At 63.6% G+C, this 55,622-nt stretch carries 55 protein-coding genes and 4 tRNA genes (1 of these 59 running past the window's edge); 26 read left to right on the top strand and 33 right to left on the bottom strand.

Going from position 1 to position 55,622, the window contains the following annotated elements:
- From acnD to F3J45_RS25475, 4 genes are all read right to left on the bottom strand, one after another.
- Positions 1-577, bottom strand: the beginning of a protein-coding gene (gene acnD / locus F3J45_RS25490; RefSeq protein WP_167069682.1) for a Fe/S-dependent 2-methylisocitrate dehydratase AcnD. Its footprint begins 2,012 nt before the window's first position; the window shows 577 of its 2,589 coding nt (coding positions 1-577); the start codon lies at positions 575-577; the stop codon falls past the left edge of the window.
- Positions 578-704: 127 nt separating this feature from the next.
- Positions 705-1,832 carry a 2-methylcitrate synthase gene (gene prpC / locus F3J45_RS25485; RefSeq protein ID WP_167069680.1) on the bottom strand — a complete coding sequence of 376 codons (1,128 nt, stop codon included), beginning with the start codon at positions 1,830-1,832 and terminating at the stop codon, positions 705-707.
- A gap of 154 nt (positions 1,833-1,986) precedes the next feature.
- Positions 1,987-2,877 (bottom strand): methylisocitrate lyase, encoded by an 891-nt coding sequence (prpB, locus tag F3J45_RS25480; RefSeq protein ID WP_167069678.1) that lies wholly within the window; start codon positions 2,875-2,877, stop codon positions 1,987-1,989.
- Complete coding sequence (locus F3J45_RS25475; protein WP_167069676.1) at positions 2,874-3,590, bottom strand: GntR family transcriptional regulator; 717 nt, start codon at positions 3,588-3,590, stop codon at positions 2,874-2,876. The genes prpB and F3J45_RS25475 overlap by 4 nt, the downstream gene beginning before the upstream one ends.
- 368 nt (positions 3,591-3,958) lie before the next feature.
- Between F3J45_RS25475 and F3J45_RS25470 the strand changes: the two genes are divergently transcribed.
- The 5 genes from F3J45_RS25470 to F3J45_RS25450 all read left to right on the top strand — a co-directional run bounded on the left by F3J45_RS25470 (position 3,959) and on the right by F3J45_RS25450 (position 9,244).
- Positions 3,959-4,420 (top strand): ATP-dependent zinc protease, encoded by a 462-nt coding sequence (locus tag F3J45_RS25470; protein WP_205300674.1) that lies wholly within the window; start codon positions 3,959-3,961, stop codon positions 4,418-4,420.
- A 5-nt stretch (positions 4,421-4,425) separates the two neighbouring features.
- A complete protein-coding gene (locus F3J45_RS25465) occupies positions 4,426-5,961 on the top strand; it encodes an inactive transglutaminase family protein (RefSeq protein WP_167069672.1) in 1,536 nt (511 codons plus the stop codon).
- Positions 5,961-6,941 (top strand): alpha-L-glutamate ligase-like protein, encoded by a 981-nt coding sequence (locus tag F3J45_RS25460; RefSeq protein ID WP_167069670.1) that lies wholly within the window; start codon positions 5,961-5,963, stop codon positions 6,939-6,941. The genes F3J45_RS25465 and F3J45_RS25460 overlap by 1 nt, the downstream gene beginning before the upstream one ends.
- A 142-nt stretch (positions 6,942-7,083) precedes the next feature.
- Entirely contained in the window at positions 7,084-8,427 is a 1,344-nt protein-coding gene (gene pabB, locus F3J45_RS25455; RefSeq protein WP_167069668.1) for an aminodeoxychorismate synthase component I, read from the top strand.
- Positions 8,428-8,509: 82 nt separating this feature from the next.
- Entirely contained in the window at positions 8,510-9,244 is a 735-nt protein-coding gene (locus F3J45_RS25450; RefSeq protein WP_167069666.1) for a phosphoadenylyl-sulfate reductase, read from the top strand.
- Positions 9,245-9,420: 176 nt separating this feature from the next.
- On the opposite strand, the gene cysB is transcribed toward F3J45_RS25450, so the two are convergent.
- From cysB to F3J45_RS25435, 3 genes are all read right to left on the bottom strand, one after another.
- On the bottom strand, positions 9,421-10,395 hold the full coding sequence (cysB, locus tag F3J45_RS25445) for an HTH-type transcriptional regulator CysB (RefSeq protein ID WP_167069664.1): 975 nt from the start codon (positions 10,393-10,395) through the stop codon (positions 9,421-9,423).
- A gap of 129 nt (positions 10,396-10,524) precedes the next feature.
- Positions 10,525-11,022, bottom strand: a complete 498-nt coding sequence (locus F3J45_RS25440) for a universal stress protein (protein WP_167069654.1) — start codon at positions 11,020-11,022, stop codon at positions 10,525-10,527.
- Between the two features lie 104 nt (positions 11,023-11,126).
- Complete coding sequence (locus tag F3J45_RS25435; RefSeq protein WP_167069652.1) at positions 11,127-12,074, bottom strand: putative 2-dehydropantoate 2-reductase; 948 nt, start codon at positions 12,072-12,074, stop codon at positions 11,127-11,129.
- Positions 12,075-12,277: 203 nt separating this feature from the next.
- Here F3J45_RS25435 and F3J45_RS25430 point away from each other — a divergent pair, with 203 nt between their 5' ends.
- Positions 12,278-13,354 carry a 3-deoxy-7-phosphoheptulonate synthase gene (locus F3J45_RS25430; RefSeq protein ID WP_167069650.1) on the top strand — a complete coding sequence of 359 codons (1,077 nt, stop codon included), beginning with the start codon at positions 12,278-12,280 and terminating at the stop codon, positions 13,352-13,354.
- A gap of 67 nt (positions 13,355-13,421) precedes the next feature.
- Here the strand turns inward: F3J45_RS25430 and F3J45_RS25425 are convergent, their stop codons facing one another.
- Positions 13,422-13,703: a GNAT family N-acetyltransferase gene (locus F3J45_RS25425; RefSeq protein WP_084854752.1), complete on the bottom strand. Its 282-nt coding sequence runs from the start codon at positions 13,701-13,703 to the stop codon at positions 13,422-13,424.
- 510 nt (positions 13,704-14,213) lie between these two features.
- Between F3J45_RS25425 and oprI the strand changes: the two genes are divergently transcribed.
- Entirely contained in the window at positions 14,214-14,465 is a 252-nt protein-coding gene (gene oprI, locus F3J45_RS25420; RefSeq protein WP_003259780.1) for an outer membrane lipoprotei OprI, read from the top strand.
- Between the two features lie 139 nt (positions 14,466-14,604).
- Here oprI and F3J45_RS25415 read toward each other — a convergent pair whose 3' ends face one another.
- The 3 genes from F3J45_RS25415 to F3J45_RS25405 all read right to left on the bottom strand — a co-directional run bounded on the left by F3J45_RS25415 (position 14,605) and on the right by F3J45_RS25405 (position 16,656).
- Complete coding sequence (locus tag F3J45_RS25415; RefSeq protein WP_167069632.1) at positions 14,605-15,582, bottom strand: L,D-transpeptidase family protein; 978 nt, start codon at positions 15,580-15,582, stop codon at positions 14,605-14,607.
- 128 nt (positions 15,583-15,710) lie between these two features.
- Entirely contained in the window at positions 15,711-15,992 is a 282-nt protein-coding gene (locus F3J45_RS25410) for a hypothetical protein (RefSeq protein ID WP_167069630.1), read from the bottom strand.
- Between the two features lie 58 nt (positions 15,993-16,050).
- Positions 16,051-16,656 carry an arylesterase gene (locus F3J45_RS25405; protein WP_167069628.1) on the bottom strand — a complete coding sequence of 202 codons (606 nt, stop codon included), beginning with the start codon at positions 16,654-16,656 and terminating at the stop codon, positions 16,051-16,053.
- A gap of 10 nt (positions 16,657-16,666) precedes the next feature.
- Here F3J45_RS25405 and F3J45_RS25400 point away from each other — a divergent pair, with 10 nt between their 5' ends.
- Positions 16,667-17,350, top strand: coding sequence for an ABC transporter ATP-binding protein (locus F3J45_RS25400; RefSeq protein ID WP_167069626.1), 684 nt, complete (start codon positions 16,667-16,669; stop codon positions 17,348-17,350).
- Positions 17,350-19,857 (top strand): ABC transporter permease, encoded by a 2,508-nt coding sequence (locus F3J45_RS25395; protein ID WP_167069624.1) that lies wholly within the window; start codon positions 17,350-17,352, stop codon positions 19,855-19,857. The genes F3J45_RS25400 and F3J45_RS25395 overlap by 1 nt, the downstream gene beginning before the upstream one ends.
- 352 nt (positions 19,858-20,209) lie before the next feature.
- Here the strand turns inward: F3J45_RS25395 and greB are convergent, their stop codons facing one another.
- From greB to F3J45_RS25375, 4 genes are all read right to left on the bottom strand, one after another.
- On the bottom strand, positions 20,210-20,683 hold the full coding sequence (greB, locus tag F3J45_RS25390) for a transcription elongation factor GreB (protein WP_167069622.1): 474 nt from the start codon (positions 20,681-20,683) through the stop codon (positions 20,210-20,212).
- 11 nt (positions 20,684-20,694) lie between these two features.
- Positions 20,695-21,003, bottom strand: coding sequence for a hypothetical protein (locus F3J45_RS25385; protein WP_167069620.1), 309 nt, complete (start codon positions 21,001-21,003; stop codon positions 20,695-20,697).
- A gap of 231 nt (positions 21,004-21,234) precedes the next feature.
- Positions 21,235-21,669 (bottom strand): DoxX family protein, encoded by a 435-nt coding sequence (locus F3J45_RS25380; RefSeq protein ID WP_167069618.1) that lies wholly within the window; start codon positions 21,667-21,669, stop codon positions 21,235-21,237.
- A gap of 113 nt (positions 21,670-21,782) precedes the next feature.
- Complete coding sequence (locus F3J45_RS25375; RefSeq protein WP_167069616.1) at positions 21,783-23,189, bottom strand: transglycosylase SLT domain-containing protein; 1,407 nt, start codon at positions 23,187-23,189, stop codon at positions 21,783-21,785.
- A 164-nt stretch (positions 23,190-23,353) separates the two neighbouring features.
- On the opposite strand from F3J45_RS25375, the gene F3J45_RS25370 reads away from it, so the two are divergent.
- The 3 genes from F3J45_RS25370 to F3J45_RS25360 all read left to right on the top strand — a co-directional run bounded on the left by F3J45_RS25370 (position 23,354) and on the right by F3J45_RS25360 (position 26,156).
- Positions 23,354-24,145 (top strand): TatD family hydrolase, encoded by a 792-nt coding sequence (locus F3J45_RS25370; RefSeq protein ID WP_205300677.1) that lies wholly within the window; start codon positions 23,354-23,356, stop codon positions 24,143-24,145.
- A gap of 88 nt (positions 24,146-24,233) precedes the next feature.
- On the top strand, positions 24,234-25,712 hold the full coding sequence (locus F3J45_RS25365) for a methyl-accepting chemotaxis protein (RefSeq protein ID WP_167069612.1): 1,479 nt from the start codon (positions 24,234-24,236) through the stop codon (positions 25,710-25,712).
- A 75-nt stretch (positions 25,713-25,787) separates the two neighbouring features.
- Positions 25,788-26,156 (top strand): Mpo1-like protein, encoded by a 369-nt coding sequence (locus tag F3J45_RS25360; protein ID WP_167069610.1) that lies wholly within the window; start codon positions 25,788-25,790, stop codon positions 26,154-26,156.
- A 142-nt stretch (positions 26,157-26,298) separates the two neighbouring features.
- Here F3J45_RS25360 and F3J45_RS25355 read toward each other — a convergent pair whose 3' ends face one another.
- The 3 genes from F3J45_RS25355 to F3J45_RS25345 form a co-directional block, all read right to left on the bottom strand.
- Positions 26,299-27,096: an acyl-CoA thioesterase II gene (locus tag F3J45_RS25355; protein WP_167069608.1), complete on the bottom strand. Its 798-nt coding sequence runs from the start codon at positions 27,094-27,096 to the stop codon at positions 26,299-26,301.
- Between the two features lie 77 nt (positions 27,097-27,173).
- Complete coding sequence (locus tag F3J45_RS25350; protein WP_167069606.1) at positions 27,174-27,953, bottom strand: CHAD domain-containing protein; 780 nt, start codon at positions 27,951-27,953, stop codon at positions 27,174-27,176.
- Positions 27,954-27,967: 14 nt separating this feature from the next.
- Positions 27,968-28,246 (bottom strand): hypothetical protein, encoded by a 279-nt coding sequence (locus tag F3J45_RS25345; RefSeq protein ID WP_167069604.1) that lies wholly within the window; start codon positions 28,244-28,246, stop codon positions 27,968-27,970.
- Positions 28,247-28,422: 176 nt separating this feature from the next.
- On the opposite strand from F3J45_RS25345, the gene F3J45_RS25340 reads away from it, so the two are divergent.
- On the top strand, positions 28,423-29,463 hold the full coding sequence (locus tag F3J45_RS25340; RefSeq protein ID WP_167069602.1) for a patatin-like phospholipase family protein: 1,041 nt from the start codon (positions 28,423-28,425) through the stop codon (positions 29,461-29,463).
- Between the two features lie 382 nt (positions 29,464-29,845).
- On the opposite strand, the gene F3J45_RS25335 is transcribed toward F3J45_RS25340, so the two are convergent.
- The 12 genes from F3J45_RS25335 to F3J45_RS25280 form a co-directional block, all read right to left on the bottom strand.
- Positions 29,846-31,717: a SurA N-terminal domain-containing protein gene (locus tag F3J45_RS25335; protein ID WP_167069600.1), complete on the bottom strand. Its 1,872-nt coding sequence runs from the start codon at positions 31,715-31,717 to the stop codon at positions 29,846-29,848.
- Positions 31,718-31,898: 181 nt separating this feature from the next.
- The gene (locus F3J45_RS25330; protein ID WP_167069598.1) at positions 31,899-32,171 is read right to left on the bottom strand and encodes an HU family DNA-binding protein; all 273 of its coding nucleotides are present in this window, start codon (positions 32,169-32,171) and stop codon (positions 31,899-31,901) included.
- Between the two features lie 152 nt (positions 32,172-32,323).
- Positions 32,324-34,720, bottom strand: a complete 2,397-nt coding sequence (lon, locus tag F3J45_RS25325; protein WP_167069596.1) for an endopeptidase La — start codon at positions 34,718-34,720, stop codon at positions 32,324-32,326.
- Between the two features lie 164 nt (positions 34,721-34,884).
- Complete coding sequence (gene clpX / locus F3J45_RS25320) at positions 34,885-36,168, bottom strand: ATP-dependent Clp protease ATP-binding subunit ClpX (RefSeq protein ID WP_167069594.1); 1,284 nt, start codon at positions 36,166-36,168, stop codon at positions 34,885-34,887.
- Between the two features lie 108 nt (positions 36,169-36,276).
- Entirely contained in the window at positions 36,277-36,918 is a 642-nt protein-coding gene (gene clpP / locus F3J45_RS25315) for an ATP-dependent Clp endopeptidase proteolytic subunit ClpP (RefSeq protein ID WP_003259400.1), read from the bottom strand.
- Positions 36,919-37,009: 91 nt separating this feature from the next.
- A complete protein-coding gene (tig, locus tag F3J45_RS25310; RefSeq protein ID WP_167069592.1) occupies positions 37,010-38,323 on the bottom strand; it encodes a trigger factor in 1,314 nt (437 codons plus the stop codon).
- A 237-nt stretch (positions 38,324-38,560) separates the two neighbouring features.
- Positions 38,561-38,860, bottom strand: a complete 300-nt coding sequence (locus tag F3J45_RS25305) for a DUF6388 family protein (protein ID WP_167069590.1) — start codon at positions 38,858-38,860, stop codon at positions 38,561-38,563.
- Between the two features lie 226 nt (positions 38,861-39,086).
- Complete coding sequence (locus F3J45_RS25300) at positions 39,087-39,866, bottom strand: class I SAM-dependent methyltransferase (protein ID WP_167069588.1); 780 nt, start codon at positions 39,864-39,866, stop codon at positions 39,087-39,089.
- Positions 39,867-40,150: 284 nt separating this feature from the next.
- A tRNA-His gene (locus F3J45_RS25295) sits at positions 40,151-40,226 on the bottom strand.
- Positions 40,227-40,262: 36 nt separating this feature from the next.
- Positions 40,263-40,347: transfer RNA gene (locus F3J45_RS25290), tRNA-Leu, on the bottom strand.
- Between the two features lie 53 nt (positions 40,348-40,400).
- A tRNA-His gene (locus F3J45_RS25285) sits at positions 40,401-40,476 on the bottom strand.
- Positions 40,477-40,519: 43 nt separating this feature from the next.
- Positions 40,520-40,596 (bottom strand) — tRNA-Arg (locus F3J45_RS25280).
- A 271-nt stretch (positions 40,597-40,867) separates the two neighbouring features.
- Between F3J45_RS25280 and folD the strand changes: the two genes are divergently transcribed.
- From folD to F3J45_RS25255, 5 genes are all read left to right on the top strand, one after another.
- The gene (gene folD / locus F3J45_RS25275; RefSeq protein ID WP_167069586.1) at positions 40,868-41,722 is read left to right on the top strand and encodes a bifunctional methylenetetrahydrofolate dehydrogenase/methenyltetrahydrofolate cyclohydrolase FolD; all 855 of its coding nucleotides are present in this window, start codon (positions 40,868-40,870) and stop codon (positions 41,720-41,722) included.
- Positions 41,723-42,014: 292 nt separating this feature from the next.
- Positions 42,015-43,325 (top strand): C4-dicarboxylate transporter DctA, encoded by a 1,311-nt coding sequence (locus F3J45_RS25270; RefSeq protein ID WP_167069584.1) that lies wholly within the window; start codon positions 42,015-42,017, stop codon positions 43,323-43,325.
- A 45-nt stretch (positions 43,326-43,370) separates the two neighbouring features.
- Entirely contained in the window at positions 43,371-44,075 is a 705-nt protein-coding gene (locus F3J45_RS25265; protein WP_167069582.1) for a FadR/GntR family transcriptional regulator, read from the top strand.
- A gap of 16 nt (positions 44,076-44,091) precedes the next feature.
- Positions 44,092-44,757, top strand: coding sequence for a GntR family transcriptional regulator (locus tag F3J45_RS25260; RefSeq protein ID WP_167069580.1), 666 nt, complete (start codon positions 44,092-44,094; stop codon positions 44,755-44,757).
- A gap of 71 nt (positions 44,758-44,828) precedes the next feature.
- On the top strand, positions 44,829-45,908 hold the full coding sequence (locus F3J45_RS25255) for a hypothetical protein (RefSeq protein WP_167069578.1): 1,080 nt from the start codon (positions 44,829-44,831) through the stop codon (positions 45,906-45,908).
- Between the two features lie 116 nt (positions 45,909-46,024).
- Here the strand turns inward: F3J45_RS25255 and F3J45_RS25250 are convergent, their stop codons facing one another.
- The gene (locus F3J45_RS25250) at positions 46,025-46,453 is read right to left on the bottom strand and encodes a PACE efflux transporter (protein WP_167069576.1); all 429 of its coding nucleotides are present in this window, start codon (positions 46,451-46,453) and stop codon (positions 46,025-46,027) included.
- Between the two features lie 101 nt (positions 46,454-46,554).
- On the opposite strand from F3J45_RS25250, the gene F3J45_RS25245 reads away from it, so the two are divergent.
- The 3 genes from F3J45_RS25245 (at position 46,555) to F3J45_RS25235 (ending at position 50,587) form a co-directional block, all read left to right on the top strand.
- The gene (locus tag F3J45_RS25245) at positions 46,555-47,457 is read left to right on the top strand and encodes a LysR family transcriptional regulator (protein ID WP_167069574.1); all 903 of its coding nucleotides are present in this window, start codon (positions 46,555-46,557) and stop codon (positions 47,455-47,457) included.
- Between the two features lie 108 nt (positions 47,458-47,565).
- On the top strand, positions 47,566-49,452 hold the full coding sequence (gene mcpA, locus F3J45_RS25240; protein WP_167069572.1) for a methyl-accepting chemotaxis protein McpA: 1,887 nt from the start codon (positions 47,566-47,568) through the stop codon (positions 49,450-49,452).
- Positions 49,453-49,801: 349 nt separating this feature from the next.
- Positions 49,802-50,587: a sulfite exporter TauE/SafE family protein gene (locus tag F3J45_RS25235; RefSeq protein ID WP_167069570.1), complete on the top strand. Its 786-nt coding sequence runs from the start codon at positions 49,802-49,804 to the stop codon at positions 50,585-50,587.
- An 18-nt stretch (positions 50,588-50,605) separates the two neighbouring features.
- Here the strand turns inward: F3J45_RS25235 and F3J45_RS25230 are convergent, their stop codons facing one another.
- Positions 50,606-51,145, bottom strand: coding sequence for a histidine phosphatase family protein (locus F3J45_RS25230; RefSeq protein ID WP_167069568.1), 540 nt, complete (start codon positions 51,143-51,145; stop codon positions 50,606-50,608).
- Between the two features lie 141 nt (positions 51,146-51,286).
- Here F3J45_RS25230 and F3J45_RS25225 point away from each other — a divergent pair, with 141 nt between their 5' ends.
- The 5 genes from F3J45_RS25225 to F3J45_RS25205 all read left to right on the top strand — a co-directional run bounded on the left by F3J45_RS25225 (position 51,287) and on the right by F3J45_RS25205 (position 55,429).
- Complete coding sequence (locus tag F3J45_RS25225) at positions 51,287-51,874, top strand: biliverdin-producing heme oxygenase (RefSeq protein WP_167069566.1); 588 nt, start codon at positions 51,287-51,289, stop codon at positions 51,872-51,874.
- A 96-nt stretch (positions 51,875-51,970) separates the two neighbouring features.
- Positions 51,971-53,062, top strand: coding sequence for a pyridoxal phosphate-dependent aminotransferase (locus F3J45_RS25220; RefSeq protein ID WP_167069564.1), 1,092 nt, complete (start codon positions 51,971-51,973; stop codon positions 53,060-53,062).
- Between the two features lie 118 nt (positions 53,063-53,180).
- Positions 53,181-53,645 carry an antitoxin Xre/MbcA/ParS toxin-binding domain-containing protein gene (locus tag F3J45_RS25215; RefSeq protein ID WP_167069562.1) on the top strand — a complete coding sequence of 155 codons (465 nt, stop codon included), beginning with the start codon at positions 53,181-53,183 and terminating at the stop codon, positions 53,643-53,645.
- The gene (locus F3J45_RS25210; RefSeq protein ID WP_167069560.1) at positions 53,645-54,121 is read left to right on the top strand and encodes an RES family NAD+ phosphorylase; all 477 of its coding nucleotides are present in this window, start codon (positions 53,645-53,647) and stop codon (positions 54,119-54,121) included. Before F3J45_RS25215 ends, F3J45_RS25210 begins: the two co-directional genes overlap by 1 nt.
- Positions 54,122-54,145: 24 nt before the next feature.
- The gene (locus F3J45_RS25205; RefSeq protein ID WP_167069558.1) at positions 54,146-55,429 is read left to right on the top strand and encodes an arsenic transporter; all 1,284 of its coding nucleotides are present in this window, start codon (positions 54,146-54,148) and stop codon (positions 55,427-55,429) included.
- 99 nt (positions 55,430-55,528) lie between these two features.
- Here the strand turns inward: F3J45_RS25205 and F3J45_RS25200 are convergent.
- On the bottom strand, positions 55,529-55,622 hold a 94-nt coding region (locus F3J45_RS25200; protein ID WP_167061942.1), incomplete at its 5' end, for an IS3 family transposase.

Here is a 55,622-nt window from a genome sequence, read left to right as displayed (position 1 = left end):
GGTAGGCCACGCCGCGCTCGGCGTGAATCACCGGCGACATCTTCTCCAGGTTGATCTGGTGCATGATGCCGTTGCCAGGCTGGATCACATCGACGTTCTTGAAGGCCTTCTTGGTCCAGTTGATGAAGTGGAAACGGTCCTCGTTACGCCGGTCTTCGATGGCGCGGTTCTTGTCGAATGCCTGGGGATCGAAGCCGCCGCACTCCACGGCCAGGGAATGGTCGACAATCAACTGCACCGGCACTACCGGGTTCACCTGCGCCGGGTCGCCGCCCTTGTCGGCGATGGCATCGCGCAGGCCGGCAAGGTCCACCAGCGCGGTTTGGCCGAGGATGTCGTGGCACACCACCCGGGCCGGGAACCACGGGAAGTCGAGGTCGCGCTTGCGCTCGATCAGCTGGCCCAGGGAGGCATCGAGGGTCGCCGGGTCGCAGCGGCGCACCAGGTTTTCGGCGAGCACGCGGGAGGTGTACGGCAGGCCATCGTAGGCGCCGGGCTTGATCGCCTCGACGGCGGCGCGGGCGTCGAAATAGTCCAGGGCGGTGCCTGGCAGGGGTTTGCGGTATGCGCTGTTCATATCGTTATCAGGCTCGGTCACGGTTAGGTTGCCACGTTGTAGGAGCAGGCTTGCCTGCGATGGCGCCATATCTGGCATCCGTGCAGGTGCTGCGAACGCAATCGCAGGCAAGCCTGCTCCTACACTGTCAGCGCTGCTCGATCGGCACGAACTGGCGCTGCTCTACGCCAACGTACTCGGCGCTGGGGCGGATGATGCGGTTATTGGCGCGCTGCTCGAACACGTGCGCAGCCCAGCCGGTCAAGCGCGAGCAAACGAAGATCGGGGTGAACAGCTTGGTCGGGATGCCCATGAAGTGGTACGCCGAGGCATGGTAGAAATCGGCGTTGGGGAACAGGCGCTTCTGCTCCCACATGGTTTTGTCGATGGCCTCGGAAACCGGGTACAGCACAGTGTCCCCCACCTCGTCGGCCAGCTGTTTCGACCAGCCCTTGATCACCTCATTGCGCGGGTCGGACTCTTTGTAGATGGCATGGCCAAAGCCCATGATCTTGTCCTTGCGCTCCAGCATGCGCAGCAGCTCGGCAGTGGCTTCCTGTGGGCTCTGGAAGCGCTCGATCAGTTCCATCGCCGCCTCGTTGGCGCCGCCGTGCAGCGGGCCACGCAGCGAGCCGATGGCGGCGGTGACGCAGGAGTAAAGGTCGGACAGGGTCGAGGCGCACACCCGCGCGGTGAAGGTCGAGGCGTTGAATTCGTGCTCGGCGTACAGGATCAGCGACACGTTCATCACCTTGACGTGCAGCGCGCTCGGCGGTTTGCCATGCAGCAGGTGCAGGAAGTGGCCTCCGAGGGTGTCTTCGTCGCTGGTGCAATCGATGCGCACGCCATGGTGGGTGAAGCGGTACCAGTAGCACATCACCGCCGGGAACAGCGCCAGCAGGCGGTCGGTCTTGTCGCGCTGCTGCTCGAAGGTGAGCTCTGGCTCCAGGGTGCCGAGTACCGAACAGCCGGTGCGCATCACGTCCATTGGGTGGGCATCGCGGGGAATGCGCTCAAGCACTTCCTTCAATGCCTGGGGCAGGTCGCGCAGGCCCTTGAGCTTGCGCTTGTAGTCGGCCAGTTCCGCCTTGCCCGGCAGTTCGCCGTAGAGCAGCAGGTAGGCGACTTCCTCGAATTCGGCGCCGGCGGCCAGGTCACGCACGTCGTAGCCGCGGTAGGTCAGGCCGGCACCGGCCTGGCCGACGGTGGACAGCGCGGTCTGGCCGGCCACCTGGCCGCGCAGGCCTGCGCCACTGAGTACTTTTGCTTCGGCCATGGTGTTTCTCCTTTCTTGAATTTGTTATGGAAAACGGGCTAATCGGGGTTGCCTGGGCCGGCCTCTTCGCGGGCAAGCCCGCTCCTACAGGGAATGCGACGCGGTCACGCTCAGTGTAGGAGCGGGCTTGCCCCGCGCAGGGGCCGGCACTGGTTCAAGCCTTTTTCTGGGCAAACAACGCATCGAGGCTCTGCTCGAAGGCGTGGTAGCCGATGGCATCGTAGAGCTCCATACGGGTTTGCATGGTGTCGATCACGTTCTTTTGCGTACCGTCACGGCGCAGCGCGGTGTAGACATTCTCGGCCGCCTTGTTCATCGCGCGGAACGCCGACAGCGGGTACAGCACCAGCGACACGTCGACCGACGCCAACTCTTCGGTGGTGTACAACGGCGTGGCGCCAAACTCGGTGATGTTGGCCAGAATCGGCGCCTTCACCCGGTCGGCGAAGGTCTTGTACATCGAAAGCTCGGTAATGGCTTCCGGGAAGATCATGTCGGCACCGGCCTCGATGCACGCCGCCGCACGGTCCAGGGCAGCGTTCAGGCCTTCCACCGCCAGCGCATCGGTACGCGCCATGATCACGAAGCTGTCGTCGCTGCGGGCATCCACCGCCGCCTTGATACGGTCGACCATCTCCTGCTGCGAGACGATTTCCTTGTTCGGCCGGTGGCCACAGCGCTTGGCCCCCACCTGGTCCTCGATATGGATGGCGGCCGCGCCGAACTTGCTCATCGAGCGCACCGTGCGGGCAACGTTGAACGCCGAGGCGCCAAAGCCTGTGTCGACATCCACCAGCAACGGCAGGTCGCAAACGTCGGTGATGCGGCGCACGTCGGTCAGCACGTCATCCAGGTTGCTGATGCCCAGGTCAGGCAGGCCCAGCGACCCCGCCGCCACCCCGCCACCAGACAGGTAGATGGCCTTGAAACCAGCGCGCTTGGCCAGCAGGGCGTGGTTGGCATTGATCGCGCCAACCACCTGCAGCGGGTGCTCGGCGGCAACGGCATCGCGAAAACGCTGGCCGGGTGTGCTCTTCACAGTCATTTCTCACCTCGTGGGCTGTTGTTGTTGGCGTCCAGGTAGTGACGCTCGATATTGCGCTTTGAGGCGCCGATGTGGCGGCGCATCAGGAGTTCGGCCAGCTCGCCGTCACGGGCGTCGATGGCATCGAGAATGCGGTGGTGCTCGGCAAATGCCTGGCGTGGGCGGTTGGGCGTGGCGGAGAACTGAATGCGGTACATGCGCACCAGCTGGTACAGCTCGCCGCAGAGCATCTTGACCAGGGTCTGGTTGCAGCTGCCCTGGATGATCCGGTAATGGAAGTCGTAATCGCCTTCCTGCTGGTAGTACCCCAACCCGGCCTGGAACGCGGCATCGCGCTCATGGGTATCGAGCACCCGGCGCAGCTCGTCGATGTCGGCCTGGCTCATGCGCTCGGCGGCCAGGCGGCAGGCCATGCCTTCCAGGGATTCGCGAATTTCATACAGCTCGATCAGCTCGGCATGGTTGAGCGACACCACCCGCGCGCCCACATGCGGCACCCGCACCAGCAGGCGCTGGCCTTCCAGGCGGTGGATGGCCTCGCGCAGCGGGCCACGGCTGATGCCGTAGGTGCGCGCCAGCTCAGGCTCGGAGATCTTGCTGCCGGGGGCGATGTCGCCCCTGACGATGGCGGCCTGGATGGAACGGAAAACATGCTCGGACAAGGTTTCCGTTTCGTCTGATGCTGCCGGGCTGGGGGTGGAAAGGTCCAGCATATTGTCGACACCTTAACGATCGCTTAAGCCAAAACTAGCGAATCAAAGGGTTTCAGTCAAAGACAAAATGAACATTGTCGACAATCGTCTAAGAACGAACTTACCCAACGCTGGCGTTGTCAGATCGCGACGCGCTGGCGTCAAGGCACCGCCGTGATAGAATGCCGCGCCTCCTACGGAGTATGGATAGTGTATTTGTCATCAATTCATGTTGTTGACAGATGAACGAGGAAGCTTGCGCAGCAGTTGCCAGTCGCCTTGCCCCGAACCTTGCACAGCACCGCGCCAGGACTATGAGACTTACACCCGTTTTATTGCTGTTATGCCTAACGCTGCTGCCGGCCCTTGGCCAGGCGGCGAGCAAGACCGTGTACGGTCTGAATGAATACGCCCGGCTTGGCGACCTGGACCTCGAGGTCGCCGCCAAGCTCGACACCGGCGCCAAGACTGCATCGCTCAGCGCCCGCGATATCAAGCGTTTCAAGCGCAACGGCGAAAGCTGGGTGCGCTTCTACCTGGCCATCGACGCCGCCCATTCACACCCCATCGAACGGCCCCTGGCGCGAGTGAGCAAGATCAAGCGCCGCGCCGGCGACTACGATGTGGACTCGGGCAAGGCCTACACCGCACGCCCGGTCATCGAACTTGAAATCTGCATGGGCCAGGCCCTGCGCACCATCGAAGTCAACCTCACCGACCGCAGCGCATTCCAGTTCCCGCTGCTGATCGGCTCCGAGGCGCTCAAGCACTTCGACGCGCTGGTCGACCCAAGCCTTAAATACGCGGCCGGCAAACCTGCCTGTGCCACCGACGCTCCCAAAGCAGAGTAATCCCGATGCGCTCTCTTACCCTCCATCTGAAAGTTCTGATCACCGTGCTGGTGTTGCTCGGCGTGGCGGTCACGGCTTATCAGATCTTCGTTCTCGGCATTCCGGTGACCGAAGACGAAACCGACGATCTGTGGAACATCGACGCCAAGGTCGAGTTCGTCGCCAGCAGCAAGGACCCGGTCAAGATCCAGATGTTCGTGCCGCCGCTGAACCGTGACTACGTCAGCCTCAACGAGAGCTTCATCTCCAACAACTACGGGGTCAGCGTCAACCGCGTGGATGGCAACCGCAAGGTCACCTGGTCGGCGCGCCGGGTCAGTGGCAACCAGACCCTGTACTACCGCCTGGTGCTGACCAAGCGCTACAGCAACGAAAAATCCACCGTCAAGGGCCCAACCTTCCGTGACAGCCTGGCCATCGACGGCCCCGAGAAGATCGCCGCCGAAGCCCTGATGGCGCCGATCCGCCAGCATTCGGCCGACGTCGAAACCTTTGTCAGCGAGACGATCAAGCGGGTCAACAACCTCAACGACGACAACGCCAAGCTGCTGCTGGCCGGCGACACGTCGCCGATGAAGAAAGCCCAGGTCATCGACCTGCTGTTGTCGATTGCCCATGTGCCGATGGAAAAGGTCCACACCATTCGCCTGGTGGCCGACACCCCGCAAACCCCCGAACTGTGGCTGCGCAGCTTCAATGGCAGCGACTGGCTGTACTTCAACCCCGACACCGGCGAGCAGGGCCTGCCAGCTGACCGCCTGCTGTGGTGGACCGGTGACGACAACCTGATCACCGTCGATGGCGGCAAGAAAGCCAACGTCACCTTCAGCATGAACAACAGCGAGATGAACGCCATCCGCCTGGCCAAGCTGACCGACGAGAACACCGACGCCGACTTCCTCGAATACTCGCTGTACGGCCTGCCGCTGCAAACCCAGCAAACCTTCATGATCATGGTGATGATCCCGATCGGCGTGCTGGTGATCCTGATTCTGCGCAACCTCATCGGTATCCAGACCCTCGGCACCTTCACCCCGGTGCTGATCGCCCTGGCCTTCCGCGAAACCCAGTTGGGCTTCGGCATCGTGCTGTTCACGGTGATCACCGCGCTGGGCCTGTCGCTACGCTCGTACCTGGAACACCTGAAGCTGCAGATGCTGCCGCGCCTGTCGGTGGTGCTGACCTTCGTCGTGGTACTGATTGCCGCCATCAGCCTGTTCAGCCACAAGCTGGGCCTGGAGCGCGGCCTGTCGGTGGCGTTGTTCCCGATGGTGATTCTGACCATGACCATCGAACGCCTGTCGATCACCTGGGAAGAGCGCGGCGGCGGCCATGCCATGAAAGTGGCAATCGGCACCCTGTTCGCCGCCTCCCTGGCGCACCTGCTGATGATGGTGCCGGAGCTGGTGTACTTCGTATTCACCTTCCCGGCGGTGTTGCTGGTGCTGGTGGGCTTCATGCTGGCGATGGGCCGCTACCGCGGCTACCGCCTGACCGAGCTCGTGCGCTTCAAGGCATTCCTGAAGAAGGCTGACGCCTGATGTTTGGCCTGATCAAGACGTGGAAAGCCCTGGAGGCCCGGGGCATCATGGGGATCAACCGGCGTAACGCGGACTATGTGCTCAAGTACAACAAGCGCAGCCTGTACCCGATCGTCGACGACAAGATCATCACCAAGGAACGCGCACTGGCAGCCGGCATCCATGTGCCGGAAATGTACGGCATCATCGAAACCGAGAAGCAGATCGAAAAGCTCGACGAGATCATCGGCGGGCGCAACGACTTCGTCATCAAGCCGGCCCAGGGCGCCGGCGGTGACGGCATCCTGGTGATCGCCGACCGCTTCGAGGACCGCTACCGCACGGTGTCGGGCAAGATCATCAGCCACGAGGAAATCGAACACCAGGTGTCGAGCATCCTCACCGGCCTGTACTCCCTTGGCGGGCACCGCGACCGCGCGCTGATCGAGTACCGGGTAACGCCAGACCAGATTTTCAAGAGCATCAGCTACGAAGGCGTACCCGACATCCGCATCATCGTGCTGATGGGCTACCCGGTGATGGCCATGCTGCGCCTGCCCACCCGCCAGTCCGGCGGCAAGGCCAACTTGCACCAGGGCGCCATCGGCGTGGGCGTGGACCTGGCCACCGGCGTGACCCTGCGCGGCACCTGGCTGAACAACATCATCAGCAAGCACCCGGACACCACCAACGCGGTGGACGGTGTGCAACTGCCGAACTGGGACGGCTTCATGAAGCTGGCCGCCGGCTGCTATGAGCTGTGCGGGTTGGGCTACATCGGTGTCGACATGGTGCTGGACCAGGACAAGGGGCCGTTGATTCTGGAACTCAACGCCCGTCCAGGCCTGAACATCCAGATTGCCAACGACACCGGGCTGACCCAGCGCACCCACGCCATCGAGGCGCACATCGAGGCGCTGGCCAAGGATGGTATTACCGAAGATGCCGAGCAGCGGGTGCGGGTTACCCAGAACCTGTTCGGGCACGTGCATCCGCGCTAGACCTGCCCCGCGAAGCAGGCGACGCGGTGGATGGCACCGGCTTCGCCGGTGTTCGCGGGTGAACCCGTTCCCACAGGGCTAGGCGCATTTCCTTCGCAGGTCTACAATCGCCCTCCTCGCTTTTACATCGCCGTCCACACTGATGCCGACCTGCACGCTTCACCCCCTGCCCTACCAGCCCGACCCCGCCGCCTATTTCGCCCGCCTGCGCCAGGCCCCCGGCGCGATCCTGCTCGACAGCGCCCGCCCCGGCGCAGTGCGCGGGCGCTTCGACCTGCTCAGCGCCTGGCCCGTGCAGCAGCTGCAAGCCGGCCCAGACGAGCAAGGCCGTGCCTTCCTCCAGCGCCTGCGCGAAGGGTTGCAGCAACTGGGTGAGGCGCAACTGCCCGCCGGCACCGAACTGCCGTTCGCCGGCGGCCTGATCGGCTACCTCAGTTACGACTTCGGCCGCCGCCTGGAACAGCTGCCAAGCCTGGCCGTCGATGACCTCGGCCTGCCCGATGCACAGCTGGGCCTGTATGCCTGGGCACTGGCCACCGACCACCTGCTTGGCACCAGCCAACTGGTGTTCCACCCAAGCCTCGGCCATGACGAACAGGCTCGCCTGATTGCCCTGTTCGAGGCTGCCGACACCGCGCCATGCGGCCCGTTCCAGTTGCTTGCGCCCATGCGCGGCGACCTGCAACCTGCGCAGTACCAGGCCGCCTTCGACCAGGTGCAGCGCTACATCCAGGCCGGCGACTGCTACCAGATCAACCTCACCCAGCGCTTTCGTGCGCCTTGCCAGGGCGACCCGTGGCACGCCTACCAGGCTCTGCGCCTGGCGTGCCCAACGCCATTCTCGGGCTTCCAGCAACTGGCCGACGGCAGCACGCTGCTGAGTTTTTCCCCCGAGCGCTTCATTCGCGTCAGCCAGGGCCAGGTGGAAACCCGCCCGATCAAGGGCACCCGCCCACGCTCGGCAGACCCTGCCGAGGACGCGCGTAATGCCCAGGAGCTGCGCCACAGCGCCAAGGACCGCTCGGAAAACCTGATGATCGTCGACCTGCTGCGCAACGACCTGGGCCGCACCTGCGAAATCGGCTCGGTGAGGGTGCCAGAGCTGTTCAGCCTGGAAAGCTACCCCAACGTCCACCACCTGGTGAGCAGCATCACCGGCCAACTGGCCGCCGACAAAGACGCCCTGGACCTGATCGGCGACAGCTTCCCCGGCGGCTCGATCACTGGCGCGCCGAAAATTCGCGCCATGCAGATCATCGACGAGCTGGAACCCACCCGCCGCGCGTTGTACTGCGGCTCGCTGCTGTACGTGGACGTGCGTGGCGAGATGGACAGCTCCATCGCCATCCGCAGCTTGCTGGTGAAGGATGGCCAAGTCAGTTGCTGGGGCGGCGGCGCAGTGGTGGCCGACTCGAACTGGCAGGCCGAATACGAGGAATCGATTGCCAAGGTGCGGGTGCTGATGGAGACCTTGCAGAGCTTGTGATCAGCCCGTCTACCCCGCCGTTTTTTGTTACCATCACCCCATTACGAGCGCACAGCGCCACAGCCAAGATGGAAACCGCCTGATGAGCCAACCCTTCGACGTCGCCGCCCTGGCCGCGACCTACGCCAACAAGTCCCCACAGGACATCCTCAAGCTCGCCTTCGAACACTTCGGCGATGACCTGTGGATCTCCTTCAGCGGCGCCGAGGATGTGGTGCTGGTGGACATGGCCTGGAAGCTGAACAAGCAGGTCAAGGTGTTCAGCCTCGACACCGGCCGCCTGCACCCGGAAACCTACCGCTTCATCGACCAGGTGCGCGAGCAGTACAACCTGCCGATCGAGATTCTCAGCCCGGACCGGGCCAAGCTCGACCCGTTCGTCAAGGACAAGGGCCTGTTCAGCTTCTACAAGGACGGCCACGGCGAGTGCTGCGGCATTCGCAAGATCGAGCCACTGCGCCGCAAGCTGGCCACCGTCAGCGCCTGGGCCACCGGCCAGCGCCGCGACCAGAGTCCAGGCACCCGCAGCCAGGTAGCCGCACTGGAGATCGACAGCGCGTTTTCCACCCCTGAACGCACCCTGTACAAATTCAACCCGCTGGCGCAGATGAGCAGCGAGGAAGTGTGGGGTTACATCCGCATGCTGGAGCTGCCGTACAACAGCCTGCACGAACGTGGCTTCATCAGCATTGGCTGCGAGCCGTGCACCCGGCCAGTACTGCCGAACCAGCACGAGCGCGAAGGGCGTTGGTGGTGGGAAGAGTCGACCCAGAAGGAATGCGGGTTGCACGCTGGCAACCTGATCAGCAAGGCCTGATTAGGCCGCTGCCGCCATTTCCAGGCCGCCGCCGCCCCGGTAGGAGCGCGCGTAGCTCGCGATGGGGCGCGCAGCGGCCCCAGGGTTTCAGCTTCGCAAGTGATTATGCCGGGCTGCCTTGCAGCCATCGCGAGCTGCGCTCGCTCCTACAGGAGGCCGCGCAGCTCGCGGTGCTTTTAATGCACCGGCAGCTCGACGCCTTCGAACAGTTCTTCGAGCTCTTGCTTGTTATGGCACTGAATGGCCTTGGCCATCACTTCGCGGGTCAGGTGCGGGGCGAATTTCTCGATGAAATCGCACATGAAGCCGCGCAGGAACGTGCCACGGCGGAAGCCGATCTTGGTGATGCTGGCTTCGAACAGCTCGCTGGCATCCAGGGCCACCAAGTCGCTGTCGAGCTTACTGTCGACCGCCATCTTGGCCACGATGCCCACGCCCAGGCCCAGGCGCACATAGGTTTTGATCACGTCGGCGTCGGCCGCGGTGAACACCACTTTCGGCGTAAGGCCGCGGTGGTTGAACGCTTCGTCGAGTTTCGAACGGCCGGTGAAACCGAACACGTAGGTCACGATCGGGTACTCGGCCACTGCTTCCAGGGTGAGCTTCGGCAGCTTGGCCAACGGGTGCCCCTGGGGCACCACCACGCAGCGGTTCCACTTGTAGCACGGCATCATGATCAAGTCGCCGAACAGCTCCAGCGCTTCGGTGGCGATGGCGAAATCGACGGTGCCGTCAGCCGCCATCTCGGCGATCTGCATGGGCGAACCCTGGTGCATGTGCAGGGCCACTTCCGGGTACTGCTTGATGAAGTTGCTGATCACCGGCGGCAGGGCATAACGCGCCTGGGTGTGGGTGGTGGCGATGGACAGCGTACCCTTCTTCTCGTTGGAGAACTCCTGGGCGATCTGCTTGATGCTTTCGACCTTGCGCAGGATCTCGCCAGCGGTAGTGATGATGCGCTCACCGGCTGGGGTTACGCGGGTCAGGTGCTTGCCACTGCGAGCAAAGACCTCAACACCCAGTTCATCCTCAAGCAAGCGGATCTGCTTGCTGATCCCCGGCTGCGAGGTGTACAGGCTCTGCGCCGTCGCGGAGACGTTGAGGTCATGGTGCGCTACTTCCCAGATGTAGCGCAGTTGTTGAAGCTTCATAGGTTTCCCTCGAATCGGCGGTAGGTCAGCGGCAGCAGGCAGCGACGAGATATAACTATATTAGTGGTTCTCGAAATAAAACTAGAACTATTTTGTTACACGCGCTTCCGACATTTCCTACAAACAGCCTTACGATTTCCTACGCCCGAGGTGCTGGGAGAGCGGCACCATGTACACCGGCACGGGCGCCAGCTGCAGCAGGCGCACCGCCGTGCGCCCCAGCGGCACATCCACCCCAGCCCCGGCACTGTGGCTGCCGAAGATCAACAGGTCGACGCACAGCCGCTGCGCCTGTTCGAGAATCACCTGCGCCGGGTCGCCCTGGCGCACCCGCACTGCCTTTATCAGGGCCAGGTCGGCATCCTCCCCCAGCTCATCGCGAAAGTTCTCCAGTACCCGCTGCTCGATGTTGGCCATCACCGTGTTGACACCCTCGCTGTGCAGCGCGTCCAGGGTCTGCTCGTCGAGGTAACTCTGCAAAAGGGATTCGGCGAATTGCCCCATGGGCTCCACCGCGTGGATCACGTACAGCTCGGCATTGAACGTGCGAGCCAGGGTCAGGGCATGCTGCATGACGAAGGGCGCGTACACACCGAGGTCGGTGGCGTACAGCATGGAGCGGATCATTCGACCTCCTCGACTGCCGCTGCGGCAGAGCAAGCTTGAGCTTAGCAGCGCGCCGGATACACGCTTTGCCGTCCGGCGCACTGCTGCCGCGGGCTGCAGCGGTTTCAGCCAGGCCGGTTGGCGCGGTCGATAAAGGCCAGTGCCTGGTGCAGCATGGCCATGCGCGGCAGGCTGCAACCGGCCGCCTGGGCCTGGGCCAGCGGCTCGGCATAGATCGCCTGAAGCTCCAGCGGGCGCTGCTGGGCGTGGTCGTGGTACATGCTCGGCCAGTAATCGGGCATCTGCTCGGTAACCCGGAACAGGTGCTCGGCATAGCCATCGGGCAGCAGGTTGCCACAGGCGGCGGCGCCCTGCACCACTTCTGCCATCAGCGCCTGGATCAGCGCGCGGCTATCGGCATCGGCCATCAGTGGCGTGGTACTGGCATTGAGCAACACCGACAAGCCGTTGTAGGGCACATTCCACACCAGCTTCTGCCAGCGCGCCTGGCCCAGGTTGGCCATGGCCTGGGAGTCGATGCCCGCAGCACGGAAAAGCCCTGCCCCCTGCTCGACGATGGCCGCCCCGCCATCACCCGCCGGGCCACTGTGGTAACCGAGGTTGACCGCACCCAGTGCCTGGTGACGGATGACCCCAGGAGCCTGGCGGTTGACGCAGATGAAGCACAGGCCGCCGAGCAGGTGCAGGTCGCTGCGCAATCGTGGGCGCAGCTGCTGCTCGACACCCAGGCCATTTTGCAGCAGCACCACCTTGGCATCGGCCGCCGCAGCCTGGTTGATAAGCGGTGCCAGCTCGGCATTGCTGGTGGCCTTGGCGCCCACCAGCAGCCAGTCGCAGGGCGGCATGTCGGCCGCGCCGGCGTAGGCCTGAACCGGCATCTGCAGTTGCCCGTGCACGGCGCTGTCCAGCGTCAAGCCCTGCTGGCGCACCACGTCGTATTCACTGCGCAACAGAAAGTGCACATCGAACCCTGCACGCGCCAGCATCAGCCCGTAAAAGCCGCCGATGGCGCCGCTGCCAATAATGCCGATACGAGGTTTGCCACGGGTCATGCGAATCTCCTTGGAATGTCGACAGGCCTTTTTACACCCTTCCACGCCCCGGGATGAACCGGCAAGTGTATCTGCGCATGCCCAAGCCCATTGTCGCGCCCCCTGTAACGCGCTAAGGTTCCGCTCCCCGCTGCGAACATTCTTGCTGCTGGGCCGCACGGGGATTGCTGGCGGCCGGCACCCGTGACCTGACGAGTAACACGATGGCTGATTTACCGATCGACGACCTAAACGTTGCCTCCAACGAGACTTTGATCACCCCCGATCAGCTCAAGAAGGAAATCCCCCTCAGCGCCAAGGCCCTGCAGACCGTAACTGCCGGCCGTGAAGTGGTGCGCAATATTCTCGATGGCAAGGACCATCGCCTGTTCGTGGTGGTCGGCCCCTGCTCCATCCACGACATCAAGGCCGCCCACGAATACGCCGAGCGCCTGAAGGTGCTGGCCGAGGAAGTGTCCGACACGCTGTACCTGGTGATGCGCGTGTACTTCGAGAAGCCACGTACCACCGTGGGTTGGAAGGGCCTGATCAACGACCCGTACCTGGATGACTCGTTCAAGATCCAGGACGGCCTGCACATCGGCCGCCAGCTGTTGCTGGACCTGGCGGAAATGGGCCTGCCGACCGCAACCGAAGCACTCGACCCGATCTCCCCGCAGTACCTGCAGGACCTGATCAGCTGGTCGGCCATCGGCGCCCGTACCACCGAATCGCAAACCCACCGCGAGATGGCCTCGGGCCTGTCCTCGGCCGTTGGCTTCAAGAACGGCACCGACGGCGGCCTGACCGTGGCCATCAACGCCCTGCAGTCGGTGTCCAAGCCGCACCGCTTCCTCGGCATCAACCAGGAAGGCGGCGTGTCGATCGTCACCACCAAGGGCAACCCTTACGGCCACGTGGTACTGCGCGGTGGCAACGGCAAGCCTAACTATGATTCGGTCAGCGTCGCCCTGTGCGAGCAAGACCTGGCCAAGGCCAAGATCAAGGCCAACATCATGGTCGACTGCAGCCACGCCAACTCCAACAAGGACCCGGCCCTGCAGCCGCTGGTGATGGAGAACGTCGCCAACCAGATCCTCGAAGGCAACCAGTCGATCATCGGCCTGATGGTGGAAAGCCACCTGAACTGGGGCTGCCAGTCGATTCCGAAGAACCTCGACGAACTGCAGTACGGCGTGTCGGTGACCGACGCCTGCATCGACTGGTCGGCGACCGAGAACACCCTGCGCAGCATGCATGCCAAGCTCAAGGATGTGCTGCCACAGCGCAAGCGCAGCTAAGGATGCAGCCAAAGAAAACGCCGGGCATTGCCCGGCGTTTTTGTGTCTGGTGTGAGCGGGCGCCCGTTCAGGCTTTGCTTGAATGGCGCTGCTGGCGCTCCATGTAGCGCTCCACGTACGAGCAGGAAGGGATCACCGTGTAACCCATCTGTTCAGCGTACTCCAGGGCCTTTTCAGTCAACGCTGCAGCGATCCCCCGGCCACGCAGGGCGTTGGGCACGAAGGTGCGATAGATATCCAGCGTCTGCTTGCCCAGGTCCATGTACGTCAGGTAGGCACGATGACCGTCCACGTTGGTCTCGAACTGATGACCGGCCTGGTCATGGTGGATGGTCAGCGCTTCACTCATCACTACTCCTCGCAGGTCTTCTTGGCAGACCCTTACCTTAACCGATGGTGGTTGATCCGGCGGAGGAACCTCAACGCCACCTCTTGCCCCTTGGACCCCGGGCCGACGGCAAACGTTCGACCGGGCCGGGCACTCCCAAATAGTAGGCACCGCAAGCGGGATTACTCAAGCAGTCAACGCTTAAAAAGTAGCGCCAACCCGCGCCCGGCGTGATGCTGGGCAACCTGGCAAGAGCAGGCGGATGTTCTGCACCTTAAGACGCCGAAGGACAGTTAAAGTCACCGTTAGTTCAACAAAAAGTTCCCGCACTACAACCGCTTGCGAGCGTCGCACGCTTTTTTCACATTTGCCCTACAATTTCTGTCGACCACCGCTCCTTGCAACATATTTTTTTGCAGTTCTTGCGCTCGGTCAGTTTACTTACTACAAGTAATGGGTACTATGTACGCCGGCCAGTTTCTCTTTTCCGAGAGATGGCTATTTAATAGAAAGTCCTTGAAGGGGAACACGATGAACAACGTTCTGAAATTCTCTGCTCTGGCTCTGGCCGCAGTTCTGGCTACCGGTTGCAGCAGCGTATCCAAAGAAACCGAAGCTCGTCTGACTGCGACTGAAGACGCAGCAGCTCGCGCTCAAGCCCGTGCTGACGAAGCCTACCGTAAGGCTGACGACGCTCTGGCCGCTGCTCAGAAGGCTCAGCAAACTGCTGACGAAGCCAACGAGCGCGCTCTGCGTATGCTGGACAAAGCCAGCCGCAAGTAATAATCCTCCCGGATTGTTATGGAGCCGACCCACTTGTGGGTCGGCTTTTTTATTGCCTGCCGAAAAGCCTTGGTCCACACACGACGAAGCCCGCCCAGGCGGTTCGCCTGAGCGGGCTCCAGGTGTGTCGCAGAACGCCTTACTGCAGTTCGGCAGGAATGCTCGACACGGTAGTTTCGGCACCCGGATTATTGACCGGTACGGCAATTTCCACAGGCATGCCGTCTTCGGCGGCCACCACGTCACGCACCATGTCCCAGTTCATGCGCAGGTTGTTGGCGAGGTCTTCACGCTTGAGCAAGGCATTGATAACGGCAGTGTGCTTATCGACTACCGACGGGTTGCCTTGGTCGTCCAGCGGCGTATGCGCCTCCAGGTAAACCTTGCCGCCACTGATACCGAACTTGTACGGCTCGTTCATGATGCGTACCGGGGTACCGACCGGCACCAGTTTCGACAACTCCAGCACGTTGTTGTTAAGCATGCGGAAGCAACCATGGCTGGTGCGCATGCCAATGCCGAACTTCTTGTTCGACCCGTGGATGAGGTAGCCCGGCACGCCCAGGGTGAACTTGAACGGGCCCAGCGGGTTGTCGGGACCCGCGGGCACCACGGCCGGGAGGATGTCGCCATCGGCGGCGTGCTCGGCGCGAATGGAAGCCGGCGGCGTCCAGGTGGGGTTCGGCGTCTTGGCGGTGATCTTGGTGTTGGCGATGGGCGAACCCCAACCTTCACGGCCAATGCCCAGCGGGAAGGTGTACACCACGTTCTGCCCTTTCGGGTAGTAGTACAGGCGGTACTCGGCCAGGTTGATCACCACGCCTTCACGCGGCCCCGGTGGCAGGATGTAGCGGGTGGGCAGGATGATCTCGGTGCCCGCGCCCGGCAACCAGGGGTCGACGCCGGGGTTGGCGGCGATCATTTCCAGGTAGCCCAGGTCGTTGGCAGTGCCGATGTCGGCGAAGGTGTCTTCGTACTTGGCCTTGATCGTGTGAACCTGGCCGACGACGTCTTCACCAGGAGGGGGCAGCGGCAGCTCCAGCGCAACGGCGGGGCCTGCTGCCAGCATGGCGGCCAGGGTCAGGCAACGGGTGACGGCGGGAAAGCGCGGCAACATCCGGTAAATCCTTCGAAAGGTGGGACAAGAGGCACGATTGTACACCCGCCTCGCTGCCAGCGGGAGGCATTGGCGGTTTCCATGCGTTTCAGATGATGAAAGGTGAGCGTAGTTCCGCGCCAGGCGCGTTACAGCTCCGGCCAGACCGGCCGCATGCCGCGGCGCTGGGCATCGAGGATCGCCCGGCACAGGTCGCACAGGCGCTCGTCGCGGTAGATGGCACGCGCAACCCCCGACCAGCGCGGCTGCGCCGGCAACAAGCCGCCACACAGGGTACGGTCGACCGGCACGCCCAATTCGAGCTGACGGGCGACCAGGTGAACGCGAATTTCCTGGCAGGCGAACAGGTCGAGCTGTTCATCGGGCTCGATCAATTGGTAGGCATGCAAGGACCAGGCAGGGCGCGGCATCGGGGGCACTCGAAACGGGGGGCGCAACCTTAGCCGAAAGCTGCCCCCGTTTAAAGCGTCACAGCAAGGGTTTTATCGCCGGCCAGGCATTTTCCAACAAGCGCTGCTGGGCACCTTGGGCCGGGTGGATGCCATCGGCCTGCATCAGCGCTGGCACACCACCTACCCCCTCAAGGAAAAACGGCACCAACGGCACCTGTTTTTCCGCTGCCAGCTGTTCATACACCTGGGCAAAGGCAGTGGTGTAGCGCACCCCATAGTTGGGCGGCAGGTGCATGCCCAGCAGCAGCACCTTGGCACCGGCGCCGCGCGCACTCTCGATCATCGACGCAAGATTTTGTTGCAATTGCGCGGGGGGCTGGCCGCGCAGCCCATCGTTGCCGCCCAGCTCCAACACCACCAGGCTCGGCTTGTGCGCTGCAAGCAGCGCCGGCAGCCGGGCCTGGCCACCTGCACTGGTGTCACCACTGATCGAGGCATTGACGACCTGATCGTCGAAACCTTCGTCCTTGAGCCGGGTCTGCAACAGTGACACCCAGCCCTGACGGCTATCCAGGCCAAAACCGGCGCTGATACTATCGCCAACAACCAGCAACGTTCCCGCCGCCGCGCTCTGGGCCAGGCAATACAGGGCCAGGCCGGCACTCAACCACCACACTCGCATCGGATTCTCCATGGGCCCCAGCATTCTCGTTGCGCAGAACCTTAGCAAAGTGGTCCCCAGCGCGGAAGGTGACCTGACCATCCTGCACGCCCTTTCCCTCGACCTGGCCCAGGGCGACAGCCTGGCCATCGTCGGCGCCTCGGGCTCGGGCAAGTCGACCCTGCTCGGCCTGCTTGCCGGCCTCGACCGGCCCAGCGCCGGCCAGGTGATCCTGGCCGGGCACGACCTCGGCCCGCTGGACGAGGACCAACGGGCGCGGGTGCGCGCCGAGCATGTGGGTTTCGTATTCCAGTCATTTCAGTTGCTCGACAGCCTCAATGCCCTGGAAAACGTGATGCTGCCGCTGGAGCTCGATGGCCGCCGCGACGCCCGTGAGCAGGCCCGCACCCTGCTGGAGCGCGTGGGCCTCGGCAAGCGCCTGGCCCACACGCCGCGCCAGTTGTCCGGCGGCGAGCAGCAGCGGGTGGCCATTGCCCGCGCCTTTGCCGCACAACCGGCGGTGCTGTTCGCCGACGAACCCACCGGCAACCTCGACAGCCACACCGGCGAACGCATCAGCGACCTGTTGTTCGAGCTGAACAAGGAGCGCGGCACCACCCTGGTGCTGGTCACCCACGACGAACGCCTGGCCCGGCGCTGCCGCCGGCACATCCGCCTGGACGCAGGGCGCCTGGTGGCGCCGGTGGAGGCCTGATGACCCACATGCCGCTGTCCCGCCTGTGCGGCCTGGCGCTGCGCCAGCTGCTGCGCGACATCCGCGCCAGCGAAGTGCGCGTGCTGTTCTTCGCGCTGCTGGTGGCGGTTGCCGCCAGCACCGCCATCGGCTACTTCGGCGCCCGCCTCAATGGCGCCATGCAGCTGCGCGCCAGCGAGTTCCTGGGGGCCGACCTGGTACTGCAAGGTAGCGCGCCCGCCCGCGACGAGCAGGTCAGTGCAGGCCTGGCCCTGGGCCTGCGCCATGCCCAGGTGGTGGAATTCACCAGCGTGGTAGGCGGTGACAGCGGCATCCAGCTGTCGAGCATCAAGGCCGCCGACAGCGCCTACCCGTTGCGCGGCCAGGTGCGCAGCGCCCCTGCCCCGTATGGGCAGGAAACGCCCGGCGGTGGCCCGGCGCCGGGGGAAGCCTGGGTCGAGCCCCGCCTGCTGGCCGCCCTTGGCCTGAAGGTTGGCGACAACATCGACGTCGGCATGAAAACCCTGCGCATGAGCCGCGTACTGACCTACGAGCCCGACCGCGCCAACAACTTCTACAGCCTGACCCCCCGGGTGATGATGAACCTGGCCGACCTGCCCGCCACCGGTGTCATCCAGCCCGGCAGCCGGGTCAGCTACCGCGACCTGTGGCGTGGCGATGCCCAGCCGCTTACCCGCTACCGCCAGGGCCTGGAGGGCAAGCTTGCGGCCAACCAGCGCCTGCTCGACACCCGCGACGGCAACCGGCAGATCGGCGGTGCCCTGGGCAAGGCCGAGCGTTACCTGAACATGGCAAGCCTGGTGGCCGTACTGCTGGCCGGGGTGGCGGTGGCCCTGTCGGCCAGCCGTTACGCCGCGCGCCGCCTGGATGCCAGTGCCCTGCTGCGCTGCCTGGGCCTGTCACGGCACCAGGCACTGGGCCTGTACTGCCTGCAGCTGGCCATGCTCGGCGTGGTCGCCGCCGTGGCGGGCGCCCTGCTTGGCTGGTTGGCGCAACTGGGCCTGTTCCGCCTGCTGCAAGGGTTACTGCCCAGCGAAGTACCCGCCGGCGGCCTGCTCCCTGCGCTGGCCGGAATGGCCACCGGGCTGGTCGCCCTGGCCGGTTTCGCCTTGCCGCCGCTGGCCGCCTTGGGCCAAGTGCCGCCGCTGCGGGTACTGCGCCGCGACCTGCTGCCGGTGCCACCGAGCAGTTGGCTGGTGTATGGCGCCGCCCTGTTTGCCCTGGGCCTGATCATGTGGCGCCTGAGCCTGGACCTGCTGCTGACGTTCGCCCTGCTCGGCGGCGGCCTGGTGGCTGCGCTGGTGCTCGGTGGCCTGCTGCTGCTTGGCCTGCAGAGCCTGCGCAAGGCGCTGGCCGGCGCGCCGCTCACCTGGCGCCTGGGCCTCGGCCAACTGCTGCGCCATCCCACCGCCGCCGCCGGGCAAGCCCTGGCGTTCGGCCTGATCCTGCTGGCCATGGCCCTGGTCGCCTTGCTGCGCGCAGAACTGCTCGACACCTGGCAGGCACAGTTGCCCAAGGACGCGCCCAACCACTTCGCCCTGAACATCCTGCCCGATGACCGCGAACCCTTCGCCCAGCACCTGCGCGAGGTGAATGCCAGTTCGGCGCCGCTGTATCCCGTTACACCCGGCCGGCTGACGCAGATCAACGGCGAACCCGTGCAGCAGTTGGTGAGCAAGGATTCGGCAGGCGAACGTGCGGTGCAGCGCGACCTGAGCCTGACCTGGGCCGCCGACCTGCCCGAGGGCAACAGCATCACTGCCGGCAGCTGGTGGCAGGCACTGCCGGGGGCCGAGGACATTCCCGGCGTTTCGGTGGAGGCGCAACTGGCCGACAGCCTTAAGCTGCAACTGGGCGACCTGCTGACCTTCGACATCGGTGGCGAGCAGCGCCAGGCCAAGGTCAGCAGCCTGCGCAGCGTGCACTGGGACAGCTTCCAGCCGAATTTCTACATGATCTTCCAACCCGGCACCCTGCAGGGGTTGCCGACCACCTACCTGACCAGCTTCTACCTGGCGCCGGGCCATGACCTTGATGTGGTGGCGCTGTCCAGGGCGTTCCCGGCCGTGACCATCCTGCAGGTGGATGCCCTGCTCGACCAGTTGCGCAGCATCCTCGCCCAGGTCACCCTGGCGGTGGAGTACGTGCTGCTGTTCGTGTTGGCAGCGGGGCTTGCGGTGTTGTTTGCCGGCTTGCAGGCAACGCTGGATGAGCGCATTCGCCAAGGCGCCCTGTTGCGCGCCTTGGGCGCGGCGCGGCCCTTGCTGGTGCGGGCGCGGCGGATCGAGTTCGGCTTGCTGGGAGCTGCCAGTGGCGCGTTGGCGGCATTGGGCTGCGAGCTGATTACCCTGGTGTTGTACCGCTATGGCTTCGACCTGCAGTGGAGCCCGCACCCGTGGTTGCTGGTATTGCCGCTGGTGGGTGCGCTGCTGGTGGGCGGGGCTGGGGTGCTGGGCACCCGGCGGGCGTTGAATGCCAGCCCGTTGGCGGTGTTGCGCGAAAGTTGAGGGTTTGCGCCGACCTGGTAGGCGCGAGCGTAGCTCGCGATGGGGCGCGCAGCGGCCCAGGCTTTCAGCTTCGCGGCTCATCACGCCGGGGCTGCTTTACAGCCCATCGCGAGCTGCGCTCGCTCCTACCGGGCTCACCGTCAACGGTGGGAACGCGATTTCCTGTGGGCATAGTGTCGCCAAGAGGCCCGGAGTTGAGGTTACCGACATAGGCCGCGCCGACCTGGTAGGAGCGAGCGTAGCTCGCGATGGGGCGCGCAGCGGCCCCAGGTATTCAGCTCACCGTCAACGGCGGGAACGCAATTTCCTGTAGGCCTAGTATCGCGAAGAGGCCGGCACTGGCAACACACACTCACTGGCCATAATGAATGCTGTTCACGTACCAGGTCGCTTCCCCGGTCGGTGTGCGCACCAGCACCTCGTCGCCCTCTTCTTTCTTGAGCAAGGCCCGCGCCATGGGCGAGTCGATCGAGATGTAGTCGTTACGCCCATAGATCTCGTCATACCCGACGATGCGAAACTTCAACGTCTCGCCCTCGTCATTCTCGATCTCGACCCAGGCCCCGAAAAACACCTTGCCTTCCTGTTGCGGCAAATAGGCCACCACCTTCACGTCCTCAAGGCGCTTGCGCAGGTAGCGGACCCGGCGGTCGATCTCGCGCAGCAACTTCTTGTTGTACTGGTAGTCGGCGTTCTCACTGCGGTCGCCCAGCGACGCGGCCCAGGTGACCTTCTGGGTAATTTCCGGGCGGTACACCCGCCACAGGTGGTCCAGCTCCTTCTTCAGGGCTTCGTGGCCTTCCTGGGTGATGATGTTGGTGCTCAACGGCGCGCTCCTCAGCGTCGGGTAATCAGGCCCTGGCGTGCGATGCGGGTCAGCTGGCCAATCACCCGCGCCGCATCTTCCCGCGCGGGCGCCTGGATGACGGCCAGGTCGAAACGGTCATTGGCGTAGGGTTCAAGGTGGCAGCCGGCTTCGGCGAACTGGATCAGAAAGGCGCGGGCCTGGCCTTTGCGGCGCGACAAGCCTTCAAGATGGCGCAGGAGCGTGGGCTGATGCTGGCCACCGAGCAGGATGCGCGGTGTGCGGGAGGCCTGGCTGGCAGGCAATGGGCTCAAGCAGACACTGGTACGTGGGCAACTCATGGAGGTTTTCTCCGCCTCGCGAATCCCGCTGGGCAGCGGTGGGAGGCGTCACCGAACCAGCGCTTTAGCGGTATTTCGGAGGGCACACGATCGGAGCCGTCCCGCGCCCCGCAAGTAGCTGTTTAAATCGGCGCAGGCGGTATGCTAGAGCGACACGCCGCAAGCTGCAAGCCCCAAGCTGAAAGTGATCGGCTTGAGGCTTGCAGCTTGCGACGTGCAGCTTGTTGCTGCTCAGCGAGCGATCAAGCGGTCGAGGGAGAAGCGCCCGGCGCCTTCGATCATCACCGCGACGGTGCCCGCCAGCAGGGCCAGGGCGAACTCATAGCCATTGTTGGACATGAACAGGCCGTTATGGATGTGCACCGAGAAGATCGCAACCACCAGCGTCACGCTCAATGCCAGGGCCGCCGGGCGGGCCAGCAGGCCGATCACCAGGGCCAGGCCGCCGAAGAACTCGGCGCTGCCGGACAACAGCGCCATCAGGTAGCCCGGTGCCAGGCCGATGCTTTCCATCCACTGGCCGGTGCCTTCCAGGCCGTAGCCGCCGAATAGGCCAAAGAGCTTCTGGGCACCGTGGGCCATGAAGATCACGCCCACCAGGATACGTATCACGCTGAGGCCGCTGCCGGCGCGGGTGGAAAGGATGTTGGAGATTGCGTTGTTCATGGGGAAGCGTCCTTGAAACTGAGAAGTTGTGTTGGGATGGGCGCCATCATAATCAATCTGATAGATATGAAAATCGCAAAAAACCCAACATAACAATCGACAAAATCGATTTGTCAGCGTTTGGCCACACGCTCCAGTGCCGTGCGTTCACGGTTGAACGCCAAAAAGTACTTGTTGACGCTGTTGACGAAATTGACCGGCCCCATGCCGACCTGCTCCATGGCCACCCGCTCGGTCTGGAAGAACCACTGGTTGCCGTTGAGGCCGCGCTTGCGAGCCTCGGCGCGGATGGCCTGCACCCGCTCCGGGCCAAGGTTGTAGGCGGCCAGCACGAACGCCATGCGCTCACGCTCGTTGATCTGCGGGCTGGAGAAGAACTTGCGGCGAATCAGCGCCAGATAACGTGCGCTGGCCTGGACATTGCCCTCGACCGTGGCGGTGTTGCTCACCCCAACCCGCTGCGCCGCCGACGGGGTGATCTGCATCAGGCCGTGGGCGCCGCCACTGCCGCGCGCTGCAGGGTCCAGGGTGGACTCCTTGAACGCCAGCGCCGCCAGGTTGAGCCAGTCGATCTGCTGCGCCGCGCCATGCTTTTGCAGCACCGGGCGCAGCAAACTCAGGCGCTGGCGGTCCTTGTGCGCCAACGGGTTGTGCACGCGGTACTGGCGCCGGTAGATACGCTCGAAGGCGGCATCCTGGTTCTCCGGGGGCCGGTAGCCCTGCAGGAAACGGTCGACCGTGGCCAGCAGCATCGTCGCATCACGCCGCACATACCAGCGCATGGCCTGCGGCTGGCCCAGTTGCAGGCGGGTGTCCAGGCGCAGCTTGGGCATCACCCGGGCCCAGCGCTGGGCAATCGGCCGCTCCACCACGGTCAGTGGGTAGATGCCGGCCTGCACCATCTCCAGCACATCCTCCACCGCCAGGGTGGCATCGACCCACTCGATCTTGATGGGCGGGCGCTTGCGCAACGCCAGTTGCTGGTTGATCTGCTGGATCACCGCGCCCGCAGCACTGGCGCTGGTCAAGGCGATGGTGCGCCCAGACAGCTGCTCGACCCGGGTATAGCTGCGCCCGCCCTTTTGCCCCACCAGCAGCAACGGCACCCGGTCCAGCACCGGCGCGCTGCTGCTGACCGCACCCACCACGGCCGGGTCGAGCAATTCGCCGGGCGCGGCCAGGTCGCCCTCCCCACGCTGCAGGGCACCAAGCAACTGTTCCTTGGCCCGTGGAATGATCTTCAGGCGGATCTGCTGGCCGTCACCGGCGCGGGCGTTGAGGTAGTGTTCGAGGCCACGCAGGCGGTAGTACTCGATGCCCACCGGCTCCCCCTTGATCTCCCCGGAGCTGTTGCGGCTCTGGTTGACCAGCACCCGCAGCACCTTGCTGCTGCGGATCTGCTCCAGGTCACGGGCCTTGCTCGCCGGCATGGCCTGTTGCGGCCCTGGCAGGCGTGCAAAGGCCGGACCGACGGTCATCAGCCCAAGCATCAGCAGCAGGGTCGCCAGGTATCGCAGCATGCGGATTCGTGTCCGTGGTCGGTGGGCGGCAGCCATGGTGGGACGTGCATTTTCTCGAAAAGACCGTAAATGACCTCGGCAACCGGCTGAAGTTCTTGGTTTTTTCCGATTATCACGCTTTTTGCTATGCTGGCCGCCCCGCGGCACGAGGTAGCACCATGCAACTGATCGATATCGGCGTCAACCTGACCAACAGCAGTTTTCACGACCAACAGGCGGCCATCGTCGAGCGCGCCATCGAGGCTGGCGTGACGCAGATGGTGCTCACCGGCACCAGCCTTGCGGTCAGTGAACAGGCCCTTGAGTTGTGCCAACAACTCGACGGCGACGGCCAGCACCTGTTCGCCACCGCCGGGGTGCACCCCCACGATGCCACGTCCTGGGATGGCAATAGCGAGCGGCAATTGCGCCAGCTGCTGGCTGAAACCCGGGTACGCGCCGTGGGCGAATGCGGCCTGGACTTCAACCGCGACTTCTCCCCTCGCCCACTGCAGGAAAAAGCCCTGGAAGCGCAATTGGCCCTGGCCGCCGAACTGCGCCTGCCGGTGTTCCTGCACGAACGCGACGCCAGCCAGCGGCTGCTGGCCATCCTCAAGGAATACCGCGACCACCTGCCCGCCGCCGTGGTGCACTGCTTCACGGGCGAGCGCGAGGCACTGTTCGCCTACCTGGACATGGACCTGCACATCGGCATCACCGGCTGGATCTGCGACGAACGCCGCGGCACGCACCTGCACCCGCTGGTGGGCAACATCGCCGAAGGCCGGCTGATGCTGGAAAGCGATGCCCCCTACCTGCTGCCACGCAGCCTGCGGCCAAAACCGAAAAATGGTCGCAACGAGCCGGCGTTCCTCGGTGAAGTGCTGCGCGAAGTGGCCCTGCACCGTGGTGAAAGCCTGGAGCATTGCGCCGCCCACACCACCGCCACGGCAAAGGCCTTCTTCCAGTTAACTTGACCCATGTCATGACGGCTTCTCAAAGCAGCGGGCACAATGATGGCACCTTGCCAATACTGTTTCCGCTCAACTCAGAGAAGACCTACCCATGGGTGCCTGGCTTAGCAATATTTCCCTCAAGTACAAATTCTGGGCCGTCAATGCGGTGGCCTTCGTCACCACCCTGCTGCTGGTGCTGTATGCCGTGCACCTGGAGCAACGCGCCCGCATCGAGGCCGCCCAGGCCCAGGCGCAAGCCCAGGCCGAGCTGCTGGCGGCCTGGCCCGCCGGGCAAGCCCTGCCGCGCCAGGCCAACGTGATTGCCTGGCAACCCGGCCAAACGCCGACCTTTGCCGGCGAGCGCCTGGATGCACTGGGCAACGCCCAGGGCTGGGTCGAACTGCCCGCCAGTTCCCTGCTCGGCGACAACCCGTTGCACGGTGCCCAGGTGCTGCGCCACGGCGACCAGCAGGTGGCGGTACTGGCCCAGGCCCCGAGCCTGCGCCAAGTATTCCTCGAACGCTTCGGCAACTATGCGGTGTGCGTGCTGATCCTGATGCTGGCCATGCTCGGCGCCTCGCAACTGCTGATCCGCTTCCTGCTCAGCCAGCTCAATACCCTCAAGGATGTGATGCTGCACGTGGAGAAAACCGGCGACCTGTCGGCCCGCGTGCCCCTGGCCTGCGGCGACGAAGTCGGCCAGATGGCCGGCGCCTTCAACGCCATGCAGACCACCTACCACCGCGTGGTCAGCACGGTCGCCCACACCGCCGCGCAGCTCGACTCGGGCGCCGCGCGCCTGGCAGCCAGCATGAACGACGTGCGCCACGGCATGCTCGGCCAGCAGAGCGAAACCGACCAGGCCGCCACGGCCATCAACGAGATGACCGCCACGGTGCACCATATCGCCCAGCACGCCGGCGCCACCCGCGACCTGTCGCAGACAGCCGACACCCTGGCCGGTAGCGGCCAGCACGTGGTCAGCCGCGTGCAGGACTCGATCGCCGGGCTGTCCAGCGGCGTGCAGCAAACCGCCGAAATGATTCGCCAGCTGGCCGAGGACAGCCAGAAGATCAACGGTGTGGTGGGGGTCATCCACAGCATCGCCGAGCAAACCAACCTGCTGGCCCTCAACGCCGCCATCGAGGCGGCCCGTGCCGGCGACCTGGGCCGTGGCTTCGCCGTGGTGGCCGACGAGGTGCGTAACCTGGCCAAGCGCGTGCAAACCTCCACGGATGAAATCACCCACATGGTCGCCGACCTGCAGGCCGGCACCCGCGATGCCGTGGAGTTCATGCAGGAGAGCTCGTACAAGGCCGACGATTGTGTCAAGCAGGCCCAGGAAGCGGGCGCCGCCCTGGCCGAGATCACCGATGCGGTGGCGCAGATGCGCGAGAGCAACACGCAGATCGCCGTGGCCGCCGAGCAGCAAAGCCAGGTGGCCGAGGAAATGAACCGCGCAGTGGTGAGCATCCGCGACGTCACCGAAGACACCGTGCAGCAAACCGTCGGCTCGGCCACCACCAGCAGCGAGCTGGCGACCTTGGCCGGCGAGCTAAACAAGGTGATAGGCCAGCTGAAGCTATAGTCACCATAGCCAGCCTCGATTGGCCCCATCCCCGGGGCCGCACTAAGCTTTGGGCATGACTGCGAGGAATTGCCCATGAGCAAACGTCTGCCCAACCTGCACGCCTGGCAATGGCGTGGCTACCATCACAACCATCGTCACCCGACCAACCTGGTGCTGCACCTGATTGCCGTGCCGCTGTTCATCCTCGGCGCGCTGTTGGTGTTGTCGGGCCTGTTCGGCCTGGACCTGGGGCAGTTAGCGGTGGGCGTCATCGCCCTGATTGCCGGGCTCGGCCTGCAGCGCCATGGGCACCGCCTGGAGGCTGAACAGCCGGAACCGTTCGCCAACCGCAAGGATGCCGTGCAGCGGCTTTTGACCGAACAGTTCATCACCTTTCCGCGCTTCTTGTTGAGCGGGTCGTGGTGGAAGGCCTGGCGGGAACGGCACAGGCATCGTCACTGAACGCTGGAGATGCTTAGGCGGAAAAATCACCACTAGCTGATTTACAAATCCCTGTAGGAGCGGGCTTGACCCGCGAAGCAGGCAGCGCAGTGCATGGCACCGGCTTCGCCGGTGTTCGCGGGGCAAGCCCGCTCCTACACAGCTAGGCAAACACCGTCACAGTCTGCCGGCTCAGCGCCAGCAATTCCCCCTCCGCCGTCCACAGCGAAGCCGCAGCATGGCCATAGCCATCACGGGCATGCTCGGTTTCCACGCAATACCGGCACCAGTCCACCGTCGTCAGCGGCGCCACCGGCTGGATGAACTCGATGGTCCAGGTCAGGGTACTGCCTGCAGCAGGCTGCTTGAGAAACGGCATCAGGCTCGGCGGCCAGGCATCGACCAAGGCCAGCAGGTGCGCCTCGTTGACCTGCACCTGGGCCACATCCCGCAAGCGCACCCAACCGCCCATCCGGCGCGATGCATTGCCACTGAACGGCAACCCGCCCACCGCCCAGCGCAACGCCACATGGCGCATGAATTCCGGGGTAACGCCGGGAATATGAGGCAACTCAGGGGCGGCGTCTTCAAGCGCCTTCATTTCCATGGCCGGCAAGGCTGGCACCTGCACCACCGAAGGCCGGCCCGCCCCGAAGTTGCCCTGCACCAGGGTCACCACCTGGCCATCCTGCACGGCACGCCCGAGCAGCGTGCTCACCGCTTTGCCCTCGCGCAGCACCTCGACCTCGAAGCGGGTCGGCACATCGGCGGCGGCCGGGGCAACGAAGCTGATGGCCAGGGAGCGCACCGGGCGGTCGTCAGTGAGTTTGAGGCGCATGGCCTCCAAGGCCATGGCGGCCATCAGGCCACCAAAGGCCGCACGCCCCTGGGCCCAATCTGGCGGAATGCTGACTGCCTCGGGGTTGGCCCGCACGGCGTCGAGCAGTTGATCGAAATTCATGGGCCAGCTCCTGCGGGCAGCGATGGGTGTTTGCCCATACTAGCCAGCAAAGCAACACCGATCAGCCCGCATATCGGTCATTTGCCGGGCTGGCGATGCGCCAGCGCCGCCTGTAACGCCTCCAACGTGGCGTCGGACTGGCGCTCAGCCTCATGCAGCTCCTGCTCCCAGTCGACCTTGCAGGGCGCAAGGTCGGCATGATCGCGTGCCTGCAGCAGCCATTGCAGGCGGTCGTGCCAATGGCCCAGGTCAGCCTGGGCCGCCTTCAGCAGGCGCCGCAACGGCTTGCCGGCATGGTCGAGCTGCGGGTACTCCTCGTCGCCATAGCGCGCCCGCTTGATCAGCAGGCGCAGGCGGTGGCGGTCATGCGCGGGGTCCTTGAGGGCTTCACCCAGCTTGGCCCACTGCTTGACCAGGCGCTTGTCGATGCGCTTCTCCAGCGACCTGGCCAACCCTTCGCGATCTGCCGCACGCAAAAACAACGGAAAGGCATCGACGATCGCCAGCACCCGGGTCAGTTGCGGGCTGGCAGCTACACTGGCGAAGGTGCCCGCACGCCCCTGCAGGCGACGCTGCCCGGCCTCTGCCTGGCCACGAGCAAGCAACTCCGCCGCCAGCACCTCGCGGTCGCGCAACGGCGTGGTCAGGGTGCCCAGCGACTGGGCGGCATGCTCCAGTTGCTCCACCCCCGGCAAGCCACGCAAAGGCCGCAACAGGCTGCGCAAACGCCGCAGGCTGATGCGCAGGTCATGCAGCGCCTCACTGTCGGTATCGGCCGCCAAACGTTCGCGACAGGCCAACAGGCGCACCTGCAGGGTCAGCAACTGGGCAACCACATGATCGAGCATGGCAGACATAGGGTGCCCTCTGGTCAACGGCCTGCGCGGGATTCACGAATGTAGAAACGGGCCTTCTCAGACTTGCGGGTGCAACCCTCGTAGCCTTCGAACTGCTGCTGGGTCTTGGCCCCGGTCAGCAGCGACAGCGCCTTGGAATAGCTGACGGTGCCGGCGAAGCCTTCGGCCTTGGCCAGGTCCAGCTCCTTCCAGGCAGCGTCCAGCTGGGAGGCGCAGCTGTCACGGTAGGCCGTCTTGCCCGCGCAACCAGCCAGCGCCAGGGCAATCAGAGGAAGGCAGATCCAGGCTTTCATGGGTGTTACCTCAAAAGAGTGAAGAGTGGCTGTTCGACGCATTGGCCAAGCAAAAGTGCCGCGCCTGAAAAGCTTTGCGCAGATGCTCTCAGCTTAGTTCAGCGCGGTCTACATTGAAGCACAGGCGGCCATGGGTGCATTGTAGGAAGAGGGTTACATCAGCCGGGGGAACATTCATGAGCAAACGCGTGGCACTGGTGTTGGGATCGGGGGGAGCGCGCGGCTATGCCCACATCGGCGTGATCGAGGAAATCGAGCGGCGCGGGTATGACATAGCCTGCGTGGCGGGCTGCTCGATGGGGGCGGTGATTGGCGGGATCTACGCCGCGGGCAAGCTCGCCGACTACCGCAACTGGATCGAGAGCCTGGACTACCTGGACGTGTTGCGCCTGGTCGATGTGAGCTTTCGCCTCGGCGCCATCCGCGGCGACAAGGTGTTCGGGCAAATCCGCAAGATCGTTGGCGACATGAACATCGAGCAACTGCGTATCCCCTACACGGCGGTGGCAACGGACCTGACCAACCAGCAGGAGATCTGGTTCCAGGAAGGCTGCCTGCACCAGGCCATGCGTGCCTCAGCGGCCATTCCCAGCCTGTTCACCCCGGTGATGCAGGGCAACAGGATGCTGGTCGACGGCGGTATTCTCAACCCGTTGCCGATCGTGCCGGTGGTGTCGAGCCACTGCGACCTGATTATCGCGGTCAACCTCAACGCCACCAACCAGAAGCAATACCAGTTGCCGGTGATCGAGCGCCCGGCAGCCTTCAAGATGCGCTTCGATGCCCTGCTCAGCTCGCTGGGCTCGCGCCTGCCGTTTCGCCGCAAGCCCGCCGAGGAGCTGGTGCGTATCGAACAGGAAATCGTCGCCGAGGCCCTGGCGCCGCCCAACCCGTGGCTGGCCGACGCGGCCAGCCCCGAGAGCCAGCAACCGGCTGCAGCGCCGGAACGTGAAGGGGCACCGAAGTCGGCCACCGGCTCGTTCATCATCGACAACGTGGGGCCGGCGTCGCTGCTGGACCTGATCAACCAGAGCTTCGAGGTGATGCAGACGTCGTTGGCGCAGTACAAGATCGCCGGGTATCCGCCGGATGTGCTGATCAACGTGCCGAAGCGGGTGTGCCGGTTCTTCGAGTTCTACAAGGCGCCGGAGTTGATCGCCTTGGGGCGGGAAATTGCGCGGGATACGCTGGACAACTATGAGGGCGTGAAGCGCTAGCCTGGGTGGGCCTATTCGCGGGCAAGCCCGCCCTCATGGAACAAAACATAACTATCTGATTTAACCGACAATCCTGTAGGAGCGAGCGCAGCTCGCGATGGGCTGCAAAGCAGCCCCAGCACTATGAGCCGCGAGGCTGAAACCCTGGGGCCGCTGCGCGCGCCATCGCGAGCTGCGCTCGCTCCTACCGGGGGCGGCGCTGGCCTGGAGATGGGCGCTTGATCGGCAGCCCAGGGTTGTGGTGTAGGTCAAGCGCCGGTGTTCGCGTGTCGCATTGTCGGGCACCCTGCGCGACAGCGCAGCCCGCGAGGGCTGGGTTATCTCCTGCAACACAAATGAAACAGGCCGCACAAGGCGGCCTGTTTCGTCATGCACCCATCACTCAGTAGCGGGTGATGTCGGCACTGCCTTCGAGCTGCTTGCGGTACGCCGCAAAGTCCTGCTGGCCGGCACGCGAGGCGAGGTAGCGGCGGATCTGCTGCTTCTCGTCATCGCTGGCCGCGGCACCTTCGTTCACGCCCTTGAGCTGCAGCACAACCAGGCTGCCATCGGCCAGGACCACGCTGCCGTATACCGGCTTGTCCTTGGCTTGCGGCTTGGCCAGGCGGAACAGCGCCTGCAGTTCGGCCGGGTCGATACCGTCCTGGCCACGGGTAGCCGCTTCGTGCGCCTGCCAGGTTTGCCCGTCGTGGGCACCGGCGGCGGCAATCGAACCATCACGCAGGCCAGCGATCAGCTTGTCCGCCTTGGCCTTGAGTTCGGCAGTTGCCTTCTCCTTGGCCAGGTGTTCGCTGATGTTCTTGGCCACGGTTTCCAGCGGCATCTGCTCAGGCTTGCGGTGTTCCTTGACGCGCAGCACCACGGTGGTTTCCGGGTCCAGCTCGATGGCGGTGCTGTTGGCACCTTCATCCAGCACTTCCTCGGAGAACGCCGCCTGGATCACGCCGCGGTTGGCGGTGATGCCCTCGCCGCCTTCACGGCCGAACGGCTTGGAGGTCTGCACCTTGAGGTTCAGGTCCTGGGCCGGCTGGGCCAGGTCGGAAGCCTCGTAGGCAGCGTCCTGCAGCTGTTTGGCGGCGTCGACGTAACGCTGCTCGACCAACGGGGTCTTCAGGTCACGGGTCAGCTTGTCTTTCAGGCTGGCGAAGCTCGGCACTTCCGGCGCCTGCTTGCCCAGCAGCTTGATCAGGTGGTAGCCGAACTCGGTACGCACCGGTGCCGACACCTGGCCATCGTTGAGCTTGTACAGGGCGCTTTCGAAGGCCGGGTCGTACACGCCCGGGCCTGCAAAGCCGAGGTCGCCGCCATTGCTGGCTGAACCTGGGTCCTGGGAGAACTCCTTGGCCAGCTTGGCGAAGTCTTCGCCCTTGGCCAGGCGTTGCTCGATCTCTTCGGCACGGGCCTTGGCCTGGGCGTCGGTGACCTTGTCGTTGACCTCGATGAGGATGTGCGCGGCGCGGCGCTGCTCGGCAAGGTTGGCGATGTCTTTCTCGTACTGCGCCTTGAGCTCGTCGTCGGTGACCTTGACCTGGTCGAAGAACGCCGATTTCTTCAGCTCGATGTAGTCGATAACCACCTGGTCAGGGGTCATGAACTCCTTGGCGTGCTGGTCGTAGTGAGCCTTCACCTCGTCATCGCTGATCTTGACCGCGGCCGGGTTGGCCTTGAAGGTCAGGGAAGCGAAGTCGCGGGTCTGGTTCTCCAGGCGTGCGAAGGCGTCCACCTGCTTGTCGGTAACGAAGCTGCTGCCGGCAATGCCGGTGCGCAGTTGGCCGATCAGCATTTCCTCGGCGAGCATGTCGCGGAATTGCATCCGGCCATAGCCCATCTGGCGAATGACCTGGTCGAAACGGTCAGCGCTGAACTTGCCGTCCACCTGGAATTCCGGGGTTTGCAGGATCACTTGATCCAGCGCAGCCTCGGAGAAGGCGAACTTGGCGTCCTGGGCACCTTCAAGCAGCAGCTTGCGATCGATAAGGCCCTTGAGGGCAGCATCGCGCAGCAGCTTTTCGTCCAGCAGCGCCGGGTCGAAGTCCTTGCCCAGCTGTTGCATGAGCTGACGGCGCTGCATGTCGGCGGCCTGGCCCAGCTCGTTCTGGCTGATGGTCTGGCCGTTCACCTTGGCCGCGTCCTGGCTATGGGTGGCAGCTTTGAAAATGGCATCGAAGCCGGTCAACGCCATCAACACGACGATAAGGCCGATGATGGTCTTGGCAATCCAACCTTGTGAATTGTCCCTGATATTTTGCAGCATGCGTCCCCCAGAAACGGTTGTACCACTGCGTCGACAACCGCGGAGCGTGGGTAGAATCCTGATAAAAGAAAGGCGCATCCGAGGATGCGCCTTTGCTTAGCAAACGTGTCAGGCGGGAACGTTTGCGCCCCGCCGTCACCGTGCTCGGACCAGGCCTGGCCGGGTCCGGCTGAAAGACGACTTAGTTGACGGCGTCTTTCAGGCCTTTGCCTGCCTTGAAACCTGGAACCTTGGCAGCAGCGATCTTGATCGCCTTGCCGGTTTGCGGGTTACGGCCAGTGCGCTCGGCGCGGTCTTTGACCGAGAAGGTGCCAAAGCCAACCAGAACGACGTCGTCGCCTGCTTTCAGGGCGCCAGTTACGGAGTCGATCACAGCGTCCAGAGCTTTGCCGGCGGCAGCCTTGGAAATGTCAGCCGATACAGCGATAGCGTCAATCAGTTCCGACTTGTTCACTCTAAGTCCCCTTATATCTCTATTGAGTTTGTTTCTAAGTATGTAATGAAAAGCTTATGAAACGTGCGCTGGGTGGCCTGTTGACAATCGCGTGCCGCTTTATAGCAAGGCCCCGAAAAAACTGTCAAGGAAAGCCCCCCAACCAAAAACTACTAATGCGTGCTGATTCTTTCCTTAGCATCGCCGTCGCGCTTTTCATCTTTCGCGACAATCTCAGGAGCCACATCTGGCAAGGGCTCCGGGGCGTATTGCAGCGCAATTTGCAGGACTTCGTCAATCCATTTGACCGGTTTGATCTGCAGATCCTGTTTAATATTTTCCGGAATTTCCTTCAGATCGCGAACATTCTCCTCGGGAATGATCACGGTCTTGATCCCGCCACGGTGTGCCGCCAGCAGTTTTTCCTTCAGCCCACCAATGGCCAACACCTGGCCACGCAGGGTGATTTCGCCGGTCATGGCCACATCGGCACGTACCGGAATCTGCGTCAGCGCCGACACCAGCGCGGTGCACATGCCAATACCGGCACTCGGGCCGTCCTTGGGCGTGGCGCCTTCGGGCATGTGGATGTGCACGTCGTGCTTCTCGTGGAAGTCGGCAGCAATGCCCAGGCTGCGGGCGCGGCTGCGCACCACGGTTTGCGCGGCGGTGATCGACTCGACCATGACATCGCCCAGGGAGCCCGTCTTGATCAGCTGGCCCTTGCCGGGGATGACAACCGACTCGATGGTCAGCAGTTCGCCGCCCACCTGGGTCCAGGCAAGGCCGGTGACCTGGCCGATCTGGTCCTGCTGCTCGGCCAGGCCATAACGGAACTTGCGCACGCCGAGCAGGTGCTCGAGCTGTTCGCCAGTGACCTTGACCTTGACCTGCTTGTGCCCGGTATGTTCCTTGACCACCTTGCGGCACACCTTGGCGATCTGCCGCTCCAGGCCACGCACGCCGGCTTCACGGGTGTAGTAACGGATGATGTCGCGAATCGCCGAGACGTCGATCTCCAGCTCTTCCTTCTTCAAACCGTTGGCCTTGACCTGCTTGGGCGTCAGGTACTTGACCGCGATGTTGATCTTCTCGTCCTCGGTGTAACCCGGCAGGCGGATGACTTCCATGCGGTCGAGCAGCGCCGGCGGAATGTTCATCGAGTTCGAGGTGCACAGGAACATCACGTCCGAGAGGTCGTAGTCAACCTCCAGGTAGTGGTCGTTGAAGTTGTGGTTCTGCTCGGGGTCGAGCACTTCCAGCAGCGCCGACGCCGGGTCGCCGCGCATGTCGCTGCCCATTTTGTCGATTTCATCGAGCAGGAACAGCGGGTTGCGAACGCCCACCTTGGTCATTTTCTGGATCAGCCGGCCAGGCATGGAACCGATGTAGGTCCGGCGGTGGCCACGAATCTCGGCCTCGTCACGCACGCCGCCCAGGGCCATGCGCACGAACTTGCGGTTGGTGGCGGCAGCGATCGACTCGGCCAGCGAGGTTTTACCCACGCCAGGCGGGCCAACCAGGCACAGCACCGGGCCGCGGATCTTCTTCACCCGCTTCTGCACGGCGAGGTATTCAAGGATGCGTTCCTTGACCTCTTCCAGGCCGTAGTGGTCGGCATCGAGGATTTCCTCGGCCTTGGCCAGGTCCAGGCGCACCTTGCTCTGGGCCTTCCACGGCACCTGCACGAGCCAGTCGAGGTACGAGCGAACCACGGTGGCCTCGGCCGACATCGGCGACATCTGCTTGAGCTTGTTCAGCTCGGCCTGGGCCTTGGCCAGGGCATCTTTGGGCAGGCCAGCGGCTTCGATGCGCTTTTTCAGCTCTTCGACTTCGTTGTGGCCTTCGTCGCCATCGCCGAGCTCCTTCTGAATGGCCTTCATCTGCTCATTCAGGTAGTACTCGCGCTGGCTGCGCTCCATCTGTTTCTTGACCCGGCCACGGATACGCTTCTCGACCTGCAGCAGGTCGATTTCCGCATCCAGCAGCGCCAGCACGTGTTCGACGCGGGCGGTGAGGTCGACGATCTCGAGGATTTCCTGCTTCTGCTCGATCTTCAGCGCCATGTGCGCGGCCATGGTATCGACCAGGCGACCGGGCTCTTCGATGCTGTTGAGCGACGACAGCACTTCGGCCGGGACTTTCTTGCCCAGCTGCACGTACTGCTCGAACTGCGACAGCAGCGTGCGCACGAAGACTTCCGACTCGCGCTCGGCGCTGTCGGTTTCGTCGATCAGGGAAACTTCGGCACGGATGTGCCCTTCAACTTCGGTGAAACGCTCCACAGCGCCCCGCTGCTCGCCCTCGACCAGCACCTTGACGGTACCATCAGGCAGCTTCAGCAGTTGCAGCACAGTGGCGACGGTGCCCACGCGATACAGGGCGTCTTCGCCTGGATCATCGTCGGCGGGGTTCTTCTGGGCCAGCAGAAGGATCTGCTTCTCGCCCGTCATCGCAGCCTCAAGGGCCTCGATGGACTTTTCACGCCCCACGAACAGCGGGATGACCATGTGCGGATAAACGACGACATCGCGCAATGGCAAAAGAGGCAAGTCGAGGGTGGTCTTCATGATTTCGCCTCTACAGCGGCCTTATGGCCGGAAACCGGTGGAAATGTTGCCTGGACCTAATGTGGGGGCACGCTTGGCAAATTACAAGCGCTTGTGCAGGAAAAGCAGAAAGGGGCCCGTAGGCCCCTTACTGACTTGCTGCCATTGCCCGGCAACCGCCTGGATCAGGCGTCGGGTGCGGCTTTGGCGTGCGGCTCGCTGTTTTCGTAGATCATCAGCGGCTGCGAGGTGCCCTCGATAACGCTCTCGTCGATAACCACCTTGCTGACATCCTTCTGCGAAGGGATCTCGTACATGGTGTCGAGCAGCACGCCTTCAAGGATCGAACGCAGGCCACGGGCGCCGGTTTTGCGCTCCAGGGCCTTGCGTGCAACGGCCTTGAGGGCGTCGCTGCGGAACTCAAGGTCCACGCTTTCCATTTCGAACAGCTTGGCGTACTGCTTGGTCAAGGCGTTCTTCGGCTCGGTGAGGATCTGCATCAGTGCAGCCTCGTCCAGCTCGTCGAGGGTTGCCAGAACCGGCAGACGGCCAACGAACTCGGGGATCAGGCCAAATTTCACCAGATCGTCTGGCTCCACTTCGCGCAGCGATTCACCGACCTTCTTGCCCTCTTCCTTGCTGCGTACTTCGGCGCCAAAGCCGATGCCACCTTTGGTGGAGCGGTTCTGGATGACCTTTTCCAGGCCGGAGAAGGCGCCACCGCAAATGAACAGGATGTTGCGGGTATCGACCTGCAGGAATTCCTGTTGCGGGTGCTTGCGGCCACCTTGCGGCGGAACCGAAGCCACGGTGCCTTCGATCAGCTTCAACAGCGCCTGCTGCACGCCCTCACCCGAAACGTCACGGGTGATGGACGGGTTGTCCGACTTGCGCGAAATCTTGTCGATTTCGTCGATGTAGACAATCCCCATCTGGGCCTTTTCCACGTCGTAGTCGCACTTCTGCAGCAGTTTCTGAATGATGTTCTCGACGTCCTCACCCACGTAACCGGCTTCGGTCAGGGTGGTGGCGTCAGCAATGGTAAACGGTACGTTCAGCAGGCGTGCCAGGGTTTCGGCGAGCAGGGTCTTGCCCGAGCCGGTTGGCCCGATCAGCAGGATGTTGCTCTTGCCGAGTTCAACCTCGTCGCCCTTCTTGTCACGCTGGTTCAGGCGCTTGTAGTGGTTGTACACCGCTACCGCCAGGACCTTCTTAGCGCGCTCCTGACCAATGACGTACTGGTCCAGGATGCCGCTGATTTCTTTCGGCGAAGGCAATTTGTGCGCGCTGCTCTCGGCCTGGGCTTCCTGCACCTCCTCACGGATGATGTCGTTGCACAGGTCGACGCACTCGTCGCAGATAAATACCGAGGGCCCGGCAATCAGTTTGCGCACTTCGTGCTGGCTTTTGCCGCAGAAGGAGCAATAAAGCAATTTGCCGCTGTCCTCGCCGTTACGGGTGTCAGTCATTCGATCGATCCAATCCGGTAGGCTTGCAACACAAGATGAAGGCAATTGCGGGCTTTTTCAAGTCCGCAGGTAGGCGCGCTGCGCGCCTACCTGCTCCGGCACCCTGGTTCAGGAGGCCAGTTGCCGCTTGTCGTAGACCGAGTCGATCAGGCCGTACTCGGCCGCGCGCGAGGCGCTCATGAAGTTGTCACGCTCGGTGTCGCGCTTGATGGTCTCGAGGTCCTGGCCGGTGTGGTAGGCCAGCAGCTCGTTCAGGCGCGCCTTGATGTTGAGAATTTCCTGGGCGTGGATCTCGATATCGGTCGCCTGGCCCTGGAAACCGCCCAGTGGCTGGTGAATCATCACCCGCGAGTTCGGCAGGCAGTGACGCTTGCCCTTGGCACCGGCGGCCAACAGGAAGGCGCCCATGCTGCAGGCCTGGCCGATGCAGATGGTCGAGACGTCTGGCTTGATGAACTGCATGGTGTCGTAGATCGACATGCCAGCCGTTACCGAGCCGCCCGGGGAGTTGATGTACAGATGGATATCCTTGTCCGGGTTTTCCGCTTCAAGGAACAGCAGCTGCGCCACCACCAGGTTGGCCATGTAGTCCTCTACCGGGCCAACCAGGAAGATCACACGCTCCTTCAACAGGCGCGAGTAGATGTCATAGGCGCGTTCGCCACGGGCGGACTGCTCGATAACCATCGGGACCAGGCCGCCTGCGGCCTGGATGTCAGAGCTCTGCTGAATATAAGAATTGCGGGACATGTCCTGCGCTCACTCCCAAATAGTCATGGCTTGAATACGCACAAGCCAGCTCGAAGGCTGGCTTGTGGGGGTTTCCTACGAGAGTAGCCTGTTACTCAGCGTCGGCAGGTGCCTGTGCTGGCTTAACGGCGTCTTCGTACGAGACCGACTTGTCGGTCACAGTCGCTTTCTGCAGAACAGTATCTACAACTTGTTCTTCCAGCACAACCGAACGCACTTCGTTCAGTTGCTGGTCGTTCTTGTAGTACCAGGCGATGACCTGCTCAGGCTCTTGGTAGGCCGACGCCATTTCTTCGATCATCTCGCGAACCTTGCCTTCGTCTGGCTTCAGTTCGAACTGCTTGACCACTTCGGCGACGATCAGGCCCAGCACAACGCGGCGCTTGGCTTGCTCTTCGAACAGCTCGGCCGGCAGTTGCTCAGGCTTGATGTTGCCACCGAACTGCTGAACGGCCTGGACGCGCAGGCGGTTGACTTCGTTTTCCAGCAGGGCTTTCGGCACTTCGATCGGGTTGGCGGCCAGCAGACCGTCCATGACCTGGTTCTTCACCTTGGTCTTGATGGCCTGGCGCAGTTCACGCTCCATGTTCTTGCGAACTTCGGCGCGGAAGCCTTCCAGGGTCGATTCCTTGATGCCGAACTGGGCGAAGAACTCTTCATTCAGTTCTGGCAGCTGTGGGGCCGAAACGCTGTTGACGGTGATGGTGAACTCGGCGGCTTTGCCGGCCAGGTCCAGGTTCTGGTAGTCCTCAGGGAAGGTCACGTTGACAACGCGCTCTTCGCCTGCCTTGGCGCCTACCAGGCCGTCTTCGAAGCCTGGGATCATGCGGCCGGAGCCCAGCACCAGCTGGGTGCCCTTGGCCGAACCACCGGCGAACACTTCACCGTCGACCTTGCCAACGAAGTCGATGTTGACCTGGTCGTCGTTCTGCGCAGCGCGCTCGACGGCCTCGAAACGGGTGTTCTGCTTGCGCAGCACTTCCAGCATGTTGTCCAGGTCGGCGTCGGCCACTTCGGCGCTCAGGCGCTCGACGTTGATCGAGTCGAAACCGGCAACGGTGAACTCAGGGAACACTTCGAAGATGGCGACGAATTCCAGGTCCTTGCCTTTTTCGAAGGACTTTGGCTCAACGGCCGGGGCACCTGCTGGGTTCAGCTTCTGCTCGACGATGGCTTCGTAGAAGGAAGCCTGAACCAGGTCACCGAAGGCTTCTTGACGGGCATCAGCCTCGAAACGCTGACGGATCACGCTCATTGGCACCTTGCCTGGGCGGAAGCCCGCGACTTTGGCGCGCTTGGCAGTCTGTTGCAGACGCTTGTTGACTTCGTTCTCGACGCGCTCGGCCGGAACGGCGATGGTCATGCGGCGCTCAAGAGCGGAAGTGTTTTCAACAGAAACTTGCATGGATATTCCTCGTTGCACAGACGTTAGCCGGCGATAGCCCGACTCCAGAATCAAGGGCAAACATTCTAGTGAGTCACGCACCAGAAGTCACCCCACCCGGGACGACGGGAAACCACGCCGGTCGATTAGTTTCCAAGGCCCGTCGGGCCCCTATATAAAGAAGGCCGCGCAATGCCCGAGGCAGCACGCAACCGAAATACCTTGTCAAACAACTACCCGCCCAAAAGCGACACCGGCTTACTCCGGGTCGATCTCGTTGAACTGGCAATACTCATCCCACTCAAGGCCCAGCGCCTCAGCCACTTCGCGGTGGGTTTCCAAGCGCATGGCCTTGAGCTGCTCGGGGCTTTCAGCGATCAACTGCAGCGCCAGCTCCCAGGGCTGCAGGCCCTGCTCGTCGGCAGCATCTTCAAAGGCCCACTCAATCTGCTGGGCCTGCTCCCGCGCGTCGAGCTCGCGAATTTCTTCGAGCAACTGCGGATTGGCTTCGGCGAAGCGCTGCAACGCCAGGGCCTGGCGGGCTTCTTTTGCGATCATTGGGGTGTTCCTCTGCCAGCCAACGGGGCCGGTGTTTCAACCGGCTGAAATCTAACAGCTTTTATTGGGGTGGTACCAGAGGATTACAAGGGGGGGGTGAGCCAATTGATGCTTGTGAGAACGAGCGCCGCATGCGCGGCGCATCGCGAGCTGCGCTCGCCCCTACCAGGCCCTGAAAAACCTGTAGGAGCGAGCACAGCTCGCGATGCACTAAGGCAGACTTCAATCAGACAAAACTGATGTTGGGCCGCTGAGCCCCATGCACTACGCGAGCAGCCGTGACCAATTGATGCGGCAGCTCAACATAAGGCACATCGGAATTGCTCAATGCCATATCGATAAGCTTCACCATGACCGAATCACGGCGCACAAGAATCACGTCAGACCAATCGGTATTGGTCATGGCCACCGGAATGAAGTCCGAGCGCTTCATGAAACTACCCAGCGCCTCAAGCACCCCAAGGTTCTGCCGGGTACCCATCTGGCTGTGGCAGCAGTCATTGAGCATCATGACGCCATCCGGCCCCAGCAGTTCCTGGTAGTACATCATGTCGCGCAGGATGTACTCGTACTGGTGATTGGCATCCACGTACACCAGGTCGAATTGCTCGATACCCGTCTGCTCACGAATTTTCTCGATTGCACTGATGCTGTCAGCGCGAATCACGGCCACTTCAGGCATGTCGACGAACTTAGCCAGGCATTCCTGGTACAAACGCTCCCACGTGGCGTCATCGTGCAGCGACCCGCCGTAGTAATACTCGTAATCGTCCACCGGCGATACCCACGGCGGCAGCTGGTCGAACGGGCTGTAGGCCTTGTTGGCATCCTTGCTCCAGCTATCGGCCAACACCATGCGCGAAGGCGACAGCGCCGCATGCAACTTGAGCGCATTCTCCCCGCGCAGAACGCCTACCTCAGCCACTACGGGGCGCTTGTCCAGCGCGCCATAGACTGCACCCAACACGTGGTACAGGTTTACTCGATGTGTACAGCAGACTTTCATGGGACATCCTTTTTCATGGGAAGGTGGCACGCAGGCTTGCGCCACACGCGACACGACAGCGCGTAGCAAGCAAGAAACCGACCACCTGACCAAAAAAGGCATCAAAACGCCAGCCGGCGGCGCCTTTGGCTCAAGCGCCCCACAGCCGGCGCGCCAACCAAATGACCATCCAGAACACAAAGCGCACACCCACTCGCGCGCCTGCAGTGACGCAGCCAAAAAACCGCCGGGCGCAAAAACGACAAAAGCGCCCGGTCTCACGACCAAGGCGCCTTTGAAAAATATGGGGTGGACGATGGGAATCGAACCCACGACAACTGGAATCACAATCCAGCGCTCTACCAACTGAGCTACGCCCACCATAATGCGGTGTTACGCTACAACCTTACAGAAGCATGGTGCGGACGAAGAGACTCGAACTCTTACAGCTTGCGCCGCTGGAACCTAAATCCAGTGTGTCTACCAATTTCACCACGTCCGCGTAACGCTTAAAACAAAGGCGCCAGATGACTATCAAGGCGCCTTCGTTGAATATGGGGTGGACGATGGGAATCGAACCCACGACAACTGGAATCACAATCCAGCGCTCTACCAACTGAGCTACGCCCACCATATTGCATTACAGCCTTACTTGCTTGCCCAAGCTGCCTAAATGGCGCACCCGGCAGGACTCGAACCTGCGACCATCCGCTTAGAAGGCGGATGCTCTATCCAGCTGAGCTACGGGCGCTTAAGCTACAAAGCCTAACCGAACAAGACGTTAACAGATAACTGCTAAACCACTCATTCTGCCCGACTTAGCCAACCAGTGCTAGGCTGTGCCCGACAAGTGCGGCGAATCTTATAGGCGAGCCTGAAAGTCGTCAACACCTTTTTCAAAAAAATTTAAATTATTTAAGGGCTTAGGGGATTTGCCCGACCACCCGCCTTTGCCCTTGGGCCGTGTCGTGCGAGAATGCGCCCTCTTTATTGTTCCTTTCTCGATGGTTAATCACCCGTCTATGACTGCACACCTAATCGATGGCAAGGCGATCGCCGCCAACCTGCGCAAGCAGATCGCTCAACGTGTCGAGGAGCGTCGCCAGCAAGGCCTGCGCACGCCTGGCCTGGCGGTGATCCTGGTCGGCACCGACCCCGCCTCCCAAGTCTATGTCTCGCACAAGCGCAAGGACTGCGAAGAGGTCGGCTTCATTTCCCAGGCTTTCGACCTGCCCAGCGATACCACGCAGCAAGCCCTGACCGAGCTGATCGACCGCCTCAACGACGACCCAGCCGTCGACGGCATCCTGCTGCAACTGCCGCTGCCGGCACACCTTGACGCCTCCCTGCTGCTTGAGCGCATTCGCCCGGACAAGGACGTCGACGGCTTCCACCCCTACAACATCGGCCGCCTGGCCCAGCGTATCCCGCTGCTGCGCCCCTGCACGCCCAAAGGCATCATGACCCTGCTGGAAAGCACCGGCCAGGACCTGTACGGCATGAACGCGGTGATCGTCGGCGCCTCCAACATCGTTGGCCGGCCGATGGCCATGGAACTGCTGCTGGCGGGCTGCACCGTGACCGTGTGCCACCGCTTCACCAAGGACCTGGCCGGCCATGTCGGGCGCGCCGACCTGGTGGTGGTGGCCGCCGGCAAGCCGGGCCTGGTCAAGGGTGAGTGGGTCAAGGAAGGCGCCATCGTCATCGACGTCGGCATCAACCGCCAGGAAGACGGCAAGCTGGTCGGCGATGTGGTCTACGAGACGGCCCTGCCCCGCGCCGGCTGGATCACGCCGGTGCCGGGCGGCGTCGGGCCAATGACCCGTGCCTGCCTGCTGGAGAACACGCTGTATGCTGCTGAAGAGCTGCACAAGTAACAGCGCTTGATGTGAAAAAAACGGCACCTTTGGCAGGTGCCGTTTTTTTTTGCTGGCATACAAGGGCGCCGCGGGGCGGCGCATCGCGAGCTTTGCTCGCTCCTACGGGGGCTCGGGACGGTAGGTGACAACTGGTCAGACCGGTAAGGCCAAAATCTCTTGCATTGCAGGATGTTTCGGGGTTTTATGGGCCTGCGCTGAACAAACCGGTAAGACCACAATAATATAAGTCCTGCGCTCTTTCGCCCCGTGCGGCTACCGAAGCAAGGACACCGATCAAGAGATCTCCCCCATGCTCAAGTGGTGCTCGCGTTCGATCTTCCTGCAAGTCGTGCTGGGCCTGGCCCTCGGTATAGCCTGCGGCCTCAGCTTCCCCGACCTTTCCCTGCAGCTCAAGCCGCTTGGCGACGGCTTCATCAAGTTGATCAAGATGTTGATCGGCCTGATCGTCTTCTGCGTGGTGGTCAGCGGCATTTCCGGCGCTGGCGACCTGAAGAAGGTCGGGCGTATCGGCCTCAAGTCGGTCATCTACTTCGAAGTGCTGACCACCATCGCCCTGGTCATCGGCCTGGTGTTCGCCTTCAGCAGCGGCATCGGCAACGGCGCCAACATCCACCTCGACCAACTGTCCAGCGCCGACGCCAGCAGCCTGGCCGAGCGCGGCCAGCACATCCACGGTGCCACCGCCTTCTTCATGGACCTGATCCCGACCTCGGTGATCGGCGCCTTCGCCGACAACAACATCCTGCAGGTGTTGCTGTTCTCGGTGCTGTTCGGCAGCGCCCTGAACCTGGTGGGTGATTCGGCTGCCGGTATTTCGCGGCTGATCAACGAACTGAGCCACGTGGTGTTCCGCATCATGGGCATGATCGTGCGCCTGGCGCCCATCGGCGTGTTTGGCGCCATCGCCTTCACCACCAGCAAGTACGGCCTGGAATCGCTGCAGCACCTGGGCGGCCTGGTCGCGCTGTTCTACCTGACCTGCGCCGGCTTCGTGCTGATCGTGCTGGGCACGGTGATGCGCGTATCGGGGCTCAAGCTGCTGCCGTTCATCAAGTACCTGCGCGAAGAGCTGACCATCGTGCTGGGCACCGCCTCGTCCGATGCCGTGCTGCCGCAGGTCATGCGCAAGCTCGAACACCTGGGCATCGGCACGTCCACCGTGGGCCTAGTGATTCCCACCGGCTACTCGTTCAACCTCGATGGCTTCTCGATCTACCTGACCCTGGCCATCGTGTTCATCGCCAACGCCACCGGCACCCCGCTGGAAATGACCGACCTGCTGACCATCTTGCTGGTGTCGCTGGTGACTTCCAAGGGCGCTCATGGCATCCCAGGCTCGGCGCTGGTGATCCTCGCCGCCACCCTGACTGCCGTGCCGGCGATCCCGGTGGTGGGCCTGGTACTGGTCTTGGCGGTGGACTGGTTCATGGGAATCGGCCGCGCCCTGACCAACCTCATCGGCAACTGCGTGGCCACCGTGGCCATCGCCCGCTGGGAAAAGGACATCGACCTGGAACGCGCGCAGAACGTGCTCGATGGCAAGCCTGGCTTTGCCCCGCTGCCGCGCAAACAGGCCAGCGCTCATCAACAGGAATTCTGAAGCCCATGTGGCCGGCGCACACGCCGGCCCTTTCAGGAGCAAACCGTGATCAGCTCATCGACCGTCGTCAACGCCGTGGTGGACAAACTGCGCAAAGCCCTGGCCCGTGGCCAGTGGCGCAGCGGCGACATGTTGCCGGGCCAGCGCGAGCTGGCCGAACAGCTGGGCATCAGCCGCCCGAGCCTGCGCGAAGCGGTCACCGTGCTGGAAACCCTCGGCCTGGTGCGCGCGCTGCCTGGCAAGGGCGTGCTGGTGCTGGACGCCGAGGCGGCGGCCCAGGAGCCGGCAGCCGACAGCGCCGCACCGGCCAGCCTGGCGGACGTGCTGGAACTGCGCTACACCCTCGAACCGTTCATCGTCGGGCTGGTGGCGCAATCGGCCAACAGCCAGGACATCGGCCAACTGCGCCTCACCCTGATGGACATGCGCGAAGCCCAGGAGGCCGGCGACAACGACGCCGGTGCCAAGGCCTACATCGCCTTCCACGAAGCGCTGTTCGCCCTCACCACCAACCCGATTTTTCAGAGCGTGGTGCAGCAGACCGGCAATGCCCTCAAGCAAAGCGCCGGCATGCTGCGTAACTCGCCCGAGCACCTGGCCGCACGGCTGAAGGAAAACGAAGCCGTGGTCCGCGCCATTCGTGACCGCAACAGCGCCCAGGCCAGCGCCCAAATGCGCCAGCACATCCTTGCCGAAGGCCAGCGCATGGGCATTCACCTCAACATACCGGACGAACATCCCGGCCCATGACCCCAGGAACGCGACCATGACCGCCTCCCGCCTGCCTGCCCTGCTCGCCACCGGGGAAACTCGGCTGTCTGCCGAGCAAATTTACCCACGGCTGTTCGACGCCATTCTTGAGCAACGCCTGCCGCCTGGCAGCCCGCTGCCCGAGCAGGCGCTGGGCACCGCCTTCGGTGTCAGCCGCACGGTGATCCGCCGGGTGCTGGGGCGCCTGTCCGACCAGCAGGTAGTGGTACAGCGCCCCAGCCACACCGCGCACCTGGCCGCGCCCGACCCGCAGCAGGCGCGCCAGGTGCTCAGCGCCCGGCGCCTGGCCGAAACCACGCTGATCAGCCTGGCCGCGCAGCGTGCCCGGCCCACCCAAATCCGCCAGTTGCGCCAGCTGGTGGAACGCGAGCGCCAGCACCATGAGCGGGGCGAACGCTGCGCGGCGATCCGCCTGGGCGGCGAGTTTCACCTCAAGCTGGCGCAAGTGGCGGCCAATGCACCGCTGGCGCGCTTTCTCAATGGCCTGGTGCCGATGACCTCGCTGATCATCGCCCGCTACGAGTCGCCCTGCTGCGAGCACTGCGCCTGGGAAGAGCACGCGGCGATCATCGATGCGGTGGAAGCCGGCGATGCGCAGGCGGCGCTGGCGTTGATGCATGAACACCTCGACCGCCTTGAGGACAAGCTCGACCTGGGCTGAACCACGCGGCAGCCCCGCCAGGGCCGCCCTATACTCGGGTAAGCCCAGCCTCTATGTTGAGGAGGCACCGAGTGCGCCCGCGATCCTTGATACTGCCCTGCCTGCTGCTGGCACTCGCCGGCTGCGCAGGCTCTCGTACGCCTGCCTCGCCGCCGCCCGCGGTGCTCACCGCTGCCGATTGGCAGGGCATCGACCAGGCGCTGATCGAAGCGTCCACCGGCGCCGCCGGCGCTGCCAACGATTACGCCCGGCGCTCGATGCGGGTGTGGAAAGAGCAGGTGCAACAGCGCACCGAAAGCGACTTCATCCCTTGGTTCACCGGCTACTGGACCCAGCAATGGCTGACCATGAAGGTAGCCTGGTACAAGCTCAACAGCGGCGAAGGCCATGAGCCTGCCGAAAAGCGCCTGGCCCTGTACCTGCAGGAGCAGTATCACCAACGGGTGATCGAGCCGGTGGCAGAGCAGATCGACCCCGAAGGTATCCGCGACCGCGCCAGCGAAATCTACCTGCAGCTGCTTGGCCAGCAGTTGCCTGGCATCATCCAGCGCTTCAACGCACCGCCCGAGCAGGTCAGCCAGCGCCTGAACCGCATTCCCGCGATCCACCTTGGGCCACCGCCCGCCCGTGATGCCACGCTGTACCAGTTGTTGCGTGCCAAGCCACTGGCGCAACAGCCGGCCTGGCTGGCCTTGCGCGAGCACCTGCACCAGCAGGCGGGCCAAGGGCCGGGCAGAACTGACCTGGGGCTGTCCTCGGTCGCCTCCGATGCCAGCGAGAAACTGGCAGCCACCCTCGCCCCACGGGGTGTCGCCAGTGCAGTGGCGAGCGCGGTGGGCAAAGTGGCCGGGGCGATGATCTCGGTGGCGGCGGCCGGTTACGGGATGATCAGCCACAACCAGGAACAGCCACAGAAGGTCGAACAATTGCGGGTGATTCTTAATGTGGCGCTGAACCAGGAATGGCAGGAATTGATGGACAACCGCCAGAGCGGGGCCATGGCCGGGGTGTATTACCTGTCGGGGCAGGTGGAAGACAGCTTGCTGGGTACGGTGCCCCAGTCGCAGTCGCAGTCGCAGTCGCAGTCGCAGTCGCAGTCGCAGTCGCAGTCGCAGTCGCAGGAATCGTTGTTGATTCGCCTGCCGCCTTGACTTGCACCGGCCCTTTCGCGGGGCAAGCCCGCTCCTACAGGGACATCACAAGGCCCGAAGGCAATGATTTCCCTGTGGGAGCGGGCTTGCCCGCGAAGGGGCCAGGCCTGCCGAACTCAGGCGCTCGCCATGGCCGACGTCGGCAACCCGAAAATCTGGTCGAACGCCCAGTTATAGGCAAAGGTGTAGCACGGCACCAGCACAATAAAGGCCAGGTCCACCAGGAACGCCTCTACCAAACTCATCCCCAGCCACCAGGCAATCAGCGGAATCAGATACACCACCAGGGTCAGCTGAAACCCCACGGCATGCACCACCCGCCGCCCCACACTGCGCCCGCGCGTAGCCTGGCGGCGCTCCCAACACTCGAACAGGCTGTTGTAGGCCAGGTTCCAGAGCATCGCGATGGTGGTGATCATCACCGCCAGCGGCCCAGTGTGGGACGCCTGGGTATCCGACAGGTAGGCCAGCCCCAAGGTCGACATGCACAGGCCGATCAATTCATAGAAGGTCACATAGACCAGTTTGCGTTTAATGCCTTGCACCGGGTTTCCTCATGTGTCGAATCGCACGATGCCAGGAGGATGATTCAACACGCTTGACAGGAAAAGTCAGCAGCTTTCAGATTATCTGACAGGAGGCTACCATGAACTTTTCCAGCGACAATATTCAGCTGTTTCTCGCCGTACTTGACCGCGGCTCATTTTCTGCCGCTGCGCGCGCCCTGAATCGGGTGCCTTCGGCCGTCAGCATGGCCATCGGCAACCTGGAAGCCGAGCTGGGCTATGCCCTGTTCGAACGGGGTTCGCGGGAAGTGCGCGCCACGGCCCAGGCATTGGCATTGGAACCCCATGCACGGTTGATCGCCGAGCAACTGGGGCTGTTGCAGGTGCATGCGCTGGAACTGTCCCAGGGCCTGGAAAGCAGCCTGACCGTGGCCGTGGTGCCAGACATCGACCATCGCCCGCTGCTGGCTGCCATCGCCGTGCTTGGCGAGCGTTACCCACTGCTCGATATCCAGCTGCTCAGCGCCCCTCAGGAGCACGCCCTGCAACTGCTCGACAGCGGCCGCGCCGACCTGTGCGTGGCGTTCGCCGGCCTTCAGGTCGATGCCCTGCGCGGCTTCCAGCACATTGGCAGCGAGTTGCTGGTGGCTACCCTGTCACCGGCCCACCCGGCGCTACGTGCCGGGCGCATCCATAACCTGGAAGACCTGGTCAACGTGCGCCAGATCCTGGTCTGCAGCCGCGACCTGCCGATCAGCGACCCACGCTCGTTGATCGGCGCCAGCCACTGGTCCACCGACAGTTTCGACCTGGCCCTGCAAATGGTTGAAGCCGGGCTCGGCTGGGGTGACCTGCCACTGGCCCGGGTCGCGCCGCTGATCGCCCAGGGGCGCCTGGTGCGCCTGAATTTCGGCAACACCCGCAACGCACTGGAACTGCCGCTTCACGTCCTTTGGCGCAAGCAGCAGCCGGTGCGCCAGGCCGCCCGCCTGCTGATAGAAAAGCTGGCGTCACCGTCCGTCGAAATGGCCTCAGGTGAGTGATGCAAGTGCTTCAATTTTTTACCCCTTGAGCCGATATCCCAGGGGACAGGCTACCCTCGCGCCACAAGCACGCGGCGGCCTCCCCTCCCTGGCTCAAGGTCTCGAAACATGAACCTGAAATTTCGCCACAAGATTCTCCTCAGCGCCTGCGGTGTCGTGGTGCTGGCGTTTGCCCTGTTCACGCTCTACAACGACTACCTGCAACGCAACACCCTGCGCCAGAACATCGAATCGTCCATGCAACAATCCGGCGCGCTGACAGCCAGCAGCGTGTCGAACTGGATGAGCGGGCGCATCCTGGTGCTGGAAAACCTGGCCCAGGACATCGCCAAGCAAGGTGCAGGCGACACCCTGGCCGGGCTGATCGAGCAGCCTTCCTACACGCGAAATTTCCTCTTCACCTACCTGGGCCAGGCCAACGGCGTGTTCACCCAGCGCCCCGACGCGCAGATGCCCGCCGGCTACGACCCACGCCAACGCCCCTGGTACGGCACCGCCGCCAGCGCAGGCCAGACCGTACTCACCGCGCCTTACCAAGGCGCCGTCGGCGGCCTGATGGTAACCATCGCCACACCGGTGAAAAACCAAGCCAGCGGCGAATTGATCGGCGTGGTCGGTGGTGACCTGACCCTCGACACCCTGGTCGAGATCATCAACTCGGTGGACTTCGGCGGCCTGGGCCACGCCTTCCTCGCCGACAGCAACGGCCAGGTCATCGTCAGCCCCGACAAGACCCAGGCGATGAAAAACCTCAAGGACATCTACCCCGGCAGCAACCTGCGGGTGGCCACCGGCATGCAGGACGTTACCCTCGACGGCCAGGAACGGTTGATTTCGTTCGCCCCCGTCAACGGCCTGCCGTCGGCGCAGTGGTACATCGGCCTGTCGATCGACAAGGACAAAGCCTACGCCGCGCTTAGCCAATTCCGTACCTCGGCGATCATCGCCATGGTCATTGCCGTGGCCGCCATCGCCGGCTTGCTGGGGCTGCTGATCCCGCTGCTGATGCGCCCGCTGACCACCATGGGCCGCGCCATGCGTGACATCGCCGAGGGCGAAGGCGACCTCACCCGCCGCCTGGACGTGCAGCACAAGGACGAGTTCGGTGAACTGGCCGGCTCGTTCAACCGCTTCGTCGAACGTATCCACACCTCGATCAGCGAAGTGTCCTCGGCCACCCGCCTGGTCCACGACCTGTCGGAGAAAGTGGTCAACGCCTCCAACGCCTCGATCATCGGCTCGGAAGAGCAAAGCATGCGCACCAACAGCGTGGCGGCCGCCATCAACCAGCTGGGCGCCGCTACCCAGGAAATTGCCCGTAACGCTGCCGACGCCTCGCAACACGCCAGCGGTGCCAGCGAACAGGCCCATGGCGGGCGCGAAGTGGTCGAGCAGGCCATCAGCGCCATGACGGCCCTGTCGCAACGCATCAGCGAGTCGTGCGAGCAGATCGAAACCCTCAATGCCAGCACCGACGAGATCGGCAAGATTCTCGACGTGATCAAGGGCATTTCCCAGCAAACCAACCTGCTGGCGCTGAACGCGGCCATCGAAGCGGCACGTGCTGGCGAGGCTGGGCGGGGCTTTGCCGTGGTGGCCGACGAAGTGCGCAACCTGGCACACCGCACCCAGGAGTCGGCGGAGGAAATCCACCGCATGATTACCAGCCTGCAGGTGGGCTCACGCGAGGCGGTGCACACCATGAACACCAGCCAGGTGTCCAGTGAGCAGACCGTGCAGGTGGCCAACCAGGCCGGTGAGCGCCTGGCCAGCGTGACCCAGCGTATCGGTGAAATCGACGGCATGAACCAATCGGTGGCCACCGCCACCGAAGAGCAGACCGCCGTGGTCGAGAGCCTGAACCTGGACATCACCCAGATCAACGCGCTCAACCAGCAAGGGGTGCAGAACCTCAACCAGACGCTGCAGCATTGCGACGCCCTGGCCCAGCAGGCCGGGCGCTTGAAGCAGCTGGTGGGCAGTTTCAGGATTTGACGCCACGGCCTGGGTGTAGGGGTTGAGGTGTTTGTTGGGGCGTAGATCGAGCGCCGCCCGCGCGGCGCATCGCAGGCAAGCCTGCTCCTACATCTGTTTCGGGCCAGTTACGCCTGCGCCATCGCGCGCGACCGCCTTGTTGGTTCTCGCTGGAAATGTAGGAGCAGGCTTGCCTGCGATGCGCCGCGCGGGCGGCGCTCGATCTCACAGGCACCACCACCCCCCGATCCCTACACCCGCAGCAACAACCCCGGTTATAACCTAATAACGAACAAGTCTATTTGGCTATAAAAAAATCTATATGCTGGCTCCATCCGATAACGGGCAAAGCTGGGCAGTCGAGTAGCGTATGGATGTAGGTTCTTTCGGTTTCACCATTGCCGGACTGGTTGTGGGTTTCATCGTCGGCATGACCGGCGTCGGTGGCGGCTCGCTGATGACGCCAATCCTCTTGTGGTTCGGTATCAACCCGGCCACCGCCGTGGGCACCGACCTGCTCTACGCCGCCATCACCAAGGGCAGTGGCGTTTGGGTACATGCCCGCAACAAGAACATCGACTGGAAAATCACCGGCATGCTCAGCCTCGGCAGTGTGCCGGCCGCTGCCCTGACCCTGTGGTTCCTCAGCACCCTGCACACCGACACCACGGCGCTTAACGGCATCATCAAGCAAGGCCTGGCCGTGGTGCTGATCCTTACCGCCCTGGCGATCCTGTTCAAATCCCGCCTGCAGGCGTTTGCCAACCGCCATGCCGGTGACCACTACCACCTCAGCGACCGCAGCCTGAACACCCTGACCGTGCTCACCGGCGTAGTGCTGGGGGTGATGGTGACCCTGACGTCCATCGGCGCCGGTGCCCTGGGCACCGTGGCGCTGTTCCTGCTTTACCCGTTCCTGGCCACCCGCCGCCTGGTCGGCACCGAAATCGCCCACGCCGTGCCGCTGACCCTGGTGGCCGGTATTGGCCACGCCGGCATGGGCAACATGGACTGGTCGCTGCTGGGTTACCTGCTGCTGGGCTCGCTGCCGGGCATCTACCTGGGCAGCCACCTCACCGGGCGCATTTCCGACCGCGTGCTGCGCCCGTGCCTGGCCGGCATGCTGCTGCTGATCGGCTACAAGCTGGCGTTCTGACCCCCAGCGTGGCGCCCGTCAGCCCAGACGCAAGCGCCACTGCCCGGTAAAGCTCAGTTCCACCCGCGCCAACGGCAACACATCGATGCACCGCGCCCCGGCCAACGAACACCCCAGCACCTGCCCCAACACGGCACGCATCACCCACGGGTGGGTCACCGCCAGCCAATCGCCGGGCCTGTCGAAGCCCTTCAGCCAGGCACCGGCCCGCTCATTCAGCGCAACGAACGATTCCCCACCATGGGGCGCGCTGTGCGGATCTTCCAGCCATTGCGCCAGCGCCTGCGGCTGCTCGGCCTGCAGTTGCTTGAGCGGCATGCCCTGCCAACGCCCCAGGTCGCAATCAGCCAATGCCCGTTCGACCTGCACCTGGGCAGACAACCAGGCCGCCGTTTCCCTGGCTCGCCGCTCCGGTGCGGCCAACACGCGCACGCCCGGTTCAAGGGCCGGAGGCGGCCCGCTGAGCGGCAGGATGCCGTCGTCAGGGTGTGCCAGGCAGCCCGTTTTCTGGGCATGGGTCAGGGCGTGGCAGATCAGGATCAGGCGAATGGCTTTCACCGGCAGGCTCATGGTTGCGAAACGAAGTCACCGGTTTACCACGCCGGCTGCACTTTTACTGCAACAAAAGTCACGCCAAGGGGCAGTGCCGGGTTAGCATCGGCTAGCCAACCCAGGCAAATAGCCAGCAGAGCCCGACCGATGCCCACCCGCACCACCACGCCCAGCCCCCTGCTCCTCGCCCTGCGCGAAGGCACCCGCGATTGCCACAAGGCGCTGGAGGCACGCCTGCCGTTCTTCAGCCCAGGCTTCGACCCCGCAGCCTACAGCTGCCTGCTGCAGGCGTACTATGGCTTCCATGCACCACTGGAGGCACGCCTGGCCAGCTACCAGGAACCGGGCCGCGTCAAACTGCCCGCCCTGAGCCTGGACCTGCAAGCCCTGAACCTCAGCCCTGCCGATATCGACGCCCTGCCCCTGTGCCAGGCCCTGCCGAGCGTGCACGACGAAGCCAGCGCCTTGGGGGTGATGTACGTGCTGGAGGGCTCGACCCTGGGTGGCCAGGTGCTGAAGAAGGCCATGGCCGAACGCTTCGGGATTGGCGCAGACAACGGCGCCGGCTTCCTCGATGTCTACGGCGAGCGCACTGCCAGCTACTGGCGCAGTTTCCTCGAACGCCTGGGCCAGGCGCCGGCCAGCGCTGCGGCACAGGCTGCAAGCGTGCAGGCAGCAGTGGCCACGTTCCAGCTGTTCGAAGCCTGGCTCGGCCAGCGCAACGTGCTGATCTAGCGCACTCGCCAGGCAAATCGGGCGTTTTGCCATCATTAATCGGCGGCGTTGCCCCTCGTCCCTTGCTGTATCCCATGACAACAAGGAAGCTGCTCCATGACCGATTTGACACGTCGCTCGTTGGTGGGCCTGGGCGTTGCCCTGCCCCTGCTCGGCCAGTTCAGCTGGGCCAACGCTGCCACCCCTGCGCCGCCTTCGCGCAGCAGCCCCGTGCGCATCAACTACAACGAAAGCCCCTGGGGCCCCAGCCCGGGCGCGCGCGAGGCGATGCGCCAAGGCATCGAGCTGTGCGGGCGCTACCCCTATGATGCCCAATACGAACTGATCGACGTGTTCGCCGCCCAGCACGGCCTGGAGGCCGGGCAGGTACAGGTGTTCTGTGGCTCCAAGCTGGCCCTGCAGCATGCGGTGGTGGCGTTCACCGGGCCACGCAGCCTGGTGCTGGCAGAACCTTCCTACGAAGCGGCCGCAGAGGCGGCCGAGGCCCGCGGCGTGCCGGTGCACAACATTGCCCTGGATGCCCGCCATGCCCATGACGTAGACGCGATGCTGGCGGCCGACCATGCCCCTGGGCTGATCTACCTGTGCAACCCCAACAACCCCACCGGCACCCTGACCCCGCGCAGCGACATCGAGCGTTTGCTCAAGCACAAACCCGCAGGTACCGTGGTGCTGGTGGATGAGGCCTACATCCATTTCAGTGATGCCCAAAGCTGCATCGGCCTGGTCAAGGAACACCCCGAGCTGCTGGTCTTGCAAACCTTCTCCAAGCTCTACGGCATGGCAGGCGCACGCCTGGGCCTGGCCATTGGCCAAGCCGCGTTGCTGCAACGCCTGGAAGTGTACGACGGGGAAAACGTGGCCGCTGCACCAACCCTGCTGGCGGCACTGGCCAGCGTGCGCGACCGGCAATTGGTGCCGCAGCGCAAGGCCGACACCGCGCAGCTGCGCGAACAGACCATCGCCTGGCTGGGTGAACGGGGCTTCCGGTGCACGGCCTCGCAAACCAACTGCTTCATGATCGACCTGCGCGGGCCGGCGCAACCGGTGGTGGAACGGCTGGCCAAGCGCGGGGTGCTGGTGGGGCGGGTGTGGCCTAGCTGGCCAAATTGGGTGCGCGTGAGCGTGGGCGATGAGCAGGACATGGCGCGGTTCCGCGAGGCCTTTGCCGCCGTGACTGCAGGTTGAACCAGGCGGCCACGCCTCCCGGGCGCAGGCGTGGCCCTGCCGAAAGGTAGTGCCGTTTCACGCTGCACAGGCCTATACTTCATTTGACGAAAAATCCAAGTCAATTGACGGAGGCGTGATGAGCACTTCAATCGCCCAACGTAACAAAGAAGACCTGCGCAGCGTGAGCGTCCAGGAATTCTGGGCATTCAGCGCCGGCCGCTATGCCCTGAACGAGTCCGAGCGGCTGCTGCAGATCAAGCAAGGCTTCGCCGCGCACCTGTTCCGTGCGGTCCGCTACACCTTCAACCTTGAAGACCTGACCCTGGCGCTGCTGCTCAATGCGTCGATCTCTACCCTAGAGCGCCGGGTTCGCGAACAGGAAGCCCTCGACACCGTTGCCTCCGAACGCCTGGACCGCATTGCCGTGGTTTCCCACCTGGCCGAGGAAGTCTTTGAAAACCGCGAGGCAGCGGCGCAGTGGTTGTCCCGGCCGAACAAGGCCCTGGGCAATGTCGCCCCCATTCTGTTGTGCGAAACCGAAATCGGCGCCAAGCAGGTTCGCCGGGTGCTGCACGCGCTGGACTGGGGCGGGGTTGCCTGATGCGGGCATGGCGAATCGCAAAGGCCAAGCGCGCCACCGACCTCACCGGCAGGGGCGCCGCCATCGAAGGGGGACGCTGGAATGACCAGGACCTGCCAGCCGTGTACATGGGCCTGACGCCGGCCATCTGCTGCCTGGAAACCTTCGTGCATGCCGACGGCGAGCCGACCTACCCGTTGAAGATTACCTGTTTCGAGCTGCCCGCGGAGGCTGCCCTGTACCTTGAAGTCGACGCATCCGGGCTGCCTGAAGGCTGGGCCAGCCTGCCTGCCGACCGCCCCAGCATGGCCTTCGGCAGCGCCTGGCTGAAAGCCAACAGCCACCTGGGCCTGATCGTCCCTTCGGCCATCTTGCCGCTGGAACGCAACATCGTCATCAACCCTGCGCACCCGGCGGTGAGCCGAATCCAGGTGGTGGAGGTCTACGACTTCATGTATGACCCACGCATGTTCCAAGTCGCCGCCCGCGTTCATTAATCCGGCCCCCCAAGAGCCTTGCCCATGCTCCCAGCCGCGTCGATCTTCCTGCTTACCCTGGCCCTGGTCATCTGGCAGCCCAAAGGCCTCGGCGTTGGCTGGAGCGCCTGCCTGGGTGCGCTGCTGGCGCTGGTGTTCGGCGTGGTTTCGCTGCACGACATACCCACCGTGTGGGCGATCATCTGGAACGCCACCGCCACCTTCATCGCCCTGATCGTCATCAGCCTGCTGCTGGATGAGGCCGGGTTCTTCGAGTGGGCGGCGCTGCATGTGGCGCGCTGGGCGCGGGGTGACGGGCGCCGGCTGTTCGCCTTCATGGTGCTGCTGGGCGCGGCGGTATCGGCGCTGTTCGCCAACGATGGCGCGGCGCTGATCCTCACCCCGATCGTGATGTCGATGTTGCTGGCGTTGCGCTTCTCCGCCGCCGCGACCCTGGCCTTCGTCATGGGCGCAGGCTTTATCGCCGACACCGCCAGCTTGCCGTTGGTGGTGTCGAACCTGGTGAACATCGTTTCGGCCGACTACTTCGGCCTGGGCTTCAATGCCTATGCGGCGGTGATGGTGCCGGTGAACCTGGTGGCGGTGGCGGCCACCTTGCTGGTGCTGTGGCTGTATTTTCGCCGCGACATTCCGGCCCGCTATGCCAGCGCGGGCCTCAAGCAACCCGCCTTGGCCATCCGTGACCGCGCGACGTTCCGCGTGGGCTGGGTGGTGCTGGTGGGGCTGCTGGCCGGGTTGTTCGTGCTGGAGCCGCTGGGCATTCCGGTGAGCGCGGTGTCCGCCGCCGGGGCACTGGTGCTGTTCGCCGTGGCGGCGCGGGGGCACGTGATCAGCACCCGCCGCGTGCTGCGCGAGGCACCTTGGCATATCGTGGTGTTTTCCCTGGGGATGTACCTGGTGGTGTATGGCCTGCGCAATGCCGGCCTCACCGACTCGCTGACCCACCTGCTCAATGGCCTGGCCGGTCATGGCGTGTGGGCGGCTTCGCTGGGCACCGGGCTGATTGCAGCGTTGTTGTCGTCGGTGATGAACAACCTGCCCAGCGTGTTGATCGGTGCGCTGTCGATCCATGCCAGCGACGCCCAGGGCGTGGTACGCGAGGCGATGATCTACGCCAACGTGATCGGCTGCGACCTGGGCCCGAAGATCACCCCGATCGGCAGCCTGGCGACCTTGCTGTGGTTGCATGTGCTGGCGCGCAAGGGCGTGCAGATTGGCTGGGGGTATTATTTCAAGGTCGGGGTACTGCTGACCGTGCCGGTGCTGCTGGTGACCTTGGCGGCCCTGGCGCTGCGGTTGAGTATGTGAAGGCCTGCCACCGGCGCTGCCGGTGATCGCGAGCTGCGCTCGCTCCTACCGGGCGGGGTTGTGCAGGTGAACTGCGCCCCAAATGTTAGACGGTCGAAGCTAGGCTACCTCAGCCTGAGTCCTGTAAGCCACAGGACTCAGGCCATTGAGCTTCATTTTGATTCGTTCGTGGTTGTAGTAATGGATGTACTCG

This window comes from Pantoea sp. Ap-967 (genome assembly GCF_011752565.1).
Lineage (GTDB): Bacteria > Pseudomonadota > Gammaproteobacteria > Pseudomonadales > Pseudomonadaceae > Aquipseudomonas.
The sequence above is the reverse complement of the archived record's forward strand: the minus strand, read 5'-3'. Positions and strand labels throughout refer to the sequence as shown.

Excerpts from the sequence above, each read along its gene's own strand:
- F3J45_RS25260 (WP_167069580.1), top strand. The coding sequence starts at position 44,092 with ATGACCGCCTCCCGCCTGCCTGCCCTGCTCGCCACCGGGGAAACTCGG.
- F3J45_RS25350 (WP_167069606.1), bottom strand. The coding sequence starts at position 27,953 with ATGTCTGCCATGCTCGATCATGTGGTTGCCCAGTTGCTGACCCTGCAG.
- F3J45_RS25205 (WP_167069558.1), top strand. The coding sequence starts at position 54,146 with ATGCTCCCAGCCGCGTCGATCTTCCTGCTTACCCTGGCCCTGGTCATC.
- lon (WP_167069596.1), bottom strand. The coding sequence starts at position 34,720 with ATGAAGACCACCCTCGACTTGCCTCTTTTGCCATTGCGCGATGTCGTC.
- F3J45_RS25215 (WP_167069562.1), top strand. The coding sequence starts at position 53,181 with ATGAGCACTTCAATCGCCCAACGTAACAAAGAAGACCTGCGCAGCGTG.
- F3J45_RS25365 (WP_167069612.1), top strand. The coding sequence starts at position 24,234 with ATGGGTGCCTGGCTTAGCAATATTTCCCTCAAGTACAAATTCTGGGCC.
- F3J45_RS25225 (WP_167069566.1), top strand. The coding sequence starts at position 51,287 with ATGCCCACCCGCACCACCACGCCCAGCCCCCTGCTCCTCGCCCTGCGC.
- F3J45_RS25305 (WP_167069590.1), bottom strand. The coding sequence starts at position 38,860 with ATGATCGCAAAAGAAGCCCGCCAGGCCCTGGCGTTGCAGCGCTTCGCC.
- F3J45_RS25385 (WP_167069620.1), bottom strand. The coding sequence starts at position 21,003 with ATGAGTTGCCCACGTACCAGTGTCTGCTTGAGCCCATTGCCTGCCAGC.
- F3J45_RS25395 (WP_167069624.1), top strand. The coding sequence starts at position 17,350 with ATGACCCACATGCCGCTGTCCCGCCTGTGCGGCCTGGCGCTGCGCCAG.
- F3J45_RS25340 (WP_167069602.1), top strand. The coding sequence starts at position 28,423 with ATGAGCAAACGCGTGGCACTGGTGTTGGGATCGGGGGGAGCGCGCGGC.
- clpX (WP_167069594.1), bottom strand. The coding sequence starts at position 36,168 with ATGACTGACACCCGTAACGGCGAGGACAGCGGCAAATTGCTTTATTGC.
- F3J45_RS25430 (WP_167069650.1), top strand. The coding sequence starts at position 12,278 with ATGGCTGATTTACCGATCGACGACCTAAACGTTGCCTCCAACGAGACT.
- cysB (WP_167069664.1), bottom strand. The coding sequence starts at position 10,395 with ATGAAGCTTCAACAACTGCGCTACATCTGGGAAGTAGCGCACCATGAC.
- F3J45_RS25345 (WP_167069604.1), bottom strand. The coding sequence starts at position 28,246 with ATGAAAGCCTGGATCTGCCTTCCTCTGATTGCCCTGGCGCTGGCTGGT.
- folD (WP_167069586.1), top strand. The coding sequence starts at position 40,868 with ATGACTGCACACCTAATCGATGGCAAGGCGATCGCCGCCAACCTGCGC.
- F3J45_RS25360 (WP_167069610.1), top strand. The coding sequence starts at position 25,788 with ATGAGCAAACGTCTGCCCAACCTGCACGCCTGGCAATGGCGTGGCTAC.
- tig (WP_167069592.1), bottom strand. The coding sequence starts at position 38,323 with ATGCAAGTTTCTGTTGAAAACACTTCCGCTCTTGAGCGCCGCATGACC.
- F3J45_RS25400 (WP_167069626.1), top strand. The coding sequence starts at position 16,667 with ATGGGCCCCAGCATTCTCGTTGCGCAGAACCTTAGCAAAGTGGTCCCC.
- F3J45_RS25405 (WP_167069628.1), bottom strand. The coding sequence starts at position 16,656 with ATGCGAGTGTGGTGGTTGAGTGCCGGCCTGGCCCTGTATTGCCTGGCC.
- F3J45_RS25355 (WP_167069608.1), bottom strand. The coding sequence starts at position 27,096 with ATGAATTTCGATCAACTGCTCGACGCCGTGCGGGCCAACCCCGAGGCA.
- prpC (WP_167069680.1), bottom strand. The coding sequence starts at position 1,832 with ATGGCCGAAGCAAAAGTACTCAGTGGCGCAGGCCTGCGCGGCCAGGTG.
- F3J45_RS25235 (WP_167069570.1), top strand. The coding sequence starts at position 49,802 with ATGGATGTAGGTTCTTTCGGTTTCACCATTGCCGGACTGGTTGTGGGT.
- pabB (WP_167069668.1), top strand. The coding sequence starts at position 7,084 with ATGCCGACCTGCACGCTTCACCCCCTGCCCTACCAGCCCGACCCCGCC.
- F3J45_RS25425 (WP_084854752.1), bottom strand. The coding sequence starts at position 13,703 with ATGAGTGAAGCGCTGACCATCCACCATGACCAGGCCGGTCATCAGTTC.
- F3J45_RS25270 (WP_167069584.1), top strand. The coding sequence starts at position 42,015 with ATGCTCAAGTGGTGCTCGCGTTCGATCTTCCTGCAAGTCGTGCTGGGC.
- F3J45_RS25465 (WP_167069672.1), top strand. The coding sequence starts at position 4,426 with ATGCGCTCTCTTACCCTCCATCTGAAAGTTCTGATCACCGTGCTGGTG.
- F3J45_RS25245 (WP_167069574.1), top strand. The coding sequence starts at position 46,555 with ATGAACTTTTCCAGCGACAATATTCAGCTGTTTCTCGCCGTACTTGAC.
- oprI (WP_003259780.1), top strand. The coding sequence starts at position 14,214 with ATGAACAACGTTCTGAAATTCTCTGCTCTGGCTCTGGCCGCAGTTCTG.
- mcpA (WP_167069572.1), top strand. The coding sequence starts at position 47,566 with ATGAACCTGAAATTTCGCCACAAGATTCTCCTCAGCGCCTGCGGTGTC.
- F3J45_RS25450 (WP_167069666.1), top strand. The coding sequence starts at position 8,510 with ATGAGCCAACCCTTCGACGTCGCCGCCCTGGCCGCGACCTACGCCAAC.
- F3J45_RS25335 (WP_167069600.1), bottom strand. The coding sequence starts at position 31,717 with ATGCTGCAAAATATCAGGGACAATTCACAAGGTTGGATTGCCAAGACC.
- F3J45_RS25380 (WP_167069618.1), bottom strand. The coding sequence starts at position 21,669 with ATGAACAACGCAATCTCCAACATCCTTTCCACCCGCGCCGGCAGCGGC.
- clpP (WP_003259400.1), bottom strand. The coding sequence starts at position 36,918 with ATGTCCCGCAATTCTTATATTCAGCAGAGCTCTGACATCCAGGCCGCA.
- F3J45_RS25220 (WP_167069564.1), top strand. The coding sequence starts at position 51,971 with ATGACCGATTTGACACGTCGCTCGTTGGTGGGCCTGGGCGTTGCCCTG.
- F3J45_RS25410 (WP_167069630.1), bottom strand. The coding sequence starts at position 15,992 with ATGCCGCGCCCTGCCTGGTCCTTGCATGCCTACCAATTGATCGAGCCC.
- prpB (WP_167069678.1), bottom strand. The coding sequence starts at position 2,877 with ATGACTGTGAAGAGCACACCCGGCCAGCGTTTTCGCGATGCCGTTGCC.
- F3J45_RS25435 (WP_167069652.1), bottom strand. The coding sequence starts at position 12,074 with ATGACCCGTGGCAAACCTCGTATCGGCATTATTGGCAGCGGCGCCATC.
- F3J45_RS25415 (WP_167069632.1), bottom strand. The coding sequence starts at position 15,582 with ATGTTGCCGCGCTTTCCCGCCGTCACCCGTTGCCTGACCCTGGCCGCC.
- F3J45_RS25300 (WP_167069588.1), bottom strand. The coding sequence starts at position 39,866 with ATGAAAGTCTGCTGTACACATCGAGTAAACCTGTACCACGTGTTGGGT.
- F3J45_RS25210 (WP_167069560.1), top strand. The coding sequence starts at position 53,645 with ATGCGGGCATGGCGAATCGCAAAGGCCAAGCGCGCCACCGACCTCACC.
- F3J45_RS25475 (WP_167069676.1), bottom strand. The coding sequence starts at position 3,590 with ATGCTGGACCTTTCCACCCCCAGCCCGGCAGCATCAGACGAAACGGAA.
- F3J45_RS25375 (WP_167069616.1), bottom strand. The coding sequence starts at position 23,189 with ATGCTGCGATACCTGGCGACCCTGCTGCTGATGCTTGGGCTGATGACC.
- F3J45_RS25460 (WP_167069670.1), top strand. The coding sequence starts at position 5,961 with ATGTTTGGCCTGATCAAGACGTGGAAAGCCCTGGAGGCCCGGGGCATC.
- F3J45_RS25440 (WP_167069654.1), bottom strand. The coding sequence starts at position 11,022 with ATGATCCGCTCCATGCTGTACGCCACCGACCTCGGTGTGTACGCGCCC.